The 57,671-nt window shown below is 66.1% G+C and carries 46 protein-coding genes and 2 pseudogenes (1 of these 48 running past the window's edge); 33 read left to right on the plus strand and 15 right to left on the minus strand.

Annotation, left to right across the window (positions count from 1 at the left end; genetic code table 11):
• Window positions 1–755: aconitase family protein (locus IF803_RS21105; protein ID WP_461193337.1), on the minus strand; the 755-nt coding region annotated here is incomplete at its 3' end.
• 145 nt (window positions 756–900) lie between these two features.
• Between IF803_RS21105 and IF803_RS21110 the strand changes: the two genes are divergently transcribed.
• Window positions 901–1,671 carry an IclR family transcriptional regulator gene (locus tag IF803_RS21110; protein ID WP_461193338.1) on the plus strand — a complete coding sequence of 257 codons (771 nt, stop codon included), beginning with the start codon at window positions 901–903 and terminating at the stop codon, window positions 1,669–1,671.
• Window positions 1,672–1,885: 214 nt separating this feature from the next.
• Here IF803_RS21110 and ald read toward each other — a convergent pair whose 3' ends face one another.
• Window positions 1,886–3,001 carry an alanine dehydrogenase gene (gene ald / locus IF803_RS21115; RefSeq protein WP_461193339.1) on the minus strand — a complete coding sequence of 372 codons (1,116 nt, stop codon included), beginning with the start codon at window positions 2,999–3,001 and terminating at the stop codon, window positions 1,886–1,888.
• Window positions 3,002–3,127: 126 nt separating this feature from the next.
• Here ald and IF803_RS21120 point away from each other — a divergent pair, with 126 nt between their 5' ends.
• The 3 genes from IF803_RS21120 (at window position 3,128) to IF803_RS21130 (ending at window position 5,512) form a co-directional block, all read left to right on the plus strand.
• Window positions 3,128–3,616, plus strand: coding sequence for an Lrp/AsnC family transcriptional regulator (locus IF803_RS21120; protein WP_028333294.1), 489 nt, complete (start codon window positions 3,128–3,130; stop codon window positions 3,614–3,616).
• A gap of 161 nt (window positions 3,617–3,777) precedes the next feature.
• Window positions 3,778–4,716, plus strand: a complete 939-nt coding sequence (locus IF803_RS21125) for a hypothetical protein (RefSeq protein ID WP_461193399.1) — start codon at window positions 3,778–3,780, stop codon at window positions 4,714–4,716.
• 85 nt (window positions 4,717–4,801) lie between these two features.
• Window positions 4,802–5,512, plus strand: a complete 711-nt coding sequence (locus IF803_RS21130) for a type 1 glutamine amidotransferase (protein ID WP_461193340.1) — start codon at window positions 4,802–4,804, stop codon at window positions 5,510–5,512.
• On the opposite strand, the gene IF803_RS21135 is transcribed toward IF803_RS21130, so the two are convergent.
• A complete protein-coding gene (locus IF803_RS21135) occupies window positions 5,509–6,387 on the minus strand; it encodes an NmrA family NAD(P)-binding protein (RefSeq protein ID WP_461193341.1) in 879 nt (292 codons plus the stop codon). The two genes, IF803_RS21130 and IF803_RS21135, sit on opposite strands and share 4 nt — an antisense overlap.
• Before the next feature lie 116 nt (window positions 6,388–6,503).
• On the opposite strand from IF803_RS21135, the gene IF803_RS21140 reads away from it, so the two are divergent.
• Window positions 6,504–7,400 carry a LysR family transcriptional regulator gene (locus tag IF803_RS21140; protein ID WP_461193342.1) on the plus strand — a complete coding sequence of 299 codons (897 nt, stop codon included), beginning with the start codon at window positions 6,504–6,506 and terminating at the stop codon, window positions 7,398–7,400.
• Window positions 7,401–7,422: 22 nt separating this feature from the next.
• Here the strand turns inward: IF803_RS21140 and IF803_RS21145 are convergent, their stop codons facing one another.
• Together IF803_RS21145 and IF803_RS21150 are read right to left on the minus strand one after the other, a co-directional pair.
• Window positions 7,423–7,773, minus strand: a complete 351-nt coding sequence (locus IF803_RS21145; RefSeq protein WP_461193343.1) for a hypothetical protein — start codon at window positions 7,771–7,773, stop codon at window positions 7,423–7,425.
• Window positions 7,774–7,964: 191 nt separating this feature from the next.
• A complete protein-coding gene (locus tag IF803_RS21150) occupies window positions 7,965–8,897 on the minus strand; it encodes a LysR substrate-binding domain-containing protein (protein ID WP_461193344.1) in 933 nt (310 codons plus the stop codon).
• Between the two features lie 201 nt (window positions 8,898–9,098).
• On the opposite strand from IF803_RS21150, the gene IF803_RS21155 reads away from it, so the two are divergent.
• From IF803_RS21155 to IF803_RS21180, 6 genes are all read left to right on the plus strand, one after another.
• Window positions 9,099–10,427, plus strand: a complete 1,329-nt coding sequence (locus IF803_RS21155; protein ID WP_461193345.1) for an MFS transporter — start codon at window positions 9,099–9,101, stop codon at window positions 10,425–10,427.
• A 22-nt stretch (window positions 10,428–10,449) separates the two neighbouring features.
• Window positions 10,450–11,475: an amidohydrolase family protein gene (locus IF803_RS21160; protein ID WP_253607049.1), complete on the plus strand. Its 1,026-nt coding sequence runs from the start codon at window positions 10,450–10,452 to the stop codon at window positions 11,473–11,475.
• Between the two features lie 185 nt (window positions 11,476–11,660).
• A complete protein-coding gene (locus tag IF803_RS21165) occupies window positions 11,661–12,335 on the plus strand; it encodes an RraA family protein (RefSeq protein ID WP_461193346.1) in 675 nt (224 codons plus the stop codon).
• A 193-nt stretch (window positions 12,336–12,528) separates the two neighbouring features.
• Entirely contained in the window at window positions 12,529–13,416 is an 888-nt protein-coding gene (locus IF803_RS21170; RefSeq protein WP_461193347.1) for a LysR family transcriptional regulator, read from the plus strand.
• A gap of 142 nt (window positions 13,417–13,558) precedes the next feature.
• Window positions 13,559–15,037, plus strand: coding sequence for an FAD-binding protein (locus IF803_RS21175; RefSeq protein WP_461193348.1), 1,479 nt, complete (start codon window positions 13,559–13,561; stop codon window positions 15,035–15,037).
• Window positions 15,038–15,479: 442 nt separating this feature from the next.
• On the plus strand, window positions 15,480–17,819 hold the full coding sequence (locus IF803_RS21180; protein ID WP_461193349.1) for a TonB-dependent receptor: 2,340 nt from the start codon (window positions 15,480–15,482) through the stop codon (window positions 17,817–17,819).
• Window positions 17,820–18,308: 489 nt separating this feature from the next.
• Here IF803_RS21180 and IF803_RS21185 read toward each other — a convergent pair whose 3' ends face one another.
• From IF803_RS21185 to IF803_RS21195, 3 genes and pseudogenes are all read right to left on the minus strand, one after another.
• A complete protein-coding gene (locus IF803_RS21185; protein WP_461193350.1) occupies window positions 18,309–19,082 on the minus strand; it encodes an SDR family NAD(P)-dependent oxidoreductase in 774 nt (257 codons plus the stop codon).
• Between the two features lie 215 nt (window positions 19,083–19,297).
• Window positions 19,298–19,918, minus strand: coding sequence for a hypothetical protein (locus tag IF803_RS21190; RefSeq protein WP_304497002.1), 621 nt, complete (start codon window positions 19,916–19,918; stop codon window positions 19,298–19,300).
• A gap of 63 nt (window positions 19,919–19,981) precedes the next feature.
• Window positions 19,982–20,144 (minus strand): annotated as a pseudogene (locus tag IF803_RS21195) (LysR family transcriptional regulator); the annotation flags it as partial.
• Between the two features lies 1 nt (window position 20,145).
• On the opposite strand from IF803_RS21195, the pseudogene IF803_RS21200 reads away from it, so the two are divergent.
• Window positions 20,146–20,730 (plus strand): annotated as a pseudogene (locus tag IF803_RS21200) (SDR family oxidoreductase); the annotation flags it as partial.
• 18 nt (window positions 20,731–20,748) lie between these two features.
• On the opposite strand, the gene IF803_RS21205 reads toward IF803_RS21200, so the two are convergent.
• On the minus strand, window positions 20,749–25,053 hold the full coding sequence (locus IF803_RS21205; protein WP_461193351.1) for a translocation/assembly module TamB domain-containing protein: 4,305 nt from the start codon (window positions 25,051–25,053) through the stop codon (window positions 20,749–20,751).
• 44 nt (window positions 25,054–25,097) lie between these two features.
• Complete coding sequence (locus IF803_RS21210) at window positions 25,098–27,209, minus strand: autotransporter assembly complex protein TamA (protein WP_461193352.1); 2,112 nt, start codon at window positions 27,207–27,209, stop codon at window positions 25,098–25,100.
• A 718-nt stretch (window positions 27,210–27,927) separates the two neighbouring features.
• On the opposite strand from IF803_RS21210, the gene IF803_RS21215 reads away from it, so the two are divergent.
• The 20 genes from IF803_RS21215 (at window position 27,928) to IF803_RS21310 (ending at window position 50,154) form a co-directional block, all read left to right on the plus strand.
• A complete protein-coding gene (locus IF803_RS21215) occupies window positions 27,928–29,178 on the plus strand; it encodes an ABC transporter substrate-binding protein (protein WP_028338495.1) in 1,251 nt (416 codons plus the stop codon).
• A 136-nt stretch (window positions 29,179–29,314) separates the two neighbouring features.
• Window positions 29,315–30,133 (plus strand): helix-turn-helix transcriptional regulator, encoded by an 819-nt coding sequence (locus IF803_RS21220; protein ID WP_016847806.1) that lies wholly within the window; start codon window positions 29,315–29,317, stop codon window positions 30,131–30,133.
• 120 nt (window positions 30,134–30,253) lie between these two features.
• Complete coding sequence (locus IF803_RS21225; protein WP_461193353.1) at window positions 30,254–31,264, plus strand: branched-chain amino acid ABC transporter permease; 1,011 nt, start codon at window positions 30,254–30,256, stop codon at window positions 31,262–31,264.
• A gap of 3 nt (window positions 31,265–31,267) precedes the next feature.
• Entirely contained in the window at window positions 31,268–32,353 is a 1,086-nt protein-coding gene (locus IF803_RS21230; protein WP_461193354.1) for a branched-chain amino acid ABC transporter permease, read from the plus strand.
• Entirely contained in the window at window positions 32,346–33,128 is a 783-nt protein-coding gene (locus tag IF803_RS21235) for an ABC transporter ATP-binding protein (protein ID WP_028338492.1), read from the plus strand. Before IF803_RS21230 ends, IF803_RS21235 begins: the two co-directional genes overlap by 8 nt.
• Window positions 33,121–35,331: a Tm-1-like ATP-binding domain-containing protein gene (locus IF803_RS21240; protein WP_461193355.1), complete on the plus strand. Its 2,211-nt coding sequence runs from the start codon at window positions 33,121–33,123 to the stop codon at window positions 35,329–35,331. Before IF803_RS21235 ends, IF803_RS21240 begins: the two co-directional genes overlap by 8 nt.
• Window positions 35,332–35,334: 3 nt before the next feature.
• Window positions 35,335–36,168: a phosphoenolpyruvate hydrolase family protein gene (locus IF803_RS21245; RefSeq protein ID WP_028338490.1), complete on the plus strand. Its 834-nt coding sequence runs from the start codon at window positions 35,335–35,337 to the stop codon at window positions 36,166–36,168.
• 24 nt (window positions 36,169–36,192) lie between these two features.
• Complete coding sequence (locus IF803_RS21250) at window positions 36,193–39,087, plus strand: flotillin family protein (protein ID WP_461193356.1); 2,895 nt, start codon at window positions 36,193–36,195, stop codon at window positions 39,085–39,087.
• Between the two features lie 9 nt (window positions 39,088–39,096).
• Complete coding sequence (locus tag IF803_RS21255; protein ID WP_028338488.1) at window positions 39,097–39,534, plus strand: SRPBCC family protein; 438 nt, start codon at window positions 39,097–39,099, stop codon at window positions 39,532–39,534.
• Window positions 39,535–39,749: 215 nt separating this feature from the next.
• Window positions 39,750–40,193, plus strand: a complete 444-nt coding sequence (locus IF803_RS21260) for an SRPBCC family protein (protein ID WP_461193357.1) — start codon at window positions 39,750–39,752, stop codon at window positions 40,191–40,193.
• 13 nt (window positions 40,194–40,206) lie between these two features.
• Window positions 40,207–41,025 (plus strand): FAD binding domain-containing protein, encoded by an 819-nt coding sequence (locus IF803_RS21265; RefSeq protein WP_461193358.1) that lies wholly within the window; start codon window positions 40,207–40,209, stop codon window positions 41,023–41,025.
• 6 nt (window positions 41,026–41,031) lie between these two features.
• Window positions 41,032–41,511: a (2Fe-2S)-binding protein gene (locus IF803_RS21270; protein ID WP_018273433.1), complete on the plus strand. Its 480-nt coding sequence runs from the start codon at window positions 41,032–41,034 to the stop codon at window positions 41,509–41,511.
• A gap of 12 nt (window positions 41,512–41,523) precedes the next feature.
• Entirely contained in the window at window positions 41,524–43,116 is a 1,593-nt protein-coding gene (locus IF803_RS21275) for a xanthine dehydrogenase family protein molybdopterin-binding subunit (protein ID WP_461193359.1), read from the plus strand.
• 2 nt (window positions 43,117–43,118) lie between these two features.
• A complete protein-coding gene (locus IF803_RS21280) occupies window positions 43,119–44,141 on the plus strand; it encodes a xanthine dehydrogenase family protein molybdopterin-binding subunit (RefSeq protein ID WP_028333322.1) in 1,023 nt (340 codons plus the stop codon).
• 9 nt (window positions 44,142–44,150) lie between these two features.
• Window positions 44,151–45,032: an AAA family ATPase gene (locus IF803_RS21285; protein ID WP_137481531.1), complete on the plus strand. Its 882-nt coding sequence runs from the start codon at window positions 44,151–44,153 to the stop codon at window positions 45,030–45,032.
• Window positions 45,029–46,147 (plus strand): vWA domain-containing protein, encoded by a 1,119-nt coding sequence (locus tag IF803_RS21290; protein ID WP_411783691.1) that lies wholly within the window; start codon window positions 45,029–45,031, stop codon window positions 46,145–46,147. Before IF803_RS21285 ends, IF803_RS21290 begins: the two co-directional genes overlap by 4 nt.
• A complete protein-coding gene (locus IF803_RS21295; RefSeq protein ID WP_461193360.1) occupies window positions 46,144–47,034 on the plus strand; it encodes an amidohydrolase family protein in 891 nt (296 codons plus the stop codon). Before IF803_RS21290 ends, IF803_RS21295 begins: the two co-directional genes overlap by 4 nt.
• Window positions 47,035–47,085: 51 nt before the next feature.
• Window positions 47,086–47,934 carry an MBL fold metallo-hydrolase gene (locus tag IF803_RS21300; RefSeq protein WP_026193286.1) on the plus strand — a complete coding sequence of 283 codons (849 nt, stop codon included), beginning with the start codon at window positions 47,086–47,088 and terminating at the stop codon, window positions 47,932–47,934.
• 12 nt (window positions 47,935–47,946) lie between these two features.
• Window positions 47,947–49,518, plus strand: coding sequence for an isochorismatase family protein (locus IF803_RS21305; RefSeq protein WP_461193361.1), 1,572 nt, complete (start codon window positions 47,947–47,949; stop codon window positions 49,516–49,518).
• 9 nt (window positions 49,519–49,527) lie between these two features.
• Window positions 49,528–50,154, plus strand: a complete 627-nt coding sequence (locus IF803_RS21310; protein WP_461193362.1) for an FMN-dependent NADH-azoreductase — start codon at window positions 49,528–49,530, stop codon at window positions 50,152–50,154.
• A gap of 212 nt (window positions 50,155–50,366) precedes the next feature.
• Here the strand turns inward: IF803_RS21310 and IF803_RS21315 are convergent, their stop codons facing one another.
• From IF803_RS21315 to IF803_RS21325, 3 genes are all read right to left on the minus strand, one after another.
• Window positions 50,367–51,740, minus strand: a complete 1,374-nt coding sequence (locus tag IF803_RS21315; RefSeq protein ID WP_461193363.1) for a sensor histidine kinase — start codon at window positions 51,738–51,740, stop codon at window positions 50,367–50,369.
• Window positions 51,727–52,419, minus strand: a complete 693-nt coding sequence (locus tag IF803_RS21320) for a response regulator transcription factor (RefSeq protein WP_461193364.1) — start codon at window positions 52,417–52,419, stop codon at window positions 51,727–51,729. Before IF803_RS21320 ends, IF803_RS21315 begins: the two co-directional genes overlap by 14 nt.
• A 150-nt stretch (window positions 52,420–52,569) precedes the next feature.
• Window positions 52,570–53,061 carry a hypothetical protein gene (locus IF803_RS21325; RefSeq protein WP_461193365.1) on the minus strand — a complete coding sequence of 164 codons (492 nt, stop codon included), beginning with the start codon at window positions 53,059–53,061 and terminating at the stop codon, window positions 52,570–52,572.
• A 428-nt stretch (window positions 53,062–53,489) separates the two neighbouring features.
• Between IF803_RS21325 and IF803_RS21330 the strand changes: the two genes are divergently transcribed.
• A complete protein-coding gene (locus tag IF803_RS21330) occupies window positions 53,490–54,953 on the plus strand; it encodes a catalase (RefSeq protein ID WP_461193366.1) in 1,464 nt (487 codons plus the stop codon).
• Between the two features lie 203 nt (window positions 54,954–55,156).
• On the opposite strand, the gene IF803_RS21335 is transcribed toward IF803_RS21330, so the two are convergent.
• Both IF803_RS21335 and IF803_RS21340 read right to left on the minus strand, forming a co-directional pair.
• Entirely contained in the window at window positions 55,157–57,493 is a 2,337-nt protein-coding gene (locus IF803_RS21335) for a Tex family protein (RefSeq protein WP_461193367.1), read from the minus strand.
• Window positions 57,494–57,608: 115 nt separating this feature from the next.
• A protein-coding gene (locus tag IF803_RS21340) for an amidohydrolase family protein (RefSeq protein ID WP_461193368.1) crosses the window boundary here: on the minus strand, window positions 57,609–57,671 show its final stretch. It continues 792 nt past the right edge of the window; only the last 63 of its 855 coding nucleotides appear in the window; its start codon lies beyond the right edge, outside the window; it ends in the stop codon at window positions 57,609–57,611.

The following is a 57,671-nucleotide window of genomic DNA, read 5'->3' on the forward strand; positions in this document are numbered from 1 at the left end:
CCTTGCGGCGCATAGGGACGCCCGCGCAGGTATTCGAACGTCTTTTCGTCCGGCGCCACCATGCCCATCTTGGCACCGAGCTCGATCGAGAGGTTGCAGATCGTGAGCCGGCCCTCGATCGGCAGCGCGCGGATCGCACTGCCGGCATATTCGACCGCATAGCCGGTGCCGCCGGCCGCGCCGATATGGCCGATCAGCGCCAGGATCATGTCCTTGGCGGTGACGCCGAGCGGCAGCTTGCCCTCGAAGCGCGCGCGCAGCGTCTTCGGACGGCGCTGGATCAGCGCCTGCGTCGCCAGCACATGGGTGAGCTCGCTCGATCCGATGCCGAAGGCGAGCGCCCCCAAGCCGCCATGGGTGCAGGTGTGGCTGTCGCCGCAAACGATGGTCGCGCCCGGCAGGCTCAAGCCGAGTTCCGGACCGATGACGTGGACGATGCCCTGGCCGGGCTGATCGACGTCGAACAGCGTGATGCCGCTCGCCGAGGTCTCGACCCGCAGCGCGGCCAGCAATTCCAGTCCGATCTTGCTGGTTCCGGCGCGGCCGGGCGCCGTGGACAGCGCGTGATCCGGCGTCGCAAAGGTCAGTTCGGGATTGTGGACCTTGAGGCCCCGGCTCTTGAGATCGAGCAGGCCGCGCGAACCGCCGAGGTCGTGCAGCAGATGGCGGTCGATATGAAGGAGGTCTGTGTCTTCGCTGAGGCGAGCAATGACATGCTGGTCCCAGATCTTCTCGAGCAAACTTCGGCCGGGCATCCGCCTTCCCCTGCTCTGTGCGTTTCCATGCGACTTGATCTTATTGACGCCAATCTGGGCCAAAGTTGTCGTCAAGTGAAGCGGTTTTGCCCTAACATCACATATGTGATGGAGGTGCCGTACTTGACCCACCGAGGAGCCAGCCATGCCGAATCCGAATAAGACGGCCATCGTCAAATCGGCCATGCGGACGTTTGCAGTTCTGGAGTTCTTCCGGAAAACAAAGCGGGCTGCTTCCGTGACTGAAATATCGTCCGCGTTGGAGATGCCGCAATCGAGCACGTCGGTGTTGCTTCGATGTCTCGTCGAATTGAACTACCTGGAATACGAGCGAAAGACCCGGCTTTTCATCCCGAGCTACCGGGTCAATCTGCTCGGTGACTGGATTCGTCGTTCCCCGTTCCGTGATACCAAGCTCACCGATCTGATGGAGGAACTCTGGACCGCGACGGGCGGCGAAACCGTCATGCTCGGACAACAGGCCGGCGCCGCCGGGATGCAGTATCTGCACGTTGTCCCCGGCGGCTCTCAGCTTCAGTACACGGCACAAGCCGGTCAAATACGACCGATGGTGCGGACCGCGCTCGGACATGTGCTGCTGAGCCAAATGCCGAATACCAAAATTCGCGGCATTATCCGGCGCAACAATGCCGAGGAGCCGAGTCAATCGGCGCGCGTTCGCGAATCCGCCTTTCTCGAGGAGGTCGAGCGCATTCGCCGCCGCGGCTATTCCGAGTCAGGCGGCCGCACGACGCCGGGCGCAAACACAATAGGCATGCTTGTTCCCCTGCCGAAGCGACGCGCTCCGCTGGCGATCGGCATTGGCGGGCCGATCGAACGCATCGCGGCAAAGCGCGCGCACATCATCGAAGTGATGCAGAGCCGGCTGAAGGAACTGACAGATGCAGCACCGTAGCCCGGATGTAGCGAAGCGTAATCCGGGCTACGGATACTGAATGTCTGTCTTCTCCTTCCCCCTGGAAGGGGGAAGGTCGGGATGGGGGTCTGCCACAGGCGGCGCTCTATGTGGAGAGAGCAGATCCCCACCCGCTTTGCTCTGGCGAGCAAAGCAACCTCCCCTTTTCAAGGGGAGGTTGGACCCGCTGCAATTAGATCTTTCGGATTTCGCCTTACGACGCGAGCGCTTCCTCCGGCATCACGGACGACAGATGCTGGCTCTCGGCGACGGCGCGGTTGGTGATGCGGCCGCGATGCACGTTGAGGCCGGCGCGCAGATGCGGATCCTCGACCAACGCGCGCAGTCCCTTCGCGGCCAGCGCCAGGCCGAACGGCAGCGTGGCGTGGTTGAGCGCGTGGCTCGAGGTGACCGGCACCGCGCCCGGCATATTGGCGACGCAATAATGCACGATGTCGTCGACCAGATAGGTCGGCGCCTGATGCGTGGTCGGCTTCGAGGTCTCGAAGCAGCCACCCTGGTCGATCGCGACGTCGACCAGCACCGCGCGGCGTTTCATGCCTGCAAGCTGCACGCGCGACACCAGCTTTGGCGCACTGGCGCCCGGCACCAGCACCGCGCCGATCACAACATCAACCGCAAAGACCTCCTGCTCGATCGCTTCCAGCGTGGCGTAACGGGTGCGGACGCGGCCGAGGAAGAGATCGTCGAGCGCGCGCAGTCGCGGCAATGAGCGGTCGAGAATGGTGACGTCGCTGCCGAGGCCTGCCGCCATCCGCGCTGCGTGGGTGCCGACCACGCCGCCGCCGATGATCGCAACCCGCGCCGGCGGAACGCCGGGCACGCCACCGAGCAGCTTGCCCATGCCGTCGGCGGATTTGCGCAGCGCGGCGCCCGCGGCCTCGATCGCGAGCCGGCCGGCGACTTCGCTCATCGGCGCGAGCAGCGGCAGCCCGCCATGCACATCCGTGACGGTCTCATAGGCCACCGCCGTGCAGCCGGAAGCGATCAGCCCCGCGGTCTGCGGCACATCGGGCGCGAGATGCAGATAGGTGAACAGGATCTGTCCCTCGCGCAGCCTGATCCATTCGGACGGCTGCGGCTCCTTCACCTTCACGATCATCTCGGCGACGGAGAACACCTCTTCGGCGGTGTCGGCGATCCGCGCGCCGGCCTGGGTGTAGACGTCGTCGCTGGCACCGATGCCGTCACCGGCGCCGCGCTGGACCACGACCTCGTGGCCGTGCGCCGCATATTCCCGCACCGAGGCAGGCGTCAGCCCGACCCGATATTCCTCGACCTTGATTTCCTTGGGCACGCCGATGCGCATGGTCCGCTCCTTGCTGGATTCGTTTCCGCCAGCATCAAGGCTATGCCCCGTCACATGGCGTTTCTCAGCGATTTCCAGCTTGCTCACAGTCAAATACGCTCATATCCTTCGCATTCAGCTGAGCTCTTGAAGGAAATCTGCGTGGACGGTCTCGATCGCATCGACCTCAGAATCCTCGCCGAGCTGGTCAGCGATGCGCGCGCGAGCCAGATCGAGCTTGCCGAGAAGGTCGGGCTGTCGCCGACCGCCTGCGCGCGGCGCATTCGCCATCTCGAGGAGATCGGCGTGATCCGCGGCTACCGCGTCGACCTCGAACCATCAGCGCTCGGCCTCGTGACGACCGTCGTCGTCACCATCACGCTGGAGAAGCAGAGCGAGGATTATCTCGCAGCCTTCGAGGCCGCGATCGCGCGCTGCCCCGACGTCGTGTCCTGCCATCTGATGTCGGGCAGCGACGATTATCATCTGCAGGTGATCGCCCGCGACATCGCCGACTTCGAGCGCATCCACAAGCAGCATCTGTCGCGGATGCCGGGCGTCGCCCGCATCCATTCCAGCTTCGCGATGCGCGAGGTGGTTCGCCGCACCATTCCCGAGACCGCGCTGCGCGGCTGACGGTCACGCACCACCGCGCACTGTCACAATCGGGCACTGTCACAATCGGATCTGCCCGGCTCGCTCCCACACGCAATTTTTAGTTCGTGATTCGCCGCCTTCTATGACAGAATTGCTACAATTCAATATCAATTCGGTTACACGCGGAGCGGTGAATGAGCATGGAGTGGCGGGCGCGGCCGGTTTCGCTGGCTTGGTCAAATCCAGTGGTCCGGTGGTGGAGCTTCCTGAGCCTCGTCAGCGCCGCCAACATCGCGATCTGGTTCGCGCTCTACCGCCAGTTCAATGAACAGGCCAATGGCAGCTTCAGCAACACCTCGGGCATCGGCCTGATGATGCTGCTGTGCGCGGCCTATGTGTTCGGCTGCGCCTTCCGCTCGGTCCTGCCGCGCGCCGACGTGCAGCGCATCTGCCTGTTCGACACCTGGCTGTCGAGCGTCATGGTCGGCCGCACGGTTGCCACCGTCGCCGAGGTCTGCTTCGCCGCGCAATGGGCGATCATCCTGCATCAGCTCGGCACCATGACCGGCGCCGAGACCACCGTGACCATCGCCTGGATCATCGTGCCGCTGATCGTGATCGCGGAATGCTTCTCCTGGTATGCGGTGCTGACCACCCATTATCTCTGCAATGCGATCGAGAACTCGATCTGGGCCGTGGTGTTCTTCCTGGTCGGCATTGCGCTGTGCCGGCTGCTGCCCGAGTTTCATGGCCCGGTGCGCTGGGCCTTCATCGTCGCGATCCTCGGCATCGCCGCCTTCCTCGCCTTCCTGATGACCGTCGACGTCCCGATGTATCTCAACCGCTGGCGCGCCAACCTCGCCGCCGGCGGCACCCTGCTGCATCCGCTCGAGGGCCTGCGCGACGTCAGCCGGCGCTGGGTCGTGACCCACGACATCGCCGAGTGGCGCGAGGAGATCGCCTGGATGTCGCTGTATTTCAGCATGGCGGTCTGGTCGAGCCTCGCGCTCTGCGTCGGCTATTCGCTCGAGGATCAGCTGCCGCGCTACCGCACCGAGCCTGCGATCGTTGCAACGACGCCGGCGCCGACAGCGCAGCACACCGCCACGATCGACGCGGCGGCGCCGTCGCGGAATTGATCGGCGACCGCCGCGCGCGGCTTGTCGCCGCCGGTGCTTTCGGAGTAAAGGCTGAGACGTCCCCGCTCATCCGTCAGCGCGTTCCATGCCCCGCATCACCATCATCGAAACCGGGCTCGTCAGTCCGCAATTCCGCGAGCGCCACGGCAGCTATCCGCAGATGTTTCAGCGGATGGTAACCACCGCCGATTCCTCTGTTACCTGCGACGTCGTCAGCCTCGCCAATGGCGAGACGCTGCCGGATCCGGCCGCATTGGATGCGATCCTGATCACGGGATCGGCCGCCGGCGTCTACGACGATGTCGAATGGATCGCGCCGCTCGAAGCCTTCGTGCGCGCCGCCCATGGCAAGCACATTCCAACCGTCGGCGTCTGCTTCGGCCATCAGCTGATCGCGCAGGCGCTCGGCGGCACGGTGCGCAAATCCGAGAAAGGCTGGGGCATCGGACGCCATGTCTATCGGATCGCGCCGGACAACGGGCTGATCGACGGCGAGACGATCGCCGTCGCCTGCTCGCATCAGGACCAGGTGATCACCCCGCCCGCCTCCGCACGCACCATCCTGTCGTCCGGGTTCACGCCGCATGCCGGCCTGCTCTATGCCAACGGCACGACGCTGTCGGTGCAGCCGCATCCGGAATTCACCGCCGACTATGCCGGCGCGCTGTGCGACCTGCGCCGCGGCCTCGCGCCCGATAGCGTGGTCGAGACCGCCAAGACCTCGCTGGCAGAGCCGCTCGACCACGCCACGCTTGGCGGCGCGGTCACGCGCTTCCTCACGCACGGGCGCAGCTAGCCCTTGCGCCACTGCGCGGCGGCGTCGCGGGCGAAATCGCGATAGGCCCGCGGCGCGCGGCCGAGCAGCTTGGTCAGGCGTGCCAGCTCGTCGGCCGTCGCGACCGCGCCGTCGCTCTGGTACCGGCCAAACATCAGGCGCATGTCGAGCGCGAGCCATGCCGGCATCGCCGCCTTGAAACGCTGCTCGATCGCCGCGAGATCGTCGCCGCCATAGCTGACCGCGCGGCCCAGCTCATCGCGCCAGATCGCAGCCGCGCCCGCACCGGTCACGACGTCGGGGCCGACCAGCGCGTAAGTCTCGCGGCCCAGCGGGGCAGACGCGCGCTCGCGGCGCAGCAGCTCGATCGCAGCCGCCTCGCCGATGTCGCGGATGTCGACCATCGAGATGCCCTTCGCGCCGATCGGCATGCCGTAGGCGCCGAAGTTCAGCAGCGGCTCCTTCAGCCGAAGATCGTTCTGGATGAAATAGGCCGGACGCAGGATGGTCGCGGGAAGATCGAGCGCCTCGATCATCCGCTCGACCGTGTGCTTGCCGGCGAAATGCGGCACGTCGGCATAGGCCTCGCCCTTGAACACCGAGAGATAGACGATGCCCTTGACGCCGGCCTCGCGTGCAGCGGTCAGCGTCAGCATCGCCTGGGTCAGCTCGTCGGCGGCGTTCGGCACCAGCAGGAACAGCGTGCTGACGCCAATGAGCGCCGCACGGGCCGAATCCACGTCAGCCAGATCGCCGCGAACGGCCGTCACGTGCAGCGGAAATTGCGCCTTGCCGGGCGAGCGCGTCAGGGCGCGAACCTCGACGCCGTGACCGGCGAGATGGTTCAGAACCTGGGTCCCGATGGTGCCTGTGCTGCCTGTCACCAGAATAGCCATGTCGAATACTCCTCTTTCGGGCAGACCGTCTGCCGTTGGGGAGAAGCTGGTCGTTCCAATTTTCCTTTGGAGATGCCATTATTTGGACATGCCGTCTCGAATATGGAACAGACTTGATGGACCTTCAGGCGCTCACCGATTTCAACCTGGTGGCCGCGCATGGCGGGTTCGGGCGCGCCAGCCGCGCTTCCGGACGGGCCAAGGCCACGCTGTCCCGGCGTGTCACCGAACTCGAACAGAGTCTCGGCGTCCGCTTGATCGAGCGGGGCTCGCAGAGTCTGCGATTGACCGACGAGGGCCGCGCGCTGCACGAGCGCACCAGCGGTCCATTGTCCGACATCGCGGAAGCCGGCGAAGCCGTAGTGCTCGGCGCGTCGACGCCGCGCGGCCGCTTGCGGGTCAGTGCGCCGGTCTTGCTCGCCCATGTCGCGTTCGGCCGGATCGGTGCGCGCTTTGCGCACGCCTATCCCGATGTCCAGCTCGAGATCGTCGCCGAGGATCGCCTGGTCGATCCGGTGGACGACGGCTATGACCTTGTCATCCGCATCAACCCGTCACCGGATGAACGTCTCGTCGGCCGCCGCTTCCTGCATGACGAGCTGCTGGTCGTGGCGCATCCTGATCGGCAACGACCGGCGACCTCCGCGCGCGATCCGGATGGCGTCTCCGTCGATGCCGTTGTGATGTCGCCGACGCCACCGGACACGGTCTGGCGCATCCGACATGAACGCGAAGAGATCACGCTCAGGCCGCGGCCAATGCTGCGTCTCTCATCGATGCTGATGATGCGCGATGCGGTGCTTGCAGGCGCCGGCGCGGCCTTGCTGCCCAAGCTGCTGGTCGACGACGACATTGCCGCGGGGCGGCTTGCCTATTGGGGAACGGATGCCCGACCTCCGGTCGAGATCTGGGCGCTACAGAGCTCGCGACGGCTGGTCGGCGCAAAGGTTCGCGCGTTTCTCGACGTCGTCGAGCAGGCGTTCCCGAACCGGGTGTTCGTTCCGCCGGCCTGAGTTGCAGCCCGGACGATGCGCCTCAGGTCATGCTGCCCGGCATGAAGCAGCGCACGCGCGGGTGGCCGTCGATATAGTGCTTCCACACCATGGTGCGCCCGACCTTGTTCGGCTCGGTGATCACGGCCTCGTTCGGCACGACAACCCATTCATTGTCGATGAGCACGCGATAGTGGCCGTGATCCGACTCCCAGTCGGGATCGGCGACCACATAGCCGTCGGCATCCGAGCAGCATTGCCCGTAGCCGCTGCGCAGGCTCTCGAACCAGGGCTTTAGCGGTGAATTGGCGTAGCGGCCGTCGTCGCGCGCCAAGGCCGGTGATACGAGGCAAATCGTCCCAAGCAGCAGTGCCGCACGTATGATGACGTGCATGTCGTCTCGTCTCCGCAGATTTTGATCCAGCTGCGGGCGCGCGTCACGCATTGTTCGCCCGCGACATGACCGTCGCGGGCGAGAACACGGCACAACCGCGCCCCAGCACCTGACGCTGAACGATGCAAGAGCAAGGCCAGACGGGATGCCGGAAGACTACTGTCAACGAAAGTATAGGGCGTGCAGCACGATCAACGACTCACTGCTGCGACGTCGGGGACGAGCGGCGGTGCGCTGCGCGACGCCGCCTGCAGCGCGCATTCGACGAACCGGCGCGGCAACAGCGAGGCGTTGGAGCGCATCGCCACCAGCATGCGGCTCTCCGCATCCGGCGTGTCCAGCGGCTTCGCCACCACATTCATCACGCCGGCCTGCTGGTAGCAGGACGGCAGGATCGAAAGGCCGATCCCGGCCGCGACCAGGCTGAGCACGGTGCGCAGTTCATGCGCCTCCTGCGCGATCCGCGGCGCAAAGCCGGCGCGCCGGCACAGCATTGCGGCCTGGTCGCCGACGCCGCAGCCGCTCTCCGCCATGCCGACGAATTCGTGCTCGGCAAGGTCGGCGACGCTGAGCTTGTCCGGAGCGGCGAGCGGATGATCGATCGGCAGGAACACCATCAAGCGGTCGCGCCAGACGACATGAACCTGCAAGTCCGCCGCGGGCCGGAAATCCAGCGGCGGCCGCATGATCGCGACGTCGAGCTCGGCGTCAGCCAGCGCCTGCAACTGCTTTGCCGTCGACATGTGCCTGAGCTCGATCTTCACCCGCGGATAGCTGCCGCGGAAACTGCGGAACAGTTCGGCGAACATGTCGAGCATCGGAACCGAGTCGGTGAAGCCGACACGGACCGCGCCGGCTTCACCGCGCGCGGCGCGGCGCACCGCCTCCGACGCAAGGTCGAGCTCGCTGACGGCACGCCGTGCGTGTTCCAGCAGCAACTGGCCGGCCTGGGTGAGTTCGACCGCACGCCGTGTCCGCGACAGCAGCTTCGTGCCGAGCTCCTCCTCCATCGCCTTGATCTGCGTGCTCAGCGGCGGCTGGCTGACATGCAGCCGCTTGGCGGCGCGGCTGAAGCTGAGCTCCTCGGCCACCGCGATGAAGTAGCGAAGCTGCCTGTAATCCATCGCTTATTCCGTTTCCCTATAAGTGACGGGTCAAAGCGGTATTTGACCTCCCAGGACCGTTTCTCGATCTTGGCGCCAAAACGCGGATGCTCCAAGGGGCAACACGCGCAGCCGGTCAGCCATGCGAAATCGCCGCGAATAACAGGCGCTCCGCCCGGTTCGGATCACAGGCGCGACAACAAGAAGCAAGGGAGGAATCCAATGGGCCAAGGGTCCGTCACTGAGCTCGAACAGCAGACCATCCGCCGCGTCTATTGGCGGCTGATCCCGATCCTGTTCGTGATGATGTTCTTCAACTATCTCGACCGCATCAATCTCGGCTATGCCGGGCTGACGATGAACAAGGACCTCGGCCTCAGCCCCGCGATCTTCGGCTTCGCCGCCAGCATCTTCTTCCTCGGCTACATGGTGCTCGAGGTGCCGAGCAACCTGATGCTGCACCTGCTCGGCGCCCGGATCTGGCTGGCACGGATCCTGATCACCTGGGGTCTCGTCGCCGCGCTGACAGCCTTTGTCTGGAATCCGCTCAGCCTCTACGTCATGCGGTTCGGCCTCGGCGTCGCGGAAGCCGGCTTCATGCCTGGCGTGGTGCTTTACCTCACCTACTGGTTCCCGGCGCGCTATCGCGCCCGCGCGGTGGCGGGATACATCATCGCCGGCTCGTTCTCGGCGGTTTTGGGCGGGCCGATCTCGACCAGCATCATGACCTGGTTCGATGGCGCTGCCGGTCTCCACGGCTGGCAATGGATGTTCCTCGCCGAGGGCGTGCCGACCATTCTGCTCGGCCTGTTCACGCTCTATTATCTCACCGACCGCCCGGCGAAGGCGAGCTGGCTCACCAAAGAACAGGCGGCCTGGCTGGAGGGCGAACTCGCCGCCGAGCGGGCCGAGATCGAACAACAGGGGCAGCACAGGTTGATCGAATGCGTGCTCGATATCCGGGTCTGGCTGCTGGCGGCGCTGTTCGGCTGCGCATTGGTCGGGATCTACGGCCTCTTGCTGTGGCTGCCGCAGATCATCAAGGGCATGGGCAATCTCAGCAACATCCAGGTCGGCTTCCTCTCGGCGATCCCGCCGCTGCTCGGCGTCATCGGCACCATCGTGGTCAGCCGCAGCTCGGACAAGACCGGCGATCGCAAGTTTCATCTCGCGGCGGTCTATCTGCTGGCCGCGGTTGCGATGCTCGGCAGCGCCTATGTGGCGAGCCCGGTGCTGGCCTTCGTGTTCCTCTGCATCGTCGGCTTCAGCCTCAATGCCGGCAATCCGCTGTTCTGGAGCATCAACGCCTCGCTGCTGACCGGCGCGGCCGGTGCCGCCTCGATCGCGCTGGTCAACACGCTGGCGCAGTTCGGCGGCCTGATCGGGCCGTGGTGCATCGGCCTGATCAAGGACTCCACCGGAAGCTTCTCCTGGGCATTGGTCGGGATCGCCGGCTTCCTGCTCGTCGCCTCCGCCATCGCCGCCACCATGCGGGTCAAGCCGCGCGAGACGGAATTGACGGGCGCGATCCCGTCATCCGTCGCACACTGACACCCCTACCAAGGAAGCAACCATGATCATCGATTGTCACGGCCACTACACCACCGAGCCGGCCAAGCTGCAGATCTTTCGCGACAAGCAGCTCGCGGGCCTCGCCGACAAGTCGCGCCGGCCCCTCACCACCAATCTCGGCATCACCGACGACGAGATCCGCTCCAGCGTCGAGGGCGCGCAGCTTCGCCTGCAAAGGGAGCGCGGCACCGACGTCACCATCTTCTCGCCGCGCGCCGCCGGCATGGCGCATCACGTCGGCAAGGAAGCGACCAGCCGCGAATGGACCACGATCTGCAACGACCTCGTGCACCGGGTCTGCACGCTGTTCCCGCAGAACTTCGTCCCCGTCTGCCAACTGCCGCAGAGCCCGGGCGTCAAGCCTGCGAACTGCATCGAGGAGCTGGAGCGCTGCGTGACGCAGCTCGGCTTCGTCGGCTGCAACCTCAACCCCGATCCGGCCGGCGGCTATTGGTGCGATCCGCCGCTGACCGACGAATGGTGGTATCCGCTGTATGAGAAGATGGTCGAGCTCGACGTGCCGGCGATGGTCCATGTCTCCTCGTCTTGCAATCCCTGCTTCCACGGCACCGGCGCGCACTACCTCAACGGCGACACCACCGCCTTCATGCAGTTCCTGACCTCGGACCTGTTCAAGCGCTTCCCGACCCTGCGGTTCATCATCCCGCATGGCGGCGGCGCGGTGCCGTATCACTGGGGCCGCTACCGCGGCCTGGCGCAGGACATGAAGCTGCCGCCGCTGTCGGAGCATCTCTTGAAGAACGTGTTCTTCGACACCTGCGTTTATCACCTCCCCGGCATCGAGCTGCTGACCAGGGTGATCCCGGTCGAGAACATCCTGTTCGCGTCCGAGATGGTCGGGGCGGTGCGCGGCATCGACCCTGAAACGGGTCATCACTTCGACGACACCCGCCGCTATATCGACGCGCTGCCGCTGAGCGCTGCGGACAAGGCCAAGATCTTTGAAGGCAACGCCCGCCGCGTCTATCCTCGCCTCAACGCCCATCTCGACCGCCGCGCGCATTGAACGTTGCCGAGACAACCACTCCAACTCCTCATCCTGAGGAGCCCGCGAAGCGGGCGTCTCGAAGGATGCAGGCCCCAACCGGGCCACATGGTTCGAGACGCGCGTTCCGCGCTCCTCACCATGAGGGTCCAACCAAGCAGCAAGACCGACAATCGACTTCAACCAATCAATCTCGGAGAAAACCGATGGCCATAGGATTTGCTATTCACAAGGCGAAGCGGAAAGTGTCGCCTGACCTCGTCGCGCGCTACCGCACGCTGCCGGTCGCCAATATCAGCGATTCGATGTCGCGGATCGCGGGCACCAACCGGCTGCGGCCGATGCATAAGGGCGGCTGGCTCGGCGGCCCGGCGCTGACGGTCAAGACCCGGCCCGGCGACAATCTGATGGTGCACAAGGCGATCGACCTCGCCCAGCCCGGCGACGTCATCGTCGTCGATGCCGGCGGCGTCCTGGTCAACGCCATCATCGGCGAGATCATGTCGACGCTGGCCGAGAAGAAGGGCGTCGCGGGCTTCGTGATCGACGGCTCGATCCGCGATGCCGGCGCGATCCGCGCCGGATCATTCCCGGTGTTCGCCGCCGGCGTCGCCCATCGCGGCCCCTACAAGGACGGCCCGGGCGAGATCAATAGCGCCATCTCGATCGACGGCATGATCGTCGAGCCCGGCGATCTCGTCGTGGCCGACGACGACGGCGTGCTCTGCGTGCCCTATGACGACGCCGAGGCCATCTGCAAGCTGACCGAGGCCAAGAAGGCGACCGAGGAAAAGGCCATCCAGCAAATCCTCGCCGGCACCAGCGACCGCCGCTGGGTCGACGAGGCCCTGCAACGCCTCGGCTGCGAGTTCAAGGACTGAGATGGACGCCGATGCGGGACGCTGCTCCGGCGTCCCGCAATCGAGCGTCGCCGAATGCGACAAGCGCGGTCGAATCGCGCGTCGTGCCATGCCGGTTCCCTGCCGGATCGGTTCCCGGCGAACGGCCAGCCTCTCCTGACAATCCCCTCACACCGTAATATCCTTCCGGTTTGCGGGAGAATGAGGTGGCTCGATGGAAGATATCGAAGTCTTTCTCGCGGTCATCGAGGCCGGCAGCCAGACGGCGGCCGCACGTCGGCTGGGCCGCTCATTGCAATCGGTCAATCGATCGCTGATGACGCTCGAACGCAGCGTCGGCGTCGAGTTGGTGCGACGTACAACCCGGCAGTCGTTCCCGACCGAAGCGGGATTGGCGTTCTATCGGCGCGTCAAGCCTGCCGTTGCGGAGATCAGCGAGGCACGTCTCGAAGCGGCAAGCCAGCGCGCCGAGCCGTCGGGCCTGCTTCGCATCGCCGCGCCGGTGCAGTTCGCGTCGGCGTTTGTCGTGCCCGTCATCGCGGACTTCATTGCCCGCTACCCCCTGATCAAGGCTGAACTCAAGGCCTCGGATCGAGCCATCGATGTTGTCGGCGATGGCTTCGACATCGCCATCCGGATCAGGGAGTTGCCGGATTCGTCGCGCAAGGCCCGACGGCTTGGTGAGATTCGTACCGTCGTCTACGGCGCGCCGCGCTACATCGCCCGTTACGGACGCCCGGATCATCCCGACGATCTCTCCCGCCATCAATGCGTCCTCCGCACCACCAGCGAGGGCGAGCCCGCGATGTGGCGGTTTCAGATCGATGGCAGCATCAGGACGGTTCGGGTGAATGGCTGCTTCGAGACCGACAACACCGCGGCGCTCTGCGCAGCGGCACGTGACGGCCTCGGCCTCGGATACGGACCGTTCTGGCAGGTCCGTGATCTCGTCAACGATGGCGCGATCGAAATTGTTCTTGAGGAGTTCGAAGCACCGCGAATGCCGATCCATGCGGTGTTCCCGCCAAGCGGCATGCCGGCGGCAAAGACGCGCCTGTTCGCCGATATCCTGGTCGATCGACTGAAGCACGAGCAGCTTTAGACACTGGCGCGCGCCATCGCCATTCTCTCGGCAAACGGGAAGGTGCTTCCCGCCAGGCGCTGATTGTCCGGCAAGCGGGCCGAACCCATTGTGCGGGTGAGCGGCAACGAGGCTTGCCGCATCATGCACATGAGGAGGCCCCATGACGAACAGGCGTACCCTGCTCCGCGCAGGACTTTGCGCGGCCGCAGCGTTGTCGTCTCGCGCCACCCACGTGACGGCGCTCGCGCAGGCTCAGGGCTGCGACGGGTCCGCGGCCGACGGCGAGCTCAGCCAATTCGCGTGCGACCTGCTCCCGGCGGCTGGTGCGCTCAGCGACGACAACAACGACCGCGCCGCCGTTTCCCGCGATTTCGGCAACATCGTTCAAGGCCAACCTCGTGCGGTGCTGAAGCCTGCCTCCGCCACCGATGTCGCCCGGCTGGTTCGTTGGGCCGGCAAGTCAGGGCACAAGATAGCGGCACGCGGGCAGGGCCATTCGACCTATGGCCGCGCGCTGATAGAAGGTGGCGTTGTCATCGACATGACCTCGCTCAACGCGATCCACCACATTGCGGGTGATCGTATTGTCGTCGATGCCGGCACGACGTGGGAACGCGTGCTCGAAGCGACGCTGGCGCAAGGCCTCACGCCGCCGGTGCTCACCAACTATCTCGGCCTTTCCGTCGGCGGCACGATCTCCGTCGGCGGAATCGGCGGCAGCTCGTCGCGCCATGGCATGCAGACAGACCATGTTCTCTCGCTGGACATGGTTACGGGAACCGGCGAGCAATTGACCTGTTCGCCGCAGTCGCACGCCGATCTGTTCGATGCCGCCCGGGCCGGACTCGCACAGTGCGGTCTCATCACACGGGCAACCCTGAAGCTGGTGCGCGCGCCCGAGCGCGTCCGCCGATACCAGCTTTTCTACCGGGACCTTGCCTCGCTGGCTGCAGATCAGCGCCGCGCGCTTCAAGACGATCGCTTCGAGCAATTACAGGGCGCCATTCTCCCGGCCGGCCCCGGACGCTGGCGCTACCAGCTCGAAGGCGCCGTGTTCTACGACAAGGGTTCGCCGCCAAACGACGGCGCCGTGCTTGGATCGCTGTCCGACGACCGCAATACCGCAGTCATCACCGATCTGGCCTATCACGACGACGCGCTTGCCTTCGCGAAATTGGAAGCTCTGCTCAGGTCGAAGGGGTTGTGGTCGAGCCCGCACCCCTGGTTGTTCACGTTTCTGCCCGACGGCAACGCCGAGCATCAGGCCGACGGGATGATCGGCCGCCTCTCGGTTGAGGAGATCGGGCCGCTCGGGCGAGTGACCTTTTATCCCCTGAACACGCGCGCGTCGGGCACGCCGCTGGTGCGGTGGCCCGATGGCAACATCGCCTTCTGCTTCAACATTGTTCACATGCTGGCGTCGGCAGATGCGGCAGGGGTTGGTCAGACGCTGTCGAAGAACCGCCTATTTTACGAGCAGATCCGCGGCGCGGGCGGCGTCCAATATCCCGTCAGCGCGCTTCCCATGGCGCCGGAGGATTGGGAACGTCACTTCGGCTCGGCCTGGCCGAAGCTGCGCGACGCCAAGCGGCGTTACGATCCGGCCAATCTGCTGACCCCCGGCTACAATCTGTTCTGATCCCGACGCCGCGTGAACAGAAGTAGCACGCCGACCGAAACCGGCCGGTATGCAGCCGGTTGGTCCCGCGAGGGATGGAATCGGGAATTTTTCCCGATTCCAGATGGAAAAGAATCCCGGTCCCCCGGGATTGATCTTGTTTGCCAAAGCCACGCCGCTCCCGCAGTCTCCGAGCCAGGTTCGTCGGGGATAAAAGCCGAACCGCGACTTAGGGGTGGGCGTCATGGCTGGTGCGTTGTTGCGTACGGCAACACGTTTTTTGTCTTCTTCGGTCTATACGCGCGGCGCTGCGGCCGTGCTGGCTGTTATTGGCTCTGCACTGCCATCGACTGTCCTGCATGCTCAGACGGCCGATCCGGCCCCCACTGAACTGCCGCCCGTCAACGTGATTGCGCCCACACCTCTGGCCGGCACCCGCAGCGCAAGGCCCGCGGCACGGCCGGTGGTTCGGACCACGCGAACCGCGCGAACCCGAACCGGACCTGTTGCTCCGGCAGCGGGACCCGATGTCGGCACCGCTGCACCCGGCCCCTCCGACCGCGACTCCACCCTGATTGATCGCGACAAGGTCCCGTCCAACACCGCGGTGATGACGACGCAGGATTTCAGCCACAACTACTCGACCAACTTCCTCGATGCTGTGAACCGCAAGCTGCCCGGCGTCACGCTCGGCGACCAGACCGGCAATCCGTTCCAGCGCAATCTCGACTACCGCGGCTTTACCGCCTCGCCGGTCCAGGGCACGCCGCAGGGCATCGCGGTCTATCAGAACGGCGTGCGCATCAACGAATCCTGGGGCGACGTGGTCAACTGGGATTTCATCCCGGAAAAGGCCATCGACAGCGTTGCGCTGTTTCCCAACAACCCGGTGTTCGGCCTCAACGCGATCGGCGGCGCGTTGAGCATCCAGATGAAGAACGGTTTTACCTATCAGGGCTCCGAGGCCGAATTGTTCGGCGGCTCTTACGGGCGCGTGCAGGGCAGCGTGCAGGCTGGCGGCCAGAGGGACAACATCTCCGCCTACGCTGCGTTCGAATCCGCGTATGATCGCGGCTGGCGCGACTACGCCAATTCGTCGCACATCAACCGCATGTATGTGGATGTTGGCGCACGCAACGACGACACCGAATTTCACGTCAATTTCACCGGCGCCAGCAACCTGCTCGGCAATGTCGCGGCAACGCCGGTGCAGATGCTCAATCAGCGCTGGTCGAGCGTCTACACCTGGCCGCAGACGACGCTGCTTCAGCTCGCCTTCGTCAACGCGACGCTGAACCACAATTTCTCCGACACCTGGTCCTTCCAGGGCAATGCCTATTTCCGCGGCTTCCGGCAGAGCCATGTCGACGGCAACGGCACCGACGTGCATGCCTGCGACGGGGGAGACAGTTTGTGCATCGGCGACGACCTGCCGATTTTCGGTCCGGCCGGAGGTCCCTCGGTTCCGAACACGCTTGGCAACGCCTTCCTTGGCGAAGTCGACCGCAACCGGGCCGCGACCAACAGCTTCGGCGGCACGGCCCAGCTGACCAACTCGGACAAGCTGTTCGGGCACGACAACCACGTCGTGATGGGCGTCAGCGTCGACCACGGCAACACGAAATTCACGGCGACCAGCGAGCTCGGAACGATCGATCCGAACAACCTGTTCGTGACCGGCACCGGCATCTTCATCAACCAGCCCGATGCCGGTCTCGCGCCGGTCGACCTGCGCGCCACCAACACCTACACCGGCGTCTATCTCACCGATACCTTCGACGTGACGAACAGGTTCTCGGTCACTGCTGGTGGGCGATTCAACTATGCCCAGATCGATCTGCAGGACCAGACCGGGACAAATGACCAGCTCAACAGCAGTAACCGATTCCAGCGCCTCAACCCGGTGATCGGCGGCACCTACAAGATCACGCCGAACCTCACCTTTTATGCCGGCTATTCAGAGGCCAACCGCGCGCCGACGCCGCTCGAGCTCGGCTGCTCCGATCCGGCCCGCCCCTGCGTCATCGATTCCTTCCTGGTGTCAGATCCGCCGCTCAAGCAGGTGGTGTCGCACACCGTCGAGGCCGGCTTCCGCGGCACTTGGGGCAACGACGCCAGGACCGGCATGCTGAGCTGGGGCCTCGGCGCGTTCCACACTCTGTCCGACGACGACATCATCCGGGTGCAGAGCCCGATCGGCACAGGCAATTTCGGCTATTTCCAGAATGCGGGGCAGACCCTGCGGCAGGGCATCGAAGCCAAGCTCGATTACCGCGTCAATCGCTGGAACGCCTATGCCAACTACACCTTCATCGATGCCACCTATCGAAGCGCAAATACGTTGCCGGCTCCCGACAACCCGAACGCCCTGACCGACCCGAACAACGATGACGTCCGGTTCATCAACGTCAAGCCGGGCGACCATATCCCGGGCATTCCGGCGCACCGCTTCAAGGCCGGTGTCGAGTACCTCGCCACCGACGCATGGAAGATCGGCGCCGACGTCAACGTGGTCGGCAGCCAGTGGCTCGTCGGCGACGACACCAACCAGAGCCAGAAGGTCCCGGCCTACGCGGTCGTGAACCTGCACACCTCCTACAAGATCACGCCGAATATCGAGGTGTTCGGCCTGATCAACAACGTCTTCAACCAGCATTATTATCTCGGCGGCGCGTTCTACGAGACCGGCGGTTTTGCCAGCGCCGGGGCTGCGCCCAACCTGATGGCCCAGCTGACCGATCCGCGCACCTTCATCCCCGGCATGCCGCTCGCCGCCTATGCGGGCATCAGGGCGAAGTTCTGAAGTGCGAAGAAGTCAGGTTGAAGCGGCCCAGCGACGCGAACTGGCGGCATCTCTCCCGCTTGCGGGTAGAGCAAACGCATGTGCGTCTTCGCCGGCCGCGCAGCGGCTTGGCCTCGTGGTTCGAGACGCGCCGCAAGCGGCGCTCCTCACCATGAGGGTTTACAGTTTAGCTGCGAAACAAGACGTCATCCTGAGGAGCCCGCCAACGGCGGGCGTCTCGAAGGATGGCCACAGGGAAGTAACGCGCCAGGGTTTTTCCCGTATGTGATGCGACCTCCCCCCGCAAGCGCAGGGCGATAGCCCGTGGCGAGGGGCGTCTGCACGATTTCTGAATAATGGAAGAATGCCACTGATTTGCCCGACGAGTCAAGTTGCCGTGTCCGCCGGCGGCCGTCGGCTACTTTGCATGGGGTTGTTTTCGATATTTTGGCAGTGCGTCCCTGCGATGGCAGGCTATCGCATCCGGCTAGGCCTCAGTTCATCAGCGCCTTACGCCACCGTCCCGCCGTCGACCGGCATCGCGATGCCGGTGACGAACGACGCCTTGTCCGACAGCAGGAATACCGCGACCTCCGCGATCTCCTCGGGACGCGCCGCGCGGCCCATCGGATTGCGGGTGACCGCGGCCTTGATCAGTTCCTCCGCATCGGCCTCGTTGTGGCCCGCCTGGTCCGGCCGGTTGACGAACACCCGCAGCATCGGCGTGTCGATCGCACCGGGGCAGATCGCATTGACGCGGACGCCGTCCTTGGCGTGGCGCTTGGCGAGCGCGCGCGCCAGCCCAATCACGCCGGCCTTGGCCGCGGAATAGGTCGGGCTCCACGGCGAGCCGACCAGGCCCGAGGTCGATGCGGTGAACAGGATGCTGCCCTGGCGCCGCGCGGTCATCTGGCCGAGCGCCGCGTTGGTGGTGATCAGCTGCGAGCGCAGATTGAGATCGACGCTGAGATCCCAGCCTTCCAGATCGTCGATCACGGACGGACCGGGAATGCCGAGATGATTCCACACGCAGTCGAGCGCGCCGAATTCCTTCACCGTCGCAGCGACGATATCGCGCGCGAAGCCGTCGTCGCGCAGATCGCCGGCCAGCGCCAGCGCGCGCCCACCGCCCTTTTTGATCTCGTCGACCACCGCCTTGGCGCCAGCCTCGTTCTGGTCGACCACCGCGACCGCCGCGCCCTCGCGCGCGAGGATGCGCGCCCCGGCGCGGCCGGCGCCCGACGCTGCGGCGGTGACGAGTGCGATCTTGCCCTGCATGTCCATGTTTCGATCCTGACTGTGCCCGTGACTTCGAGCCTTCTTTGGTTCTGACGTTCTGGTTGAATCAGGACCGCAGCGCCGCGGTCTTGCGCTGACGCGCTAAAGCATGATCCGGAAAAGTGCGTAGCGGTTTTCCCTCGCGACAAACGCGGGACGCGTTTGCGCGGAGATCATGCTCAAACAAAGAGCTAAAGCGCGATGACGATTCTCATCGCGCTTTAGCGGCCGCCGAACAGGACCGGAGACTGGCCGGGCAGCAGCTGCGAATGGATGTCGCTGTCCATGCGCTCCGCCCCCTGCTGGGTAAAGCTCGCGCCGAATGACAGGCTGAGATTCGAAGTCGGCCGGAACTCGAGGCCCGCGCGCGCCGAATAGCCGGCGTTGACGCCGGGATTGCCGCTGAACGGCGCCAGCGGTCCGCCGGCCCCGGGCGGATTGTATTTCAGGGTGTCGAAGCCGGCGAAGAAGGTCACGGGCGTATTGCCGACGCCCCTGAAATTGTAGCCGAACTGCGCGCCCTGATATTCCAGCGAGCCGAATGCCGCCGATTGGCCGAGCGCGTTCCAGCCGACGCGACCGCCTTCGCTGCCGGCGAACCAGCCGTCGGGCCGGCCGTTCAGGTATGAGAAGTCGCCGCCTTGCGCGCCGGCGGCGTCAAAGCTCGGAAAGTTTCCGTAGGTATCCGCCTTCTGGCCGTCGGCAAGACTGCCGCCGAAGCCGAACAGCGAGCCCGGCGTCCAGTAGCGCACCGGGCCGGCCTGGGCACTGGCCTGCTGGCCGCTCAGGCACAGCGCCAACCCTGCGATTGCGAGGCCGAGTTTACTTACCAAAGTGGTCATCAGGTTACCGTCACGAGCGCCGGGATTATACGTCCCACCGACCGGGAACGCCAGCCTGCGCCCCTAATCCGCCGCGAGCAGCTTCTGCTTCAGCAAATCCGTCAGCCAGTCGGCAAACATCTGCAGCCGCCGCGACAGGTGCTGACGGTGCGGATAGAGCAAGGTCATCGGCATCGGCGGCGCGGTGCCGCGGCATCAGCTCGACGATATGCCGCTTCACGTCGTAGGTCGCCTTCCAGGCCAACCTCACGACATCAGGCGCGATGGAAAAGCTGTTCACCGACGCGGTCGCCGCGATCGGCCGTCCCGACATCGCGATCAACACCGTCGGCAAGGTGCTGAAGGAGCCGATGGTCGAGATCTCGGAGGCCGAATATGACGCGATGAGCGCGGTCAACGCCAAGTCCGCGTTCTTCTTCCTCAAGGAGGCCGGCCGCCGCGTCAACGACAACGGCAAGATCTGCACGCTGGTGACCTCGCTGCTCGGCGCCTACACGCCGTTCTATGCGGCCTATGCCGGCACCAAGGCGCCGGTCGAGCACTTCACCCGTGCGGCATCGAAGGAGTTCGGCGCGCGCGGCATCTCGGTCACCGCGATCGGCCCGGGTCCGATGGACACGCCGTTCTTCTATCCGGCCGAAGGCGCGGACGCGGTCGCCTACCACAAATCGGCGGCGGCGCTGTCGGGCTTCTCCAGGACCGGGCTCACCGACATCAAGGACATCGTGCCGTGGATCCGCCTGCTGGTGTCGGACGGCTGGTGGATGACCGGCCAGACCATCTTGGTCAACGGCGGCTACACCACGAAGTGAGGCGCGATCTCGGTCGCCTTACCATTCGAATCGCGTGCCGACTCCGACGGATGTCGAGCCCTTCGCATCGACATCCGACTCGACGCGGATATGGCGCGTCACGTCGACATTGGCCGACACTCCTGACTGGCTGGCGCTCGCGCCCGTCCGCACGCCTACGCTCAGCCTGTCGCCGATCGCGCGCGAGGCGCCGACCATCGGACCACCCGCGCCGGCGCCGACGTCCAGATTGTCGACCCCGAGCGAGCGGCGCATGCGGTCCACCGTTCCCTCGCCACCGCTGGCGAACTGAGCTGCGGCGCCCGCGAGCTGCACGGCCTGCGAGGTCGTCAGGCTGCCCGAAGCTTTCTGAAAGAGAATGCGCGACAGGATCTCGTCCTGCGGCAACTCGGGCTGCGAATGGAAGGCGAAGACCGGCGCGGCCGCCGGGCCCGAGATTCCGACCTGCGCGGTGATGTCGGAGGCCTGTATCTCTGCCGCGAAATCGAGCTCGGGCGCGAGGTCGCCATTGAAGGAGAGATTGCCTTTGGTGAAGGTCAGCGTCTTTCCGAGCACCACCAGCTTGCCCTGATAGAGCGAGAAGGCACCCTTCGGAACCGGCGCGTTGCTCGTGCCGCCGACATGAACGGAGCCGCCGAGTTCCGCGGTTACCCCGCGGCCATGGATGAAGACGTGGTTCGGCGCCGAAACTGTCACGTCGAGCGCGGCGTTGAAGAGCGCCGTGCGCTTCTTGTTGCCTTTCGGCGTCTCGGCCTTGCGCGCAGCTGCGAGCCGCGCAGCGGCCTGTCCCGAGGCGTTCACATGGTTGATGCCCTCGATCGGCTTCAGCGTCGACGGCAGGCGATCCGGAATATCGACGTTGACGCGGGTCAGGTCGACGCGACCGACGATCCGCGGATCGCGTGCCAGGGCGCCTGTGACGTCAATGGCGAGATTGGCCTGCGCGGTCGCCAGCGCGCTGGAGGCAAGCGTCGCCTGCTGACCGCGAATCGAGACCGTGCCTGGAAAGCCTGCATCCGGGGCGACCCGTACCTGACCGGAGCCGGACAAGGTGCCGCCGTTGGGCGTCACCGCGGCCAGGCGCTCCACGACGATGCGCTCTCCTTCGGCGGTGATTTTCGCTTCGACGGCATCGAGGCGTGTGCCGAGCATGCTGTCGCGGAAGGTACCCCCGCTCATGGTGGCGACACCGCCGATCTGAGGTCTGGTGCGCGTGCCGCCGACACGGGCATCGAGCGCGACGCTGCCGGATACGGTCCGGCCGGAAGCGGAAAGCGTGGCATTGGCGATGGCGGCATCGAGGCGGCCCTTCGCGGTCAGCGCGATCGGACCCGTCGCGTCGAGCGGCACCGTGCCCGACGCCGTGATCGCGCCGGCTCTTCCCGCGGCAATTGTGGTGTTCAGGCTCGCGCGGCTGCCATCGAGTCGTCCGTCCGCGGCAACGTCGATCGGCGGCAGGCCGGCGCTTCTGGTCTGCGGCGCGGTGAGCTGCCTGACCGCGACCTTGTACTGGCCGATCGGCGCGCTCATGGAGCCCGCAATCGCGGCTGACGCGTCGAGGGTCCCGCTCAGGCCCAAACCGGGTATCGCGACATCGGCTTCGCCGAGCGGGATCGCGTTGGCCACGGCCTTGAGGTCGAGCACTTGGCCGGCTTTGCCGTCCACCGTGAAGCGGCCACGTCCAATCGCGAGCGCCAGATGCTCGATCAGCACCGTGCCATCGTCGAGCGTGAAGCCCGCGGGGCCCTGCAGCGCAATCGCTTTGGCGCCACGCCGCGCGGTGAAGCGGTTGAGATCGAACCGCACCCGCTCCCTGGTGGTCAGTGCACCCGCGGCATCGAGATCGAATCCGGCAGCCTTGGCGGACAGGCCGATCGTGCTCGCATCGGCATTGCCCGTGGCCGCTAGCGTGACGTTGGAGACCGTCTGACCGCCGAACTCGACACCGTTGACCTGCGCATCAGCATTGAGCACCGGATGGCTGTAGAGATCGGCGCCATCGGCGCGCAGATCGAAACTGCGGACGGCCGCACCCGCGGCACGGATTCCGGCACCCTTGCCGGCAAGCCGGACCGACTGCTGGCCGCCATCGGCCGAAGCGGCAAGGTCGAGTGAGGCCGAACCGGCGAGCTCTGTGAGGGCAAGCGGCGAGAGGTCGGCGAGCGCCCCGGCTGCGAAGCGAATCTGCCCGCTGGCGAATCTCTGTGCGTCGATCGTTGCTGCCCCCTTCAGGGATACCGACCCGATCGCGATGTCGATGGTCTTTGCGTGCCATCCGGCAAAGGCGGGAGCTGCGCGATCGTCGGGCCCCGACGATCGACGGCTCACCTGAACAATCCCGCGCGCCGGCTTGCCGTCGACGGAGCCGTCGAGCCTGGCCTCGACAGCACAGACTCCATTGATGTCGTTGACCGTCGCGGCGAGCGCCAGATGCGGAATCGGGCGCCGCATGGCGGTGGCGCGATCCACCGAGGCCGCGAACGAAACGCCGGGATGCGTGAGCCCGCCGGTCAGGCCGACGTCGAGAGCTCCCGCACCGGTGAGGCGCGCATCGGCCGCCGAGAGATCCGGCAGGTCCACACGCGCCGACAGGTCGCTCGAGTCGCGCGTCACTGTTCCTTTGGCGCGAATCGCAACATGGGCACCATCGATCGACGCGCCGCGGACCGTGTAAGTGTCGCGGCCATCGCCAGAGATGTCGGCTGCGAGTGCGAGCCGCGCCCCCGCGAGCCCGTCGAGCGCCGCAAGTCCCGTCGCAAGCTTCTCGCCGGCACCTGACATCCTGATATCAAAGCTGCCACGCTGGAAATCCGTGTCGAGGTCGAGGCCGAACGCCACCGAACCCGCAAGCTTCAGCCCGGCAAGGTCGGCAAAGGCGCCGAGGTCGGGCACCGTTCCGGTTGCCCGGCCATTCAGGTGACCGGCGCTGACATCACCTGTATAAGTTGCCTGAACCGTTGATGTGCCGATCTCGAGACGCTCGATCCTGGCGCGGCCGCCGAGGTCCGTATCGCCGTGGAGCACGAGCGACGCGGTGTTGCCGATCGCGGCCGCCAAACTCGTGTCGCGCGGCGCGATGCCGGAAGCGCGCAGGTTCGCGTCAAGGATGATGCGCGTTGCGGGATCGCCGGCCTCGGCACGAGGAACGGCCGTGATCGAAGCATCAAGCGTCTCGACGTCTCCGTCCGGCAGATGAGCACCGGACAGCGCGAGCTTGACCGATGCTGTGGGAGCCTTGATTGGGCCGTTGACGCGGCTGTCGAAGACGAGGCTGCGGATCGAGCCTTGGTCAGTCTCGGTCACGTCGCCGTTGCTTGGCAAGGCGCGGATGGAAGCCGCGAAATCCACGACCTTGTCGGCTCCGAGCAGACCTTTCGCATCGAGCAGCGCGAGACGGCTCGTAAGCGTCAGCCCGTCCAGGGCGACGCTGCCGTCGTCACCAAAATGCGTCGTGCTGTCGAGATTGGTTTCACCGGCGAAGACCGGCGCGGCGATCGCCGGCAACAACGGTTCGAGATGGCTGGCAAGGCGCGTTGCGAGCACTCGGCCCGCCCCGTTTCGGTCAAGCGTAATCGAGCCGGTCGCATCGATCGTGGGGCCGGCCTGCAACTTCAGGGCACCACGAAAGCTGTCGAGCGTGCCCTTGCCGCCCAATGCGAATGTGACGGGCGGCTCGCCCGGCAGATGGCCGAGCTTCGACATAAGTCCGTGGGCCGGCTCGTCGAGCGTGACGTCGAGGGTAAGCGCATTTCCCTGCGGAACGTAGGCGAGAGCAGCCTTGAAGTGGCCCGGGAAATCCTTGCGGGTGGCATCAAGGTTGAAGACGAGCCCTTCCGAGGGCGAGCCGAGCTCGGTATTGCCGGTCGCCGCGACACTCAAGGCTTCACCCAGAATCGACTGTCCCAGCGTCAGGGCCCGCAGGTCGAAAGCCTTCACCTGCACCTTCACCGGAAGGTCGGGCAGGATCGGCTGATCGGACTCGGCGGCCGGCTGGTCGGACGGAAGCGGTTTTCGCCTGATCTCAAGCGTGCCGATCTCGAGACGGTCGATTTCCAGCCGCCCCAGCAACAGTGCGCTGCGTCGCCAGACGAGGCGCGCCTTGTCGAGCGTCAGCCAGACGCCGTCCTTGTCGGTGATGCTAACGTCGCGGACCGTGGCATCCGAGGACAGCACACCATCGACGGCGCCGACATGGACCTGGGTCGCCGGCGTCGAGAGCGTCCGCGAGACAAGACTGGCCAGCACATCCTGCTGGTTCTCGCCGTTCCCGCCCGCCATTCCGTAGAGAACGGCACCGAGCACCGCGGCAGCGATGAGGCTCATGGCCGCGACGGCGGAACCGATTATGAACAGCCGTCGGATGCGCATCAGAAGGCCTGCCCAATGCTGACATAGATCGCGTAACGGCTGTCGCCGGGGCGAGGATTCAGCGGTGTCGCAACGTCAAGGCGGATCGGGCCGACTGGCGTGAGATAACGCAAGCCGAGTCCCGCGCCGTAGCCCACATAGTCGTCGAAGCCCGGCAGGGACGATCGGGAGGCGGTGCCAAAGTCGAAGAATGGCACGAGACCGATGGTGGGCGTGATCCTGACCCGCACCTCGGCGGAGCCCTCGATCAGGCCGCGACCACCGGTGATTTGACCGAACATCATCGGGGAAATGGTGTTGAAGCCGTAACCGCGCACGGATCCGCCGCCGCCGGCGAAGAATCGATGTGCATCCGGAATCTGGTCGAGCGGCGCGCCCGCAAGCGAGCCTGCGGCCAACCGACCCGCCAGAACGTAGTCGGCCTGCTCGTCGAGCGCATAGTAGGCCGAGCCCGCAACCCGCGCTTCGAACAGATCGATCGTGGAACCCATCAGCTTCGGATAGGCATTGACTGTCGCCGAGAGGCGCACACCGCGCGTCGGGTCGAGCGGATTGTCTGTCGTGTCGTAGCGGCCCGTCGCCGTGAAGCCGATCAATGTCGCATCGACCCGCCCCAGCACGTCCTGCGATTTCGATTTCTCGACCTGGAGACCGGCCTGCAGCGAAGCCGCCTCCGAAAAGCGATGGATCACGCCGAACGTGCCGCGCACCGTGTCGTCAGTGTAACCGCCAAGGTCGTTGTTGCCGACACGCTCGCGGAACGCAGTGGCCTCGATCAGAAGATCGTTGGCCGTACCGAACAAGCCTGGCTTGATGAAGGTGCCGGTAAACCGTGCGCCGAAATCCGAGCCGCTCAGATTATTGAAGCCGGTGAAGGACGTGCCGTCGATCCGTTGCAGGAGCGAGGCGGACGCTTCGAGCCTCAGGCGCTCGCCGCCGCCGAATATGTTCCGATCCTCGTAGTAGCCAGCAATGCCGGGACCATCGACGGTGGAATATTTTGCCGAGAGGCCCACCGCGTGCCTGGGCCTTTCCGTCAAATCGATGAAGACCGGCAGGTTGCCATTGGCATCGAGCTTGTCGGCTTCGCGGACGCGAATACCCCCGATGGCCGGGATCTTTGCGATCGAGGTTTTCGCCAAGGCAAGCCGCTCTGGCGAGTACGGCTCGCCTTCCCTCAGGTAGACGTGCGTGGCCACCACTCGCGGATCGACATCTCCGCCCGAGATCGTCACGGCGCCGATGCCGGCCTTGGGGCCCGCTTCGATCCGCAACCGAAAGTCCATCGCGGCGGCGGCATGATCGACGGTGGCCTTGACGTCGGCGACCTTCGCGAGCGGATGTCCGTTGCTGCGGAACCAGTCGACGAGTTTCACCTGCGCGGCGCGCAGGTCGGCAGAGATCGCGGGATCGCCGGACTTCAGTGCAAACGCGCGGCGCGGCAATCCCTGCGGCGCTTGGTCGCGCGGATAGTCTACATCAACGGCGCGCAGCTTGAACAACGGACCAAGTCGCGCGATCACCTTGACGGGCACAACGGTCCGATTGCGAAAGCTGTCGGCCCGACGCGCCGCCGCGGCAAGCCCAGTCTCGTCGAGGGAGATTGGAACTCCATCTATCGTCACATCGATCTGGGCGTTGTAGCGGCCAAGCCCCCAAAGGGCATCGAGCAGCGGATTGATATCCGCCTGCAGCCGGCGCGCGAGACCTTCCCCGTCCGGCGGCGGTTCCTGTCGAAGGCGATAGGTGCCGGCGGCATCGCGCAATGCCTGTTCGGCATCGCTATCGTTCTTGCCCTCCGGCGTCTTGGCTTCGATCTCAAACCGATACGACAGCGTCGTGGCGCTGACGGGCGGCGGATCATCGGAACCGAACAGACCAAAGAAATCGAGCGCGTGAGCCTGCTCGCACAGCGAGCAACCGACGACAGCGACGCACGCCGAACGCAGAACGCGTCGCGCTGCAGCGATGAAATACCTTCGCCTTGCCCGCCCCGGCAAGGACGGCAGGCATCGTCGCACCACGATTTGCTTGATTGTTCCGCTCCGCCTGCCTGTTGACACGACCCGAGTCCGTGCACCTCGGGTTCCGGCGATCCCCTGTCTCCGCATTCAACAGGCACCACACGCGAAGTTGATAGACTCATGATGGACAATGTTTGGCAAAGGCAAGGGAACCTCGATGTTCGTCGCAGTTATCCAATCTCCGATGCGCGCCACCATCGGTTCCGGCAACCACATCTTGCGAACATTCATGTCGCGAGAATGCGAAGGTATGACCCAGCGGATGTATGACCCGCAAATCGAGCCACACATTCAGTGTCGTCCCGGGCTTTGACCCGGGACCCATAACCACAAATGACAGCAGTTGCGCGACGCTGGGGCCGCAGCACCCTTCAACAACACAACCCTGTGGTTATGGGTCCCTGCTTTCGCAGGGACGACGGGTGGAGGGGACGCGCGGACCAACTCCATCACCGTGATCCTGAGGTGCGAGCGGAGCGAGCCTCGGGATGACAGTGCCAAGGGCGGCGCGTACTGAACGAGAACAAATCACATCATCCCTGCTCCCGTGCGCAATCGCGCACTAGGCAGGGACGACATCAACATATCAATCGCCTCACTCTCTTCCCCGGTTGCAGCTCCGCGGCATTGCGCCGCGAGCCGCGCTGCGGCGCAACAATCAAAATGAGACTGCCCGTTAAGCCACCCCGCGCTGACGACATCCGCGCCGCGCCCGCCTTCGGCTAGCTTTGCCGGCAACAACCGGACGCCCATCAGCCTTCGCACGCCAAGTGGACGCCGGCGACAACACAGAGGGAGGAGCGCGATGTTGAAAGGCAGTTTGGGACTGATAGCGTTGAGCAGCCTGTTGCTTTCGGGCACGGCGTTCGCTCAGGAGAAGATCAAGGTCGGCGTCACCGCGACGCTCGAGGGCACCTACACGGTGCTCGGCGAGGACGGCATGCGCGGTCACCAGACGGCGCTCAACGTGCTCGGCAAGAAGATCGGCGACAAGGAGCTCGAATTTGTCGTCGCCTCGACCGACGCGACGCCCGACTCCGCGGTGCGCGCGGTGCGCAAGCTGATCGAGCAGGACAAGGTGCAGATCCTGCTGTCGCCGCTGTCCGGCGACGAAGGCATCGCGGTCAAGAACTTCGCCAAGACCCATCCGGAGCTGACCTTCGTCAACGCCGCCTCCGGCGCGCAGGAGACGACCTATGTCGATCCGGCGCCGAACTTCTTCCGCTACAACATGGACGGCGCGCAGTGGCAGGTCGGCCTCGGCAAATACGCCTACGAGACCAAGGGCTATCGCAAGATCGCGACCGTCGGCGAGGACTACTCCTTCATCTACACCCAGGTGTTTGGCCTGGTGCTCGAGTTCTGCGGCGCCGGCGGCCAGGTCACCAACCGGCAATGGGTGCCGCTCGGCACCAAGGACTTTGCCTCGGTGATCGCCGCGCTGCCTGACGATGTCGACGCGATCTATCTCGGCCTCGGAGGCGCCGATGCCGTCAACTTCCTCAACCAGTATCAGCAGGCCGGCGGCAAGGCGCATCTGATGGGCGGCTCGATCATGATCGACCAGACCATCCTGTCGTCGAAGGGTAACGCCAAGAACGCGTTGATCGGCACCATCGCCGCGAGCGGTCAGGCCGATACCTGGGAGGATCCGGGCTGGCAGAAATTCGTGAAGGCCTATCAGGATGCCTTCCCGCCGGCCAAACGCTTCCCGAGCCCGTCGCTGCTCGCGACCAACTATTACGGCTCGACGATGGCGCTGATCCTGGCGCTGCGCCAGGTCAATGGCGATCTCTCCAACAACCAGGCCAAGCTCAAGGACGCGCTGGCGAAGATCGAGATCGACGCGCCGAACGGCAAGATCAAGCTCGATTCCAACCGCCAGGCGATCGGCACCAACTTCGTCACCGAGGTGGTCGATGACGGCAAGGGCGCGCTGTTCAGCAAGGTCGTCAAGGTGATCCCGAACGTCAACCAGACGCTGGGCTACGATCCGGCGGTGTTCGCCAAGATCGGCCTGCCGAGCCGCACGGTCCCGGAGTGCAAGAAGTACTGACGTATTTGTTGCAGTGCAGGCACGGCGGCCGTGACGGGGCCAGCGGTTGCATGATGTGCCCTGCTCGCCCTTGCTTTCCGCGGGCGGATGTTGAACGCTTGTCGAAAAGACAAGAACATCCCGCGGGAGGGGAGGCATGAGCAGGGCGCTTGCCGTCTTCCACGGCCGGTTCGGTCGCGCGACGGTCTATCAGTTGAACCGTCCCTTCAACGTGCATGCGCACCGCGAAGGGCATCTGATCTTTCATGTCGGCGGAACGCCGGCGCAGATCGACGTCTCCGAGCAACGGCTGCTGCTCAAGGACGATACCGTGGTCGCGGTCAACCCGTGGGAACCGCACAATTTTCTGCCGACCGACATGGACCACGGCGCGATCTTCTTCGTGCTCTATGTCAACGCCGAATGGTTCGCGCCGCAGCCCGCGACGGCACAGGGCCTGCGGTTCGGCCGCACCTTCTTTCCGCGCACCGAAGCGCTCGACCGGCTGATCCGCCGCACCGCAGCACTGGTGTGCGGCGCGCCGTCGCTGCGCAGCCTCGATTGCGAGCTCCGGCAGCTGATCGATTCCTGCTACGAGGAGAGCTGGCAGGCGGCGCAGGACGCGCGCGCGGCGGCCGCGGTGACCGATTTTCGGGTGCGCAAATCAATCAAGCTGATGTCGGAAAGCCCCGGCGCCGAGATCGAGCTCGATGCGATCGCGCGCGAGGCCGGGCTGTCGCGGCCGCATTTCTACCGGCTGTTCCGCACCCAGACCGGCGTCACCCCTCACCTCTACATGAACACGCTGATCATGGAGCAGGCGCTCGATGCGCTGGTGGCGACCGAGACGCCGATCGCCGATATCGGCTTCGACCTCGGCTTCTCCTCGCAGAGCGGCTTCACCCGCTTCTTCGCGGCCAATGTCGGCATGGCGCCGACCGACTATCGCCGCGCCGCCAAGGTGTTGCGGCCGTGAAGGAGTTCCAGCGCACACGATAAAAGATACTGTCGATCAAATCCGACGCTCTCGCCCTCGGTAGGATACCGGACACGCGGCCCGGCAGACGGTCGCGACCACTGAGGGAACGCGACGGAGATGGCCAGGTTCATCGAACGCCATCCGGCCTGGGCGCTGATCGTGATCATCGCGGTCGCGGTGCTCGCGTGGCTGGTGTTCGCCATCTGGCCGCCGGGGCTGGAGGCCGCGATCGGCCGCAAGCGCGTGTTCCTCAACGCGGTGCTGAACGGCATCACGCTCGGCGGGCTGTATTTCCTCGTGGCGAGCGGCTTCACGCTGATCTTCGGCCTGATGCGCAACGTCAACCTCGCGCACGGCTCGCTCTATCTGTTCGGCGGCTATGTCGGCTACGCGATCAGCAGCTGGACCGGGTCGTGGCTCCTCAGCTTCATCGTCGCCTTCATCGCGGTGGCACTGGTCGGCGTGATCCTGCAACTCGTGGTGTTCCGGCGCATGGAGGGTCAGGACCTCAGGCAGACCATGGTAACGATCGGGCTCTCGATCGTGTTCGCCGACCTGATGCTCTGGGTGTTCGGCGGCGACTTCTACCAGATCCAGACCCCGAGCTGGCTGATCGGCCCGATCCAACTGCCGCTGCTGACCGCGATCAAATCATCGGGCGAGCCGGTCTATCTGCAATACCCGCTGGTGCGGCTGGTGATCTTCGCGGCCTCCGTCGTGATCGGGATCGCGATGTGGCTGGCGCTCAACCGCACGCGGATCGGCATGATCGTGCGTGCCGGCGTCGACGACCGCGACATCCTGGCCGCGACCGGGGTGCGGATCCAGCTGGTGTTCGTGCTGGTGTTCGCGCTCGGCGCGGGTCTTGCCGGCATTGCCGGCGTGGTCGGCGGCACCTTCCAGTCGCTGTCGCCGGGCGAGGATACGCGGTTCCTGCTCGCTTCCCTCGTGGTCGTGATCGTCGGCGGCATGGGCTCGATCCCGGGAGCGGCGCTCGGCGCCGTCATCATCGGCCTCGCCGAGCAGCTCGGCTCGGTCTACATCCCGACCTACGCCATCGTCGTCACCTTCCTGATCATGGTGCTGGTGCTGGCGCTGCGGCCGCAGGGCCTGCTGGCGAGGCGATGACCGATGTCGCTGCTCCAGAGCACCCAGTTCCGTCCCGATCCATCCGCCAACGCGACCCGACGCGCCTTTGTCCGTGCCTGGCCGGAATTCCAGAATCCTGCGGCCTGGCTGGTCGCGCTGATCCTCGTGATCATGCCGCTGATCGCCAACGGCTTCTTCCTGATCGAGATCTTCGCCACCACGCTGATCCTCGGCATCATCGCGCTCAGCCTGATGTTCCTGGCCGGCTATGGCGGCATGGTCAGCCTGATGCAGCTCACCATCGCGGGCTTCGCCGGCTACATGGTCGCGGTGTTCGGCATGAGCGGCAACGCCAATATCAGCCTCGGCTGGCCGTGGTGGCTGGCAACCCCGATGGCGCTGGCGCTGGCGACGCTGTTCGGCACGCTCGGCGGCGCGCTCGCGGTGCGCACCGAGGGCATCTACACCATCATGATTACGCTCGCGATCGGCGCGGCGTTCTACTACTTCACCAACCAGAACTGGGCGATCTTCAACGGCCATACCGGCATCAACACCGTCGCGACGCCGCATTTTTGGGGCGTCGACTGGCGCGCCGATATCGCCTTCTACTATGTCACGCTCGGCGTCGCCGCGATCTGCTACTTCGCCGTCCAGTATGTCTCGCGCGCGCCGTTCGGCCTCGCACTGCAGGGTGTCCGCGACAATTCCCGCCGCATGTCGGCGCTCGGCTTCAACCCCAATGCGCATCGCATCGCGGCCTACGCCTTCGCGGCCTTCATCGCCGCGCTCGGCGGCGTGCTGCAGGTCTGGAACTACCGGCAGATCTCGCCCGGCTCGGTCAGCGTCGGCGCCTGCATCGACGTCCTGATCATCGCCGTGGTCGGCGGCATCACGCGGCCGATCGGACCCTTCATCGGCGCGCTGATCTTCGTGCTGCTGCGGACCTTCGCGCTCGACGTGCTGATCAAGTTCGGCCTCGACGGCAACCGCTTCCGGCTGCTGATCGGGCTCGGCTTCCTCGCCATCGTGTTCTGGTCGTCCGACGGCGTGATCGGCCTCTGGGAACGCTGGCAGCGGCGCAACACATCCTCGACGCAACGTTCAGGCGGAGGACGCCATGGATAGCGTCGCGCAGCGGCTGTCCGTGGTCGGCGCCGGCGCGGCGCTCGAGCTGCGCGGCGTGACGCGGCTGTTCGGCGCGCTGGCCGCGCTGACCGACGTCACCATCACGGTGCGGCCCGGTGAAAGACGCGCGGTGCTCGGCTCGAACGGCGCCGGCAAGACGACGCTGTTCAACTGCATCACCGGCGACTTCCCGCCCTCCTCCGGCACGATCCGCTTCTTCGGCGAGGACATCACCCAATTCCCTCCCTACGAGCGGATCCGCCGGGGCTTACGCCGCACCTACCAGATCTCGGCACTGTTCCCCGGCCTGACCGTGCAGGACAACGTCTACCTCGCTTGCCGCGGCGTCTCGCGCGGCCGGTTCTCGTTCCTGCGCCCGGGGCAGAACGATGCGCTGATGCACGCGACCGAAACGCTGGTCCAGGCCGTACACCTCGCGAACGTGAAGGACCAGCGCGTCGCCGAGCTCGCGCATGGCCAGCAGCGCCAGCTCGAGATCGCGCTGGCGCTCGCCGGCGCGCCGCGCTTCATCCTGTTCGACGAGCCGGCGGCCGGACTGTCGCCGACCGAGCGGCGCGAGCTGATCGAGATCCTGACCTCGCTGCCGGCGCATATCGGCTACATCATCATCGAGCACGACATGGACGTCGCGCTGCGCGTCGTCGAGAGCGTGACGATGATGCACAACGGTCGCATCTTCAAGGAAGGCCTGCCGCGCGAGATCGAATCCGATCCCGAAGTGCAGGAGCTTTATCTCGGAGGCGGCCATGAATGACCGCCGCGCCGTGCCCGCGCTCGAGGTGAAAGGCCTCGACGTCTATTACGGCCATTCGCATGCGCTGCAGGGCGTCGATCTCACGCTCGAGTCCGGCGTGTTCTCGGTGGTCGGCCGCAACGGCATGGGCAAGACCACGCTGTGCAAGGCGATCATGGGCCTGGTGCGTGCCAGCGGCGGCTCGATCCAGATCCGCGGCGAGGAGGTCACGCGGCTCAATCCGGCGCGGATCGCCCGGCTCGGCGTCGGCTATGTTCCGCAGGGCCGCCGCCTGTGGCGATCGCTGACCGTCGACGAGCACCTGGCGCTTGCCGGCGGCCTGCGGCGCGGCGCCTGGACCATCGAGCGAATCTACGACACCTTCCCGCGCCTCGCCGAGCGCAAGAACAATGGCGGCAACCAGCTGTCCGGCGGCGAGCAGCAGATGCTCGCGATCGCGCGCGCGCTGCTGACCAATCCGCATCTCTTGATCATGGACGAGCCAACCGAAGGCCTCGCGCCCGTGATCGTCGCCCAGGTCGAGGACATGCTGCTGCGCCTCGGCGACGAGGGCGACATCTCCGTCCTGGTCATCGAGCAGAACATCGGCGTGGCGTCGGCGGTGTCGCGCAACGTCGCCATCATGGTCAATGGCCGCATCAACCGCATCATCGATTCCGCGCGCCTTGCGACCGACCGCGAGCTGCAGCAGCGGTTGCTTGGTGTCGGCACCCATGGTGCCGATGAGACCGACGCCGAGCCAGCGCCGGCGAGGGCTGAAACGGCCGGTGCCCCGCAACCGGAACGCAAGGGGCCGACCCGCATCTACGTCTCCAATCCGGTGCTGCCGACCCGCTGGTCGCAACCGGTGCCGATCGCCCGCATCGAGGCCGCCGCGCGGACGCAATCCGCCGGAGTCGCGCGGCTCGAGGAGGCAACGCGCCAGCGACGCGAACCGACGGCCTCCCCAACGTCCGGGCCACCGGTCGTCCTCATCGTCGGCACGCTCGACACCAAGGGTGCCGAGCTGCGCTTCATCCGCGATATCATCGCCGGCAGCGGCCTGCGCACGCGACTGGTCGACGTCTCGACCAGCGGCAAGGCGGCGAGCTGCGACGTCACTGCGCAGGAGATCGCACTGAACCACAGCCGCGGCGGCTCCGGCGTGTTCGGCGCCGATCGCGGCGCCTCGGTGACGGCGATGGCGGACGCCTTCGAGCGATGGCTGCGCCGCCAGGGCAATATCGCCGGGATCATCTCCGCGGGCGGCTCCGGCGGCGCGTCGCTGGTTGCGCCGGGCATGCGCGCGCTGCCGGTCGGCGTGCCGAAGCTGATTGTCTCCTCGGTCGCGTCCGGCGACGTCGGTCCTTATGTCGGTCCCGCCGACATCACCATGATGTATTCGGTGACCGACGTGCAGGGTCTCAACTCGATTTCGCGCACGGTGCTCGGCAACGGCGCCCATGCGCTGGTCGGCATGGTCAAGGCGCGGCTCGATGAGCAGGCCGGCAAGCAGCGCGATGCAGGCGCGAGCCTTCCGGCGATCGGCATCACCATGTTCGGCGTCACCACGCCGGCCGTGCAGAAGATCGCGGCCGACCTGCGCGAGGATTTCGAGTGCCTCGTCTTCCACGCCACCGGCGTCGGCGGCCGCTCGATGGAGAAGCTCGTCGAGTCCGGCCAACTCGCCGGCGTGATCGACCTCACCACGACCGAGGTCTGCGACCTCCTGATGGGCGGCGTGTTCCCGGCGACCGAGGATCGCTTCGGCGCAATCATCCGCAGCCGCGTGCCCTATGTCGGCTCGGTCGGCGCGCTCGACATGGTGAACTTCGGCGCACCCGACACGATCCCGGAGCGCTATCGGCAGCGCAAATTCCACATCCACAATCCGCAGGTCACCTTGATGCGGACCACGCCGGAAGAGAACGAGCGCATGGGCCGCTGGATTGGCGAACGGCTCAACCAGATGGACGGGCCGGTGCGCTTCTTCCTGGCCGAAGGCGGCGTCTCCGCGCTCGATGCACCCGGCCAGCCGTTCTGGGACCCGGAGGCCGATGCGGCGTTGTTCCGCGCGCTGGAGCGCACCGTGCGTCAGACCGGCAACCGGCAGATCATCCGCATCAAGCGCAACATCAACGATCCCGAGTTCACCGCCGCCATCGTCAGCGCGTTCCGCCCCTTGCTCGGACGTGCCGGTGGTCGGCGGAGAGTGGCGAGGTGACCCATGGCCAGGTTTGAACGCACGGCGCTGTTGAAGAAGTTTCACGCCATGATCGCACGCGGCGAGCCGATCGTCGGCGGCGGCGCCGGCACGGGACTGTCGGCGAAATGCGAGGAGGCCGGCGGCGTCGACCTGATCGTGATCTACAATTCCGGCCGCTACCGCATGGCCGGCCGCGGCTCGCTCGCCGGCCTGATGCCCTATGGCGATGCCAACGCGATCGTCGTCGAGATGGCCGGCGAGGTGCTGCCGGTCGTGACCAAGACGCCGGTGCTCGCCGGCGTGAACGGCACCGATCCGTTCCGCGACATGGATGTGTTCCTCGACCAGCTCAAGGCGCTCGGCTTTGCCGGCGTGCAGAACTTCCCGACCGTCGGCCTGATCGACGGCACCTTCCGCGCCAATCTCGAAGAGACCGGAATGTCCTATGCGCTCGAGATCGACATGATCGCGAAGGCGCATGAGAAGAACATGCTGACCACGCCCTATGTGTTCAGCGAGCAGGAAGCCGCCGCGATGGCGATCGCCGGCGCCGACATCATCGTCTGCCATATGGGCCTGACCACTGGCGGCACGATCGGCGCGCAGACCGCGCCAAAGCTCGCCGACTGCCCTGCCCGCATCGAGGCCTGGGCCGAGGCCGCGCTCAGCGTCAATTCGAACATCATCGTGCTCGCGCATGGCGGTCCGATCGCGGACCCCGCCGATGCCGATTTCATCATGAAGCAGACCCGCAACTGCCACGGCTTCTATGGCGCGTCCTCGATGGAGCGCCTGCCGGTCGAGCGGGCGCTGACGGATCAGGTTCGCAAATTCAAGGCGATCGGCGCGCGCTAGCCGCCGTGACCAAGGGAGGAAGAGATGTCGGGGATGCTGGTCGGTGAATTGATCCTCTGGCTCATCGTCGCAATCGTCGCGATCGTCATCATCGTCTATGTCGTGAACTGGCTGTATCACCGCTCGTCGAAGGAGGTTTCCTTCGTCCGCACCGGTTTTCTCGGCGAACGCGTGGTGATCAATGGCGGCGCCTTCGTGCTGCCCTTCATCCACGACTACACGCCGGTCAACATGAACGTGCTGCCGATGGGGATCGTGCGCTCCAGGCAGGACGCCGTGATCACCCGCGACCGGATGCGCGTCGACATCGAGGCGGATTTCTACGTCCGGGTCCAGCCGACCCGCGAGGCGGTCTCGATCGCCGCCGCCACGCTCGGCCGCCGCACCATGGAGCCGCAGCAGCTGCACACCCTGCTCTCCGGCAAGTTCATCTCCGCGATCCGCTCGGTCGCCTCCGAGATGACGATGGAGCAGATGCACGAGCAGCGCGGCGATTATGTCGCCCGCGTCAAGGCCAATGCCGCCGAAGCGCTGGCGCAGAACGGCCTTGAGCTCGAGTCGGTCGCTATCACCGATCTCGACCAGACCGACCTCGAATATTTCAATCCCTCGAACCGCTTCGACGCCGAAGGCTTGACCCGGCTGATGGAGGACATCGAGGCCAAGCGCAAGCTGCGCAACGACATCGAGCAGGACTCGATGATCAAGATCCGCTCCCGCAATCTCGAGGCCGAGCGCCAGGCGCTGGAGATCGAGCGCGAGAGCGAGACCGCCCGTCTCGAGCAGGAACGCGACATCGAGATGCGCCGCGCCCTGCAGCGCACCGAGGTCGCCCGTGAGCGCGCCTTGCGCGAGACTGAGTCGGAGCAGGCTCAGATTGCGGCGCGCGAAGCCATCGAGAAAGCGCGGATCGCCAACGAGCAGGCGATCACCGAGGCCCGAATCGCCTCGGAGCGCGAGACCCGGCACAAGGAGATCGAGCGGACCCGCGCGGTCGAGGAAAAGGAGCTGCTGGCCCGCGAGGAGATCGAGAAGGTCAGGATCGCCAACCAGCGTTCGGTCGACACCACCCGCATCGCCTCCGAGCGCGAGGTGCGCCAGCGCGAGATCGAGCGGATGCGGACCGTCGAGGAGGCCGAGATCGCCGCTCGCGAGGCGATCGAGAAGGCCCGGATCCAGCAGGACCGCGTCGTCACCGATGCCCGCATCGCCAATGAGGAAGAGACCCGCCGCCGCGAGATCGAGCGCACCCGCGCGGTCGACGAGGCCGAGATCGCCGCGCGCGAGGCTACCGAGAAGGCGCGCATCGCCCAGACCATGACGGTCAATGTCGAGCGCATCTCGTCCGACGAGCGCACCCGCGCGCTAGAGATCCAGCAGGTCCGCACCATCCAGGAAGCCGAGATCGAGGCGCAGAAGGCGGTCGAGGCCGCCCGCATCGCGCGCGAGAAGATGCTGGCCGCCGAGCGCATCGCCGCCGACCACACCACGCGCAAGCTCGAGATCGAGCGCAACCAGGCGGTCGAGATCGCCGGGATCAGTGCCCGCGAAGCCACCGAAGCGTCGCGGATCGCCCAGGAAGAGCACGTCCGGGCGCTTGAGATCGCGCGCACTCGCGCGATCGAGGAAGCCGATATCGCCTCCCGCGAGGCGATCGAGGCGGCGCGGATCTCGCAGGAGAAGTCGGTCGCCGCGCAGCGCATCCGCGCCGAGCGCGAAACCCGCGGGCTCGAGATCGCGCGCACCGAGGCGATCGAGGCCGCCGAGCTGAAGCGCCGTGACGCCATCGAACGGCAGCGCATCGATGTCGAGCTGACGCTGGAGAGTGAGCGGATCGCCTCCTCCAGGACCCGCGAAGTGCTCAACATCGACCAGAAGAAGGCGATCGAGCTCGCCGACGAGGAGCGCGTGATCGCGCTCGCCGCCAAGCGCTCCGAGCGGATCGATGCCGACCGGCAGGTCCGGCAGGCCGAAATTGTGGCGCGCAAGGACATCGACACCACCGACGTCTCCCGCGAGCAGGCGCTGGAGGCGGCCCGGATCGAGCGGCGCCGTGCGATCGAGCAGCTCGAGGTCGCCCGCAACCAGTCGCTGCAGGAAGCCGAGATCGTCGCCCGCGAGGAGGTCGAGCGCGCACGGATTGCGTCGGACCGTGGCCTCGACGAGGCCCGCGTCGGCCGCGAGCGCGAGCTGCGCAAGCTCGAGGTCAACCGCGAGAAGGACGTCGAGACCGCGCTGATGGAGAAGGCCATCGCGCTGCATCAGAAATCGCTGGAAGAATCCGCGGCGCGCGCCGCCGCCGAGGACGCCCGGATCCGCGCGACCGAAGCCGCCGAGCGCGTCGTCACTGCGCGCGAAAGCGAGATTGCGAAGCGGCGCAAGACGGTCGAGGTGCTGCTCGCCGAGAAGCAAGCCGAGGAGACACGGATCGCCGCGGAAGCCGAACGCGTCCGCGCCGCGGTCGAGGCCGAGGCCCAGCGTCTGCTCAACGAGGCCGAGAACGTGCTCACCGACCAGGCGCGCTACTCGCTGTTCCGCCGCAAGCTGCTCGACCGCATCGAGGGCATCGTGCGCGAGAGCGTCAAGCCGATGGAGAAGATCGAAGGCATCCGCATCCTCCAGGTCGACGGCCTCAACGGCAATGGCCATGGCAACGGCACCGGCCGCAGCGCCACCGACGAGGTGATCGACTCGGCGCTGCGCTACCGCGTGCAGGCGCCGCTGATCGACTCGATCCTGTCGGATATCGGCGTCGAGGGCGGCAGCCTCGCCAAGATGCCCGGCCTGATCCGCGAAGCTCGAGACATGCAAGGCATCAAGGACTCCGCGCGCAAGAGCGGTGGCGATGCCAAGCCGGCAGCGCCCGAGGGCGGCGGCGAGCCGGCGCGCCCCGAGCGCACGCCGCGCAAGAAGGACTGAGCTGACGCCATGGCACGGGTTTACGTCTCCACAGTCGTCAACGCCCGCAACGACCGGGTCTGGGCCCGCGTCCGCGATTTCAATGGGCTGCCGAACTGGCATCCCGCGATCGCCGAGAGCCGGATCGAGGGCGGCGAGCCCTCCGACAAGATCGGCTGCGTCAGGGATTTCCGGCTGCGCAACGGCGATCGCATCCGCGAGAAGCTGCTCGGGCTGTCCGACTACGACATGTTCTGCACCTATTCGATCCTGGAATCGCCGATGGGCGTCGAGAACTACGTCGCGACACTGCGGCTCACGCCGGTCACCGACGGCGACCAGACCTTTCTGGAATGGACCGCCGAATTCGACTGCGCGCCGGAGCGCGAGACGGAGCTCGTCAACAATATCGGCGGCGGCGTGTTCCAGGGCGGCTTCGACGCGCTGAAGCGGGCGTTCGGGGGATAGCGAATGCATAGATCAGATATCTCCGAGCAGACGGTCCACCTCTCCCCTTGTGGGAGAGGTCGGATCGCATCGCAAGATGCGATCCGGGTGAGGGGTCGCGGACCCTCGTGGGACCTGCGCCCCCTCACCCGGCGCTACGCGCCGACCTCTCCCCACTGGGGAGAGGTGAGGCAAGCGGCTCGAGACATCAAAACCGCAGATATTGGATTTTGACCGTGCCGCATATCGTCAAGAGCACGATCCTGGATGCACCGACCGACGCGGTGTGGGCCGTGCTGCGCGATTTCAACGGCCATGACCGCTGGCATCCGGCGGTCGCAACCAGCGGCATCGAGCGTGCACAGCCGTCCGCCAAGATCGGCTGCGTCAGGCGCTTCAAGCTGAAGGACGGCGCCGAGCTGCGCGAGCAATTGCTGGCGCTGTCCGACCTTGAACAATCGTTCAGCTACTGCCTGCTCGATACGCCGATCCCGATGTTCAACTACGTCGCGCATGTCCGCCTGCTGCCGGTCACCGACGGCGACCGCACCTTCTGGCATTGGGAGTCGCGCTTCACGACGCGGACCGAAGACAGCGAGCGCATCACGCAGATGGTTTCGGAAGACATCTACCAGGCCGGCTTCGACGCCATCCGCCGGCATCTGAAGGAGGCCGCGTAAGCGGAAGGCCATCATGCCAATTACGGTGAAGACCTTCACCAGCACCCATGATGCCGCGGCGGTGCTGTCGTCGGATCGCAGCGCCCGCTATCTCGGCGGCGGCACGCTGGTGATGCGGGCGCTGAACGAGGGCGACGTCTCGATCTCGACCATCGTGCGCGCCAGCGACCATGCGATGACACGGATCGACGCGTCGGGCTCGCGTATCACGCTGGGTGCCGGCGTCACCTTCGCGCGCATCCTGGCCGAACGCGACCTCGCCTTCCTGCACGCCCCGGCGCGGTCGATCGGCGGACCGGCGGTGCGCAACATGGGCACCATCGGCGGCAATCTGTTCGCGCCGGTGCCGTATGGCGACTTCACGGTCGCGATGCTCGCGCTTGATGCCACAGTGTCCGTCCAGGGCGGCCTCGGCGGGCGCGACATTCCGATCGAGGAGTTCCTGCAATCGCGCGACCGGCAGGCCGGATCCCTGGTGCTGGCGATCTCCTTCGCCAGGCCCGGCAGCACTGAGGCCTTCCGCTACCGCAAGATCGCGCGGATCAAGCCCAAGGGCGGCGCGGTGGTCACGCTCGCGGCGCACCTGCCGGTCAACGGCAGCCGCATCGTCGGCGCCCGCGTCGCGCTGGGCTCGATGGCGCCGACACCGATCCGCGCCCGCGCCGCGGAGCGCGCGCTGGAAGGCCGCGCGCTCGATTTGTCCACGATCAGCGCGGCTGCTGCGGCAGCGGTCGAAGGAACGTCGCCCGGCGATAATGCGCTTGCCAGCGCCTGGTATCGCCGCGAGATCGTCGGCGTGCATCTACGTCGTCTGTTGTCCGGTCAGGAATAAATCGTGATGGCCAAGACTGCCCTTCAATTCCAGCATAACGGCCGTGACGTCGCGATCTTCGTCGATGGCGGCACCAACCTGCTGGTCGCGCTGCGCGAGCTGATCGGCGACATGACGCCGAAGTTCGGCTGCGGCCAGGGCGGCTGCGGCACCTGCAGCGTGCTGATCGACGGCGAATTGCATCTCTCCTGTCTGACGCTCGCCGAAACGGTCGCCGGCCGCTCGGTCGAGACGCTCGACGGCATCAAGGACGGCCCCAACCTGCACCCGCTGCAGCGTGCCTTTGCCGACAATTTCGCCGCGCAGTGCGGTTATTGCACGCCAGGGATGCTGATGGCCGCGAAGGCGCTGCTCGACCGCAATCCGCAGCCGAGCCGCGCCGAGGTCGTCGAGGCGATCTCCGGCAACATCTGCCGGTGCACCGGCTATGAGCCGATCATCAACGCCGTGCTGGCTGCCGCATCCGGCGGCCGGGCTCGCGCGTAAGGGAACAGTGCCATGCTGGAATTGCGCAAGGACATCTTCGCCGACGAGCGCGACGACAATCTGAAGGAGATCGGCAAAGGCACGCAGCGCCAGGACATGCTCGGCCATGTCACCGGAACCTCGCCCTATTTCGACGACCACAAGCTGCAGGGCATGCTGCATCTGAAGGTGGTCCGCAGCGCGCATCCGCATGCCCGGCTGCGCCGCATCGACACGTCCGAGGCTGAACGGTCGCAGGGGGTCCGGCGTGTGATCCGTGCCTCCGACGTGCCGCGCAATCTGAACACGCTGCTCAGCCTGATCAATTTCGGCAAGGACGACGAGCCCTCGCTCGCGGTCGACAAGGTGCGCTACAAGGGCGAACCGATCGTCGCGATCGTCGCCGACAGCCCGCGCGAGGCCTATGAGGCGATCGCCAAGGTCAAGATCGATTATGAACCGCTGCCGGCGGTGTTCGATGTCGAGGACGCGCTGAAACCCGGTGCGCCCGTGGTCAACGAGGTCTATCCCAAGAACACCTTCACCTATCACGAGACCTATGATCACCAGCAGCTGCGCTTCGGCGATGCCGACCGCGCGCTCGCCACGGCCGACCATGTGCTGGAACAGCGCTACCAGATGTCGCCGATCGAGCACGCGCCAACCGAAACCAACGGCTCGATCGCGGCTCCCGACACCAACGGCCGCTACATCGTCTACACCTCGACGCAAGCGCTGTTCTTCTCGGTCGACACCTGCGCGAAAATCCTCGACGTGCCCTCCAACACCTTCCACTTCATCGGCGGGACCGTGGGCGGCGGGTTCGGCGGCAAGGTCGACACGCTGACCGAGCCGCTCTGCATCCTCGGCGCGATGCTGACCGGTCGCCCGGTGCGCTACGTGTTCGGGCGCGAGGAGGAGATGCAGTACGGCCCGCCGCGCGGCGCCGAGCGCATCTACATCAAGGACGGCGTGATGCGCGACGGCCGCATCGTCGCCCGCAAGGTGCGCGCCTATTTCGACAGCGGCGCCTATACGCGGCTGTCGAGCTATGCGGCGGTGAAATGCGCCGCCCATCTGCCCGGCCCCTACACGATCCCGAACGTTCATGGCGACGTCTATTGCGTCTTCACCAACCGGACGCCCGCGACCGCGATGCGCGGCTTCGGCGTCACGGCGATGGATTTCGCCATCGAATGCCAGATGGACAAGCTCGCCCATCTGGTCGGCATGGACCCGATGGAGTTCCGGATCCTCAATGCGTATCGCGACGGCGACATGAAGGCGCACCGCCGCGAGGCCAAGAACACCGCGCTGATCGAATGCGTGCAGGTCGCCGCGGAGAAAGCCAAATGGCCGCTCCGGGAGGACTTCAAGCGGATGTCATCGCGCAAGGATGGCGGCGGCGCGCGCGCCGCGGTGACGCCGACCCCGCGCGAGCCGCATGCGTCGCCGGCCGCACCGTCCCAGCAACGCACGACGTATGACCGCGCCCCGGCCGCGACCCGCGAGCCGCCGCCACCGCCGCCCTCTTCGCCGCCGCCGTCGTCTCCACCGCCGCGGCCGAGCGCACCGTCGCATGGCGCCACCCGCTTCTCTTCCGTCTTCGGCACCAGGAGGCGCTGACCATGACCCGGCACCGTGGACGCGGCATCGCGTCGGTCAATTATCCCATCGGCATGAATCTCGGCGGCGATCCGAGCCAGGCGCTGGTGCATTCCAACCCCAGCGGCAAGTTCACCGTGGCGCTGTCGTCGATCGATCTCGGCCAGGGCATGAAGTCGGTGACGCGCCAGATCTGCGCCGAGACGCTCGGGGTGCCGGTCGAGGACGTCTATGTCGACACGGCGGATTCCGACACCGGCCCGCACTGCATGGGCTCGTTCGCCTCGCGCGGCACGCACCGCGTCGGCAACGCCGTGATGGCGGCGGCACGCGAGGCGCGCGGTGTGATGATGGAGGCGGCGGCCGAGGAGCTGGAAGTAAACGCCGCCGATCTCGAGACCGACGGCCGCGGCAACATCCATGTCAAGGGCGCGCCGCATCGCTCGATCTCCACCAAGGACGTCGCGATTGCCGCGCAGTTCAAGCAGGGCAAGACGATCTCCGGCCGCGGCATCTTCCTGGTGCCGCTGTCGGACGTCGATCCCGAGACCGGCGAGATGTCGCCGGCGACATGCTACGCGCATGCCTGCCTCGTCGCCGAGGTCGAGGTCGACGATGAGACCGGCGAGGTCGACATGGTCCGGATGGACTCCGCCTATGAGCTCGGCCGCGCGCTCAATCCGCGGCTGGTCGAGCAGCAGCTGGTCGGCGGCGCCTGGATGGGCGTCAGTCACGCGCTTTACGAGACGCCGGAGCCCTATTATCCGGAGCCGGTGCACGGTCCGCGCGACTTCGTCGAATATCTGATGCCGGGTCCGGGCGACATCTGCCCGCACGACATCGCAGTGCTGGAGCGCCCGGCACCCGACGGTCCGTTCGGCGCCAAGGGACCGGGCGAGATGTGCGCCAATCCGGTACTGCCTGCCGTCGCCAACGCGATCTTCAATGCCGTCGGGGTGCGGATCGACGATCTGCCGATCACGCCGGAGAAGGTGCTGCGCGCGATCAAGGCGCAGGGCGGCGCGCGGCCGCAGCCGCGGCGCTGAGGTCTCGCCATGCCGGTCCGCAGCAACATCGTCGGCATCGACAGCCCCGAGGCGCTGGAGAAGGCGCTGCGCGCGGCCTACTACCTCGCCGACGACGGCATCGCGACGGCCTCCTATCTCTCGCTGGCGCTCGGCAAGCCGCTGCTGCTCGAGGGCGCGCCGGGTGTCGGCAAGACCGAGGCCGCGAAAGCAATCGCCGCCGTGCTCGGCCGCAAGCTGATCCGTCTGCAATGCTATGAGGGCATCGACGCTGCGGCTGCGCTCTACGAGTGGAACTATCCGCGCCAGATGCTGGCGATCCGGCAGGCCGGCGAGGAGAGCATCGACATCTATGGCGACGCCTTCCTGATCGAGCGTCCGATGCTGGCCGCGCTGCGCGCGCCCGACGCGACGGTGCTGCTGATCGACGAAATCGACCGCGCCGATCAGGAGTTCGAGGCCTTCCTGCTCGAATTCCTCTCCGACTTCCAGATCTCGATCCCCGAGCGCGGCACGGTGCGCGCTGCCGAACATCCCGTGGTGGTGCTGACCTCGAACCGGACGCGCGATCTGCACGAGGCGCTGCGGCGGCGCTGCGTCTATCACTGGATCGATTATCCGAATGCCGAGCGCGAGGCGCGCATCGTGATGATGCGGGCGTCCAGCGTGGCCGAGGCCACCGCCCGCGCGGTGGTCGCCGCCGTCGGCCGGTTGCGCCGCGAGCCGCTGAGCAAGGCCCCGGGGATCGCCGAGGCGGTCGACTGGGCGGAGGCCGCGACCTTGCTCAACAAGGGCGGCGCGCGCTGGCCGGATGCGTTCAAGCGTTCGATCGGCGTCGCGCTGAAGGACGAGGAGGATCTGCATTTCATCTCACCCCGGCTCGATGCGATCATTGCGGAGGCGGCCGCGTGAGCGATGACCTCAAGCTGCCGCGCGCGGCGCAGACATTCGTGTCCTTTGTGGCACTGCTGCGCGCCAACGGCTTCGCGGTCGCGCTGGAGCAGACGACGAGCTTCCTCGCGGCGATCGAGCTGCTCGGGCCGCGCAATCTCGAGCACATCCGCCAGGCCGGGCTCGCGACGCTGGCGCCGCCGCCGGAGCGCCGCGCGACGTATGACCGGCTGTTCGACATCCACTTCCGCGGCGCCGAGGCGATCGAGCAGGCCGAGGGCGAGGACGAGGAGACCGTCCGCCTGCAGGAGGAAGGCCGCGGCGAGGACGAGCCGCCGCTCGCCGACGAGGCCAATGAGTCCGGCCTCGCCGCAGCGCGCGCCGAGGCATTGGTCGAGCGCCGCTTTGCACAGGCCGCGACCAGCGATCCGCTGCGAAAACTGTCGCGTGAGGCGGCAAAGCGGCTGCCGCGAAGGCGCGGCCACCGGCGCCATCGCGCACGGAGCGGCCCGTTCGCCGATCTGCGCCGCACGCTGCGCGACAGCGTGCGCAATGACGGCGAGGTGCTGCGGCTCGGGCGGATGCGCCGCCGCCAGCGCGCGCGCAAGATCCTGTTCCTGATCGACGTCTCCGGCTCGATGAAGGCGCGCACCGAGGAGAACATGAAGCTCGCGCATGTGCTGGTGCAGGCGGCCGGCAATGTCGAGGTCTTCACCTTCGGCACAAGACTGACCCGCGTCACGCCGGCGCTGCGGCTGAAGCGGCGCGAGCAGGCGCTGAACGCGGCCTCCTTCCTGGTCAGCGACTGGGACGGCGGCACCCGAATCGGCGACGCGCTGCAGGCCTTCCTCGCCGTGCCCCGGTTCGGCGGATATGCCGGCGGCGCCGCGGTCGTGATCGTCTCCGACGGCCTGGAACGCGGCGATCCGGCTGCGCTGCGCGATGCCGTGGCAAAACTGGCGCGGCGGGCCTGGCGCGTCAGCTGGCTGACGCCGCTCGCAACCTCGCCCGGCTTCACGCCGCAAACCGAGGCGCTGATCGCGATCCAGCGCTTTGTCGACGATCTCGTGGACGGCGGATCCAGCGCGGCTGTTGTCGCGCATCTGCTGTCGCTTGGAACAAGGAGAGCCGCGTGACTGGCATTGTCGACGGGCATCATCACATCTGGCGGCAGGCCGATCTCGCCTGGCTGTCCGGCCCGATGCAGCCGCGCATCTTCGGCCCCTACGAGCCGATCCGCCGCGACTATCCGATCGAGGAATATCTCGACGACCTCAAGGGCACCGGCGTCACCCGCTCGGTCTATGTCCAGACCAACTGGCCGAACGGCCAGTTCGAGGACGAGGCGGCCTGGGTGCAGCAGACCGCGGACCAGCACGGCTGGCCGCACGCCCTCGTCGCCTATGCCGATTTTTCCGTCGCCGACGTCCGCCCGCAGCTCGATCGGTTGAAGCGCTACCCGCTGGTGCGCGGCGTGCGCATGCAGCTGCACTGGCATGAAAATCCGCTGTACCGCTTCGCCGCCCGTGCCGATCTCTGCACCGATCCCGTGATCCGGCGCAATGTCGGCCACCTCGCCGACTACGGCTGGAGTTTTGACCTGCAGGTGTTCGCGCCGCAGATGGCCGATGCGGCCGGCCTTGCGGAGGCCTGCCCTGACGTGACGTTCATCCTCCAGCATGCCGGCATGCTGGAGGATCTGTCGCCGCAGGGTCGCGCCGCCTGGCGCACCGGGATGACGCGGCTCGCGCGATGTCCGAACGTGGTATCGAAGCTGTCCGGGCTCGGCACCTTCATCCATCGCAACGATGCCGCGCATATCGCCGGCGTGATGACCGACACCGTCGCGATCTTCGGCGCCGACCGCTGCCTGTTCGGCTCGAACTTTCCGATCGAGAAGCTGTGGACCAGCTATCGCGATCTCGTCGCCGCGTTCAAGACGGCAGCCGAACGGCTCAGCCCCGCACAGCGCGATGCGATCTTCAGCACGACGGCGGCGCGGGTCTATCGGCTGGAGCCATAGCCGCACCGCGGGCACGAACATCACAACGAACACGAATCGGGAGGGAGACAGATGCCGTTGGAGATCAAGATTCTGGACTACGGCGATATCGAGCTGGAATCGAGCTTCCTCGTGCTCGGGCACAATTGCGGCCGCACCCGCCGCGTGCTGACGCTCGGCTTCCTGATCCTCGGCGGCCCCTACCCCGTGCTGGTCGATACCGGCTACCGCTCCAACCAGATCATGGAGACGCTCGGCATGCGCGGGCTCCAGTTCCACGAGAACATGATCGAAAACCAGCTCGCCCGCCACGGCGTGCGGATGGGCGACGTCCGTTTCGTCTGCCACACCCATCTGCACATCGATCATGCCGGCAAGGACGACCTGTTCCCGATGAACACCACGGTCGTGCTGAACCGCAAGGAGCTGGAATACTCCGTCTCCGGCCTGATGCATCCCCAATACCCCGCACCCGACATCAAGCACCTGATCGATCGCCTGCACACCAAGAGCGCGCTGCGCTTTCTCGACCTCGAAATCACCGGCCCGGTCGAGCTGATGCCGGGCGTCTATTGCGATGCCGCCAACGCCCATACCGAAGGCTCGATGAACATCCACGTTCACACCGCCGACGGCATCGCCACGATCTGCGGCGACGTGATCTATGATTTCAACGATCAGATCGTGAATCCCTTTAATGAGATCCACGACGCCGAGCCGCGCACCACCGGCAATCACGGCACCAGCAAGCGCGCCGAGAAGGCCGCGATCAAGAAGCTGCTCTCGAGCTCACGCTATCTGCTTCCGGTGCATGATCGCCCGGCGAAGATCGAGGGCGGCATGGTGGTCGGCCGCCTGCATGACCAGGTGCCCGGGCCTGTCGTGCAGAGCCTGCCGCAGCGCAACTGGTTCCCGGCGTAGAGGATTGAGGCGATGACGCATGTCACGCTGCGCAGCGAGTTCGAAGGCCTGATCGATCCCTACGCGCCGGTCGGCCAGGTCGGGACCGGTTTCGATTTCACGGAGGGACCGATCTGGCATCCGCTCGATCACTTCCTGCTGTTCTCCGACATGCCGGGCGACGTGCGCAGGCGCTGGGACGCGCGGCGTGGGGTGGTCGAGGTCAAGCGGCCGTCGAACAAATGCAACGGCATGACCTATGACGCGGACCTCAATCTGATCGTCTGCGAGCACGCAACCTCCTCGCTGATCTGCGAGCGGCCCGACGGGCGGCGCGAGGTGCTGGCCTCGCATTACGAGAACCAGGAGCTCAACAGTCCGAACGACGTCTGCGTGCACTCGTCGGGCGCGATCTACTTCTCCGATCCCTGGTACGGCCGGATGCCGGTCTATGGCGTCGAACGGCCGCGCCAGCTCGGCTTCCAGGGCGTCTATCGCGTGCCGCCCGGCGGCGGCGCGCCGAAACTGCTGGTCGACCGCTATTTGTTCGAGCAGCCGAACGGGCTGTGCTTCTCGCCCGACGAGCGCATCCTCTATGTCAACGACACCGTGCAGGCGCTGATCCGCGCCTTCGACGTCAATGCCGACGGTTCGCTCGGCAATCCGCGCGTGTTCGCCTCCGGCATCCGCTCCGAGCTCGAGCCCGGCCTGCCCGACGGCATGAAGTGCGACCAGCGCGGCAATGTCTGGGTCACCGCGCCCGGCGGCGTCTGGGTCTATTCACCCGGCGGCGACCTGCTCGGCAAGGTCCGCCTGCCCGAGCTCGTCGCCAACCTCGCCTGGGGCGGCGCCGACTTCCGCACGCTCTATCTGACAGCGACCCATTCGGTCTATGCGATCCCGACCAAGGTCGGCCCACGCCACGAGCCCTATATGAGCGGCAAGCGCGGCGGCGCGGGTGCCACATCGTCCACGCCTGCGCCGAACCTGACCGCCGGCGAGATGCAGCTCGATCCGCAACGCTGCGCGATGATCATCCAGGACATGCAGAACGACGTCATCATGGACGGCGGCGCGTTCGCCGAGTCCGGCGCGCCCGCGCACGCTCGCCAGCAGCATGTCGTCGAGAATGTCCGCCGCGTGGCGGAGGCTGCGCGAGCGCGCGGCGTCGCTATCATCCACGTCTGGTTCGTCGTCGAGCCGGGCGCGCCCGGCGTCACTTTGAACGCGCCGCTGTTCGAGGGGCTGGTCGACAGCAAGGCGATGGTGCGCGGCAGCTGGGGCGCGGCACCGGTCTCGGGACTCGAGCCGCGCCCGGGCGACTTCGTGGTCGAGAAGATGCGGATGAGCGCCTGGGAGGGTACGCGGCTCGAGACCATCCTGAAGGCGACCGGCCGCGACATGATCATCAACACCGGGGCCTGGACCAACATGTCGGTCGAGCACACCGCGCGCACCGGCGCCGACAAGGGCTATTTCATGATCGTGCCGGAGGACTGCTGCTCGACCATGAATGCCGACTGGCACAACGCCGCGATCAACTTCGCGCTCCAGAACGTCTCCGTCGTGACCAACGCCGACACCGTGATCAAGGCGCTCGGCTAGGGAGGCGCGGTGCCGAAGCTGCTGCATCTTGACTGCTCACCGCGCGCCGATTCGGAATCGGCGGCCGGCGCGCGCGTCTTCCTCGATCGCTTCCGTCAGACGCGGCCGGACTGGGAGATCGACGCGATGAATCTCTGGCGCGAGCCGCTGCCGGAATTCGAGGGTTACCTGCTCGAGGCCAAATACGCCCGCATCGGCGGCAAGAGCTTCACCAATTCGCAGCACGACGCCTTCGCAATCGCCGAGCGCCTCGCGCTGCGGCTGTCGCTGGCCGATCGCGTGTTGATCTCGACGCCGATGTGGAATTTCGGCATTCCCTACAAGCTCAAGCAGTGGCTCGACGTCATCATCCAGCCCGGGCTCGCCTTCCGCTTCGATCCGGCGCAGGGCTATCTGCCGCTGCTCAAGGACCGCCCGACGATCGTGATCCTCGCAAGCGGCAGCGACTTCGTCACCGGCATGAACCGCGGCCGCATCGACATGGCAACACCCTATCTGCGCGAGGCGCTGCGCTTCATCGGCATCAGCGACGTGCGCTTCGTGCCGATCGGCCCGACCACCGGGCCCACCGAGCCGATCCGCGCCGCCCGCGAGGCGGCGCACCGCCGGCTTGCGGAGATGGCAGCGAGGTTTTGACGCATTCGCTTTTCCGTCGTCGTCCCTGCGAAAGCAGGGACCCATCACCACAGGGTTGTATTGTAGGAGTGAGCTGTGGCCCCAGCGCCCCAAGGCAATTCGCATTGGTGGTTATGGGTCCCGGGTCGCGCTTCGCTTGCCCGGGACGACACCAAGTTTGTTGCCCGGCCGGCGGACGTATATCCGCATTCTCGCGACAGCGCTAACCCACCCTACGTTTCCGCCGCGGGAAAGACCAGCCTGCACAACAACCCCGGCGCATTGTCGTGCAACTCGATCCGCGCCCCGTGCAGGCTCGCGACCGCCGCGACCAGGCTGAGGCCGAGGCCGTTGCCCGGCGTGTAGCGGCTCTGCTCGAGCCGGTAGAAGCGCTTGAAGACGCGGTCGTGCTGGTCGGCGGGAATGCCCGGGCCATCATCGGCGATCGAAATCACCGCACCGGTCTCGTCGTTGTCGCAGGTCACCGTCACCCGTCCACCCGGGCGGCCATGCTTGATGGCGTTGTCGACGAGATTGGCGATGGCGTCGAACAGCAGGTCCCGGTCGCCGGTGACCAGCACGGCCTGATCGCCGGCAAGATCGAGGCGCGTGGTCACCTGTTCGGCGGCGGCGTCGTAGAGTTCGACCACCTCGCCGGCGATCTCGACGAGATTGACGGTGCGGAACGCACCCTTGCGGGCTCGCGTCTCGATCTCGGAAATCCGCGTGATCGACGCGAACATCCCAAGCACCGCGTCGAGATCGGCGATGGTGTCGCCGATCAGTGCCGCATCGCCCTCCCCGCTCCGGGGGCCATGATAGGCTTTCTCAAGCCGGCCGCGCATCCGGGTCAGCGGCGTGCGCAGGTCGTGGGCGATATTTTCGCTGACCTGCTTGACGTCCCCCATCAAGGTCTGGATCCGGTCCAGCATCAGATTGAGATTCTCGGCGACGCGATCCCATTCGTCATGGCTGCCGCGGAGCGGGATGCGCTGGTCGAGGCCGGAGAGCATGATGGCGCGACTGGTCGCATTGATCGACTCGATCCGGCCGACCGTTCGCCGCGTGACGCCGATGCTGGCAGCGGCCGCAAGCCCGATGATCAGCACGACGACGGCAATGCCGGCGGCCCTGATCTGGGCCATGAAGCCGTCGAGATCGCTGATGTCGTGGCCGACCAGCAGCCGATCGCCGTTTGACAGGGTTTCCGTCACACCTCGCAGCAGGGAGGTTCCCGGGGAGAGCTGTGGCAGGGAGGCACGAAATTCAGCCCATCCCTTCTCGGCGGCGCCCGCCGGCCACTGCCTGAGATTTCCCGCCAGCACCGTCGATCCGGGACCGACCAACAAATACACATGATCGGCGAAGCCCTTGTCCGCGACGCGTTGCGCGATCAACGCGGTCAGGCCATCACGCCCGGACCGCGCATAGGCGTCATCCAGGCTCGCCTGCTCGGTCATGATCGCGCGGTCGGACCTGTCGCGCACATAGGACAATGTCGACCAGTAGACATAGGCGAAGATCGCGGAAACGATCAGGCCGAAGGCACCGATGGCGATCAACGCCAGGCGGAACGTCGACGACTTGAAGGTCTTAGCCAGGAGCACGGAGGCAGTATCCGATGCCGCGGATCGTGTGGATCAGCGGATAGGCTTGCTGGTCGTCGACCTTGCGGCGCAAACGCCCGACATAGACGTCGATGATGTTGGTCGAGGGATCGAAGTGCAGGTCCCACACATGCCGCAGCAGCATGGCGCGCGAGACCACGCGGCCTTCGTTGCGCGCGAGGTATTCGAGCAGCTGGAATTCCTTCGGCAGCAGCGGAATCTTGCGACCGTGGCGGCTCGCCGTGCGCGAAATCAGATCGATCGCGAGATCGCCGACGCGCAGGATGGTCTCCTTGGCAACGGTCTCGCTGCGGCGGCCAAGCGCCTCCAACCGCGCCAGCAGTTCGACAAAGGAGAACGGCTTGACCAGATAGTCGTCGCCGCCTGCGCGCAAGCCCCGCACCCGGTCGTCGATTTCGCCGAGCGCGCTGATGATCAGGAACGGCACCGCAATACCCTCGTCGCGCATCTGACGCATTACCGTGATGCCGTCGATGTCGGGCAGCATGCGATCGATGGTAATCACGGCATAGTCGCGCGCCGCACCCTGGCTCAGCGCCTCGCGGCCGTTGGCTGCCAGATCCACATCATAACCGCTGGTGGTGAGCTCCTCGACGAGCTGATCCGCGGTTTCCGGATCGTCCTCTACGACGAGAATGCGGCGGTGAGCACCGGTCATATTCCTGAACTCTCCGAGCTGCGTTGAACTCTCCGAGTTCTCAAACTCTCCGAGCGGCCGCCCCGCGACGATCGCCGCCAGACTATCCCATTCCGGGGCAGGATGGAACGTCTGGCGACGACCGCGACAACGGTGCGGTTGGTTGGGCGATCACCAATAGTCCCCGCACACATTGACCCATTGCAGACCGTAAGCCGTCCATACCCTGCGGTAGCAGCCGTAGTCATAGCCGGCATAGACATAGGGCGCGCCGATGAACGCGAAGCGATGGAAGCGGTGATGGCGGAAGAAGCCGCCATGATGGAAGAAGCGCGAACCGCGGAATCCGGCGCCGGCAAACCGCGGGCCGATTGCCGGTGCACCGACGAAGCGTGGACCACCAAAGCGCCCGCCAGCGAAATGGCCGCCGCCGCCGCCCATGGCGGCGAACGCCGCGCCGCCTCCACGCATCCCGCCGCCGAAACCACCGCCATGCATGCCGCCGCCAAAGCCGCCACCATGCATGCCGCCACCCATGGCACCCATGGCACCACCGTGGCCGCCACCGAAGCCACCGCCGCCTCTGGCGAGGGCAGCGGGTGCAAGCGCAACGCTGACAGCGAGCGTCGCTGCCGTGAGACACGTGAGAAGCCTGTTCTTCATGAAACCCTCCCTGATTGGGACCGCGGCGAACTCGTATCGCCGCACGCGAGCATGATCAGAAGACGCAAGCCGATGCCCGACTTCAACTGACAAATGCGCCAGATTCTGACACCGGATTTAGAATTCGCGCGCCGGCATGCCGAGCGGCAGTTGCCTGGACCGGCGGCCACGATTGCGTTGGCCGGGATCGACGGACATTTGGCCGGAATCGGCGGATAGCGCGCGTTGAATCGATCGGCCGCGGTTCTTAATCCTGCAGCTATCGGAGAACAACGACGGCGTCGAGGGATCGCAGACCCGCTTCACAATCTGTCGATCACCGAACTCTCCTCGCCGGCCGTCATCCATCCGCGATGCAATCGCCTTTCACCTGGCCTCCCCGCGGGCGTCGGGACGGCGAAGTGCCGGCCTTCAGCAAGGAGCTTTCGATGAGCGACGAGACCAAAAGACCGTTTCTGACCCACGCCTCCGGCGCCCCCGTTGCCGACAATGTGAACATCCTGACGGCGGGGCCGCGCGGACCCGCGCTGCTGCAGGACGTCTGGCTGATCGAGAAGCTGGCGCATTTTCACCGCGAAGTGATCCCGGAGCGGCGGATGCACGCCAAGGGCGCCGGCGCGCACGGCACCTTCACCGTGACCCACGACATCACGCGCTACACCAAGGCCAGCATCTTCTCTGAGATCGGCAAGCAGACGCCGATGTTCGCGCGGTTCTCGACGGTCGCCGGCGAGCGCGGCGCGGCGGACGCCGAGCGCGACATCCGCGGCTTCGCGCTGAAATTCTACACCGATGAAGGCAATTGGGACGTGGTCGGCAACAACACCCCGGTGTTCTTCTTCCGCGACCCCTTGCGCTTCATCGACCTCAACCACGCCATCAAGCGGCATCCGCGCACGGGGGTGCGCGACCCCGACATGAACTGGGATTTCTGGACGCTGCTGCCGGAAGCGCTGCACCAGGTCACCATCGTCATGAGCGAGCGCGGCATCCCGAAAAGCTTCCGGCACCAGCACGGCTTCGGCAGCCACACCTACAGCATGAGCAATGCCGACAATGAGCGCGTCTGGGTGAAGTTCCATTTCCGTACCCGGCAGGGCGTCCAGAACCTGACCGATGCCGAGGCCGAGGCGCTGGTCGGCAAGGACCGCGAGAGCCACCAGCGCGACCTGTTCCAGAGCATCGAGCGCGGCGACTTCCCGCGCTGGACGCTATTCATCCAGGTGATGACAGATGCACAGACCAAGGCATTCCCGTTCAATCCGTTCGATCTGACCAAGGTGTGGCCGAAGGCGGATTATCCGCTGATCGAGGTCGGGTATTTCGAGCTGAACCGCAATCCGGAGAACTTCTTCGCCGAGGTCGAGCAGGCGGCGTTCACGCCGGCGAATGTCGTGCCCGGCATCGGCTATTCGCCGGACAAGATGCTGCAGGCGCGCCTGTTCTCCTATGGCGACGCCCAGCGCTACCGGCTCGGCGTCAACCACCACCAGATTCCGGTCAACGCGCCGAAATGCCCGTTCCACAGCTATCATCGCGACGGCGCGATGCGCACCGACGGCAACCTGGGCGCTACGCTGACCTACTGGCCGAACAGCCATGGCGAGTGGACCGACCAGCCGCAGCTGAACGAGCCGCCACTCGAATTGTCAGGCGCGGCCGCGCATTGGGATCATCGCCTGGATGACGACCACTGGCAGCAGCCGGGCGATCTGTTCCGCAAGATGAATGCCACGCAAAGGCAGGCCCTGTTCGACAACACCGCCCGCCAGGTCGGTAATGCGTCGAAGCACATCCAGGAACGGCACGTCGCGAATTGCAGCAGGGCCGACCCGGCCTACGGCAAGGGCGTCGCGGATGCGCTGGCGAGGTTCGCCGCCGGAAAACTGTAGCCAGGACGGCCCCCCTTCGGCCCCGTCATCCTGAGGTGCCCGCGGAGCGGGCCTCGAAGGATGAATCGGCCAGAGATGGGGCCGTGCATCCTTCGAGGCTCGCAAGAGCTCGCACCTCAGGATGACGGGGACAGCTTAGGCAACTGTCAGGTGGCCGATTTCGAACAAGGCGGCAAACTCGGCTTGCCGCCCTCCTCCGCGGCTCAGGTCGGCTTGCCGCGTCCGCTCTTCTCGGCCGCGCGGCGCAGTGCGTCGGCGAGCGCGCTGCCGCCGGACTGCTCCTGCGGACGGCGCGGAGCCGACGACGTCATCTTGCCGCGCGAGAAATCGCGCGACGGCGTATTGTCCTTCTTCGGCCCGATCTCGTCGTCAAGCCGCAGCGTCAGCGCGATGCGCTTGCGCGCGACCTCGACGTCCAGCACCTTGACCTTGACGATGTCGCCCGGCTTCACCACCTCGCGCGGGTCCTTGATGAAATTCCGCGACATTGCCGAGATGTGCACCAGCCCATCCTGATGCACGCCGATATCGACAAAGGCGCCGAAGGCGGCGACGTTGGTCACGGTGCCCTCGAGGATCATGCCCTTCTTGAGGTCCTTGACCTCCTCGACGCCTTCCTTGAACACCGCCGCCTTGAACGCCGGACGCGGGTCGCGGCCGGGCTTTTCCAGCTCGCGCAGAATGTCGGTGACGGTCGGCAATCCGAACGTATCGTCGACGAAGGACTGCGGCTTGAGACCGCGCACCACGTCGGCATTGCCGATCAGCGCCTTGATGTCGCTCTTGGTCGCCTCGAGGATGCGGCGTACCACCGGATAGGCTTCCGGATGCACGCCGGATGAATCGAGCGGGTCCTCGCCATTGCTGATGCGCAGGAAGCCGGCGCACTGCTCGAAGGCCTTCGGCCCGAGCCGCGGCACCTCCTTCAGCGCCTTGCGCGACTTGAACGGGCCGTTGGCATCGCGGTGCTGCACGATGCTCTGCGCCAGTCCCTGGCCGATGCCCGACACTCGCGCGAGCAGCGGCACCGAGGCGGTATTGGCATCGACGCCGACCGCGTTCACGCAGTCTTCCACCACGGCATCGAGCGAGCGGGCGAGCTTGGACTCGCCGAGATCGTGCTGGTACTGGCCGACGCCGATCGCCTTCGGATCGATCTTGACCAGCTCGGCCAGCGGATCCTGGAGGCGCCGGGCGATCGAGACCGCGCCGCGAATGGTGACGTCGAGGTCGGGCAGTTCGTTCGAGGCGAAGGCCGAGGCCGAGTAGACCGATGCGCCGGCTTCGGAGACCACGATCTTGGTCATCTTGCGCTCGGGCAGCCGCTTCACGAGCTCGGCGGCGAGCTTGTCGGTCTCGCGCGAGGCGGTGCCGTTGCCGATCGCGATCAGCTCGACGCCATGCTCGATCGCGAGCTTGCCGAGAATGGCGAGCGCCTCATCCCAGCGCCGCTGCGGCTCGTGCGGGAAGATCGCCGTGTGCGCCACCACCTTGCCGGTCGCATCGATCACCGCGACCTTGACGCCGGTGCGATAGCCGGGATCGAGCCCCATGGTGGCGCGCGCGCCGGCCGGCGCCGCGAGCAAGAGGTCGCGCAGATTCGAGGCGAACACACGCACCGCCTCGGTCTCCGCCGCGGTCCACAGCCGCAGCCGCAAATCGATATTGAGATGGATCTGGATCTTGGTGCGCCAGGCCCAGCGCACCGTCTCCGTCAGCCACTTGTCGCCCTTGCGGCCCTGGTTGGAGATCGCAAAGCGGTTCATGATCTTGAGCTCGTAGCGGCCGGGCTGGCCTACGACCGGCTCCTGCGCCTCCGGCTTGATGGCGAGGTCGAGGATCTCTTCCTTCTCGCCGCGGAACAGCGCCAGGATGCGGTGCGACGGCAGCTTCGGCAGCGGCTCGGAGAAGTCGAAATAGTCCTTGAACTTCTCGCCTTCGGTCTTCTTGCCGATGCGGACGGTCGAGGCCATGATGCCGTTCGACCACATCTCCTCGCGCAGCGCGCCGATCAGGTCGGCATCCTCGGCGAAGCGCTCGACCAGGATCGCGCGCGCACCGTCGAGCGCGGCAGTGACGTCGGCGACCTGCTTCTCGGCATTGACGAAGGGCGTCGCGGCCTCGTTCGGATCGCTCTCGGGCTGTGTGAGAAGCTGATCGGCGAGCGGCTCGAGGCCGGCCTCCTTGGCGATCTCGGCCTTGGTGCGACGCTTCGGCTTGTACGGCAGATAGATGTCCTCGAGCCGACCCTTGCTGTCGGCGGCCATGATCTGGGCCTCGAGCGCGGCGTCGAGCTTGCCCTGCTCGCGGATCGAATTGAGCACCGCGGTGCGGCGCTCCTCGAGTTCGCGCAAATAAGTCAGCCGTTCTTCCAGCGTGCGCAGCTGGGCGTCATCAAGCGCGCCGGTGAGCTCCTTGCGGTATCGCGCGATGAACGGCACCGTGGCGCCGCCGTCGAGCAGCGTCACCGCCGCCTCGACCTGTTCGTCGCGAACCCCGAGCTCCTGCGCAATCTGACGATGAATCTTTGCCACGCTCATCTCTCTAAAATTCCGTTGCGCCGCCGGATCACCGACGGCGCGGACGCCGCTTATGGACCATCCCGGAATGATTCATCAAGGCGCGCTGTGGATCAAATTGGGCGCACGCCGCAATCTATTTCCGGGATGTTGGCCGTCCGCGGCTTGACAAATAAACCCGCGCCGCATTGCCGCCGAA

The organism is Bradyrhizobium sp. UFLA06-06 (assembly GCF_054820065.1).

What these genes read in the sequence shown, in the direction of transcription:
- IF803_RS21170 (WP_461193347.1), top strand. Translation starts at nt 12,529, where the DNA reads ATGGAAGATATCGAAGTCTTTCTCGCGGTCATCGAGGCCGGCAGCCAG.
- IF803_RS21265 (WP_461193358.1), top strand. Translation starts at nt 40,207, where the DNA reads ATGCCAATTACGGTGAAGACCTTCACCAGCACCCATGATGCCGCGGCG.
- IF803_RS21320 (WP_461193364.1), bottom strand. Translation starts at nt 52,419, where the DNA reads ATGACCGGTGCTCACCGCCGCATTCTCGTCGTAGAGGACGATCCGGAA.
- IF803_RS21305 (WP_461193361.1), top strand. Translation starts at nt 47,947, where the DNA reads ATGACGCATGTCACGCTGCGCAGCGAGTTCGAAGGCCTGATCGATCCC.
- IF803_RS21240 (WP_461193355.1), top strand. Translation starts at nt 33,121, where the DNA reads ATGAATGACCGCCGCGCCGTGCCCGCGCTCGAGGTGAAAGGCCTCGAC.
- IF803_RS21250 (WP_461193356.1), top strand. Translation starts at nt 36,193, where the DNA reads ATGTCGGGGATGCTGGTCGGTGAATTGATCCTCTGGCTCATCGTCGCA.
- IF803_RS21205 (WP_461193351.1), bottom strand. Translation starts at nt 25,053, where the DNA reads ATGAGCCTCATCGCTGCCGCGGTGCTCGGTGCCGTTCTCTACGGAATG.
- IF803_RS21220 (WP_016847806.1), top strand. Translation starts at nt 29,315, where the DNA reads ATGAGCAGGGCGCTTGCCGTCTTCCACGGCCGGTTCGGTCGCGCGACG.
- IF803_RS21270 (WP_018273433.1), top strand. Translation starts at nt 41,032, where the DNA reads ATGGCCAAGACTGCCCTTCAATTCCAGCATAACGGCCGTGACGTCGCG.
- IF803_RS21230 (WP_461193354.1), top strand. Translation starts at nt 31,268, where the DNA reads ATGTCGCTGCTCCAGAGCACCCAGTTCCGTCCCGATCCATCCGCCAAC.
- IF803_RS21245 (WP_028338490.1), top strand. Translation starts at nt 35,335, where the DNA reads ATGGCCAGGTTTGAACGCACGGCGCTGTTGAAGAAGTTTCACGCCATG.
- IF803_RS21140 (WP_461193342.1), top strand. Translation starts at nt 6,504, where the DNA reads ATGGACCTTCAGGCGCTCACCGATTTCAACCTGGTGGCCGCGCATGGC.
- IF803_RS21110 (WP_461193338.1), top strand. Translation starts at nt 901, where the DNA reads ATGCCGAATCCGAATAAGACGGCCATCGTCAAATCGGCCATGCGGACG.
- IF803_RS21135 (WP_461193341.1), bottom strand. Translation starts at nt 6,387, where the DNA reads ATGGCTATTCTGGTGACAGGCAGCACAGGCACCATCGGGACCCAGGTT.
- IF803_RS21125 (WP_461193399.1), top strand. Translation starts at nt 3,778, where the DNA reads ATGGAGTGGCGGGCGCGGCCGGTTTCGCTGGCTTGGTCAAATCCAGTG.
- IF803_RS21150 (WP_461193344.1), bottom strand. Translation starts at nt 8,897, where the DNA reads ATGGATTACAGGCAGCTTCGCTACTTCATCGCGGTGGCCGAGGAGCTC.
- IF803_RS21325 (WP_461193365.1), bottom strand. Translation starts at nt 53,061, where the DNA reads ATGAAGAACAGGCTTCTCACGTGTCTCACGGCAGCGACGCTCGCTGTC.
- IF803_RS21335 (WP_461193367.1), bottom strand. Translation starts at nt 57,493, where the DNA reads ATGAGCGTGGCAAAGATTCATCGTCAGATTGCGCAGGAGCTCGGGGTT.
- IF803_RS21155 (WP_461193345.1), top strand. Translation starts at nt 9,099, where the DNA reads ATGGGCCAAGGGTCCGTCACTGAGCTCGAACAGCAGACCATCCGCCGC.
- IF803_RS21130 (WP_461193340.1), top strand. Translation starts at nt 4,802, where the DNA reads ATGCCCCGCATCACCATCATCGAAACCGGGCTCGTCAGTCCGCAATTC.
- IF803_RS21175 (WP_461193348.1), top strand. Translation starts at nt 13,559, where the DNA reads ATGACGAACAGGCGTACCCTGCTCCGCGCAGGACTTTGCGCGGCCGCA.
- IF803_RS21225 (WP_461193353.1), top strand. Translation starts at nt 30,254, where the DNA reads ATGGCCAGGTTCATCGAACGCCATCCGGCCTGGGCGCTGATCGTGATC.
- IF803_RS21210 (WP_461193352.1), bottom strand. Translation starts at nt 27,209, where the DNA reads ATGCGGAGACAGGGGATCGCCGGAACCCGAGGTGCACGGACTCGGGTC.
- IF803_RS21300 (WP_026193286.1), top strand. Translation starts at nt 47,086, where the DNA reads ATGCCGTTGGAGATCAAGATTCTGGACTACGGCGATATCGAGCTGGAA.
- IF803_RS21275 (WP_461193359.1), top strand. Translation starts at nt 41,524, where the DNA reads ATGCTGGAATTGCGCAAGGACATCTTCGCCGACGAGCGCGACGACAAT.
- IF803_RS21160 (WP_253607049.1), top strand. Translation starts at nt 10,450, where the DNA reads ATGATCATCGATTGTCACGGCCACTACACCACCGAGCCGGCCAAGCTG.
- IF803_RS21190 (WP_304497002.1), bottom strand. Translation starts at nt 19,918, where the DNA reads ATGACCACTTTGGTAAGTAAACTCGGCCTCGCAATCGCAGGGTTGGCG.
- IF803_RS21285 (WP_137481531.1), top strand. Translation starts at nt 44,151, where the DNA reads ATGCCGGTCCGCAGCAACATCGTCGGCATCGACAGCCCCGAGGCGCTG.
- IF803_RS21280 (WP_028333322.1), top strand. Translation starts at nt 43,119, where the DNA reads ATGACCCGGCACCGTGGACGCGGCATCGCGTCGGTCAATTATCCCATC.
- IF803_RS21185 (WP_461193350.1), bottom strand. Translation starts at nt 19,082, where the DNA reads ATGGACATGCAGGGCAAGATCGCACTCGTCACCGCCGCAGCGTCGGGC.
- IF803_RS21330 (WP_461193366.1), top strand. Translation starts at nt 53,490, where the DNA reads ATGAGCGACGAGACCAAAAGACCGTTTCTGACCCACGCCTCCGGCGCC.
- IF803_RS21255 (WP_028338488.1), top strand. Translation starts at nt 39,097, where the DNA reads ATGGCACGGGTTTACGTCTCCACAGTCGTCAACGCCCGCAACGACCGG.
- IF803_RS21235 (WP_028338492.1), top strand. Translation starts at nt 32,346, where the DNA reads ATGGATAGCGTCGCGCAGCGGCTGTCCGTGGTCGGCGCCGGCGCGGCG.
- IF803_RS21215 (WP_028338495.1), top strand. Translation starts at nt 27,928, where the DNA reads ATGTTGAAAGGCAGTTTGGGACTGATAGCGTTGAGCAGCCTGTTGCTT.
- IF803_RS21165 (WP_461193346.1), top strand. Translation starts at nt 11,661, where the DNA reads ATGGCCATAGGATTTGCTATTCACAAGGCGAAGCGGAAAGTGTCGCCT.
- ald (WP_461193339.1), bottom strand. Translation starts at nt 3,001, where the DNA reads ATGCGCATCGGCGTGCCCAAGGAAATCAAGGTCGAGGAATATCGGGTC.
- IF803_RS21145 (WP_461193343.1), bottom strand. Translation starts at nt 7,773, where the DNA reads ATGCACGTCATCATACGTGCGGCACTGCTGCTTGGGACGATTTGCCTC.